The 55406-nt window shown below is 61.3% G+C and carries 56 protein-coding genes and 2 tRNA genes (2 of these 58 cut by a window edge); 23 read left to right on the forward strand and 35 right to left on the reverse strand.

All coding sequences use genetic code 11. The annotated features are described in order from the left end of the window. Positions 1–526: the end of a bifunctional diaminohydroxyphosphoribosylaminopyrimidine deaminase/5-amino-6-(5-phosphoribosylamino)uracil reductase RibD gene (ribD, locus tag M0D65_RS05730; RefSeq protein ID WP_266251746.1), read on the forward strand. Its footprint begins 605 nt before the window's first position; only the last 526 of its 1131 coding nucleotides appear in the window; its start codon lies off the left edge, out of view; its stop codon occupies positions 524–526. Between the two features lie 16 nt (positions 527–542). Next, entirely contained in the window at positions 543–1166 is a 624-nt protein-coding gene (locus M0D65_RS05735; RefSeq protein ID WP_091011376.1) for a riboflavin synthase, read from the forward strand. Here M0D65_RS05735 and M0D65_RS05740 read toward each other — a convergent pair. Together M0D65_RS05740 and M0D65_RS05745 are read right to left on the reverse strand one after the other, a co-directional pair. Beyond that, entirely contained in the window at positions 1159–1440 is a 282-nt protein-coding gene (locus M0D65_RS05740; RefSeq protein WP_266251749.1) for a type II toxin-antitoxin system RelE/ParE family toxin, read from the reverse strand. The two genes, M0D65_RS05735 and M0D65_RS05740, sit on opposite strands and share 8 nt — an antisense overlap. After that, positions 1437–1715: an antitoxin of toxin-antitoxin stability system gene (locus M0D65_RS05745; RefSeq protein ID WP_266251751.1), complete on the reverse strand. Its 279-nt coding sequence runs from the start codon at positions 1713–1715 to the stop codon at positions 1437–1439. The genes M0D65_RS05740 and M0D65_RS05745 overlap by 4 nt, the downstream gene beginning before the upstream one ends. Before the next feature lie 326 nt (positions 1716–2041). Here M0D65_RS05745 and M0D65_RS05750 point away from each other — a divergent pair, with 326 nt between their 5' ends. From M0D65_RS05750 to M0D65_RS05770, 5 genes are all read left to right on the forward strand, one after another. After that, entirely contained in the window at positions 2042–2335 is a 294-nt protein-coding gene (locus M0D65_RS05750) for a hypothetical protein (protein WP_266251753.1), read from the forward strand. A gap of 226 nt (positions 2336–2561) precedes the next feature. After that, on the forward strand, positions 2562–3701 hold the full coding sequence (ribBA, locus tag M0D65_RS05755) for a bifunctional 3,4-dihydroxy-2-butanone-4-phosphate synthase/GTP cyclohydrolase II (protein WP_091011373.1): 1140 nt from the start codon (positions 2562–2564) through the stop codon (positions 3699–3701). Between the two features lie 62 nt (positions 3702–3763). Further along, positions 3764–4282 carry a 6,7-dimethyl-8-ribityllumazine synthase gene (gene ribH, locus M0D65_RS05760; protein WP_266251756.1) on the forward strand — a complete coding sequence of 173 codons (519 nt, stop codon included), beginning with the start codon at positions 3764–3766 and terminating at the stop codon, positions 4280–4282. Next, entirely contained in the window at positions 4279–4713 is a 435-nt protein-coding gene (gene nusB / locus M0D65_RS05765; RefSeq protein ID WP_266251758.1) for a transcription antitermination factor NusB, read from the forward strand. The genes ribH and nusB overlap by 4 nt, the downstream gene beginning before the upstream one ends. A 112-nt stretch (positions 4714–4825) precedes the next feature. Further along, on the forward strand, positions 4826–6019 hold the full coding sequence (locus tag M0D65_RS05770) for a pyridoxal phosphate-dependent aminotransferase (protein WP_266251760.1): 1194 nt from the start codon (positions 4826–4828) through the stop codon (positions 6017–6019). A gap of 96 nt (positions 6020–6115) precedes the next feature. Here M0D65_RS05770 and M0D65_RS05775 read toward each other — a convergent pair whose 3' ends face one another. Further along, positions 6116–7288: a transglycosylase SLT domain-containing protein gene (locus M0D65_RS05775; protein WP_091011369.1), complete on the reverse strand. Its 1173-nt coding sequence runs from the start codon at positions 7286–7288 to the stop codon at positions 6116–6118. Between the two features lie 580 nt (positions 7289–7868). Here M0D65_RS05775 and M0D65_RS05780 point away from each other — a divergent pair. Together M0D65_RS05780 and M0D65_RS05785 are read left to right on the forward strand one after the other, a co-directional pair. Further along, entirely contained in the window at positions 7869–9437 is a 1569-nt protein-coding gene (locus M0D65_RS05780) for a UbiD family decarboxylase (RefSeq protein WP_266251763.1), read from the forward strand. 50 nt (positions 9438–9487) lie between these two features. Further along, positions 9488–10162, forward strand: coding sequence for a LysE family translocator (locus tag M0D65_RS05785; RefSeq protein ID WP_091011368.1), 675 nt, complete (start codon positions 9488–9490; stop codon positions 10160–10162). A gap of 141 nt (positions 10163–10303) precedes the next feature. On the opposite strand, the gene M0D65_RS05790 is transcribed toward M0D65_RS05785, so the two are convergent. Then, a complete protein-coding gene (locus tag M0D65_RS05790) occupies positions 10304–10630 on the reverse strand; it encodes a hypothetical protein (RefSeq protein WP_091011367.1) in 327 nt (108 codons plus the stop codon). A 999-nt stretch (positions 10631–11629) separates the two neighbouring features. On the opposite strand from M0D65_RS05790, the gene M0D65_RS05795 reads away from it, so the two are divergent. The 5 genes from M0D65_RS05795 (at position 11630) to trmB (ending at position 14706) form a co-directional block, all read left to right on the forward strand. Beyond that, on the forward strand, positions 11630–12562 hold the full coding sequence (locus M0D65_RS05795) for a Rossmann-like and DUF2520 domain-containing protein (RefSeq protein WP_266251766.1): 933 nt from the start codon (positions 11630–11632) through the stop codon (positions 12560–12562). A 63-nt stretch (positions 12563–12625) separates the two neighbouring features. Beyond that, complete coding sequence (locus M0D65_RS05800) at positions 12626–12946, forward strand: EthD family reductase (protein WP_266251768.1); 321 nt, start codon at positions 12626–12628, stop codon at positions 12944–12946. Positions 12947–13076: 130 nt separating this feature from the next. Then, complete coding sequence (locus tag M0D65_RS05805; protein ID WP_266251770.1) at positions 13077–13640, forward strand: YggT family protein; 564 nt, start codon at positions 13077–13079, stop codon at positions 13638–13640. 122 nt (positions 13641–13762) lie between these two features. Next, positions 13763–13837: transfer RNA gene (locus M0D65_RS05810), tRNA-Gly, on the forward strand. A 110-nt stretch (positions 13838–13947) separates the two neighbouring features. Then, the gene (trmB, locus tag M0D65_RS05815; RefSeq protein WP_266252035.1) at positions 13948–14706 is read left to right on the forward strand and encodes a tRNA (guanosine(46)-N7)-methyltransferase TrmB; all 759 of its coding nucleotides are present in this window, start codon (positions 13948–13950) and stop codon (positions 14704–14706) included. A 100-nt stretch (positions 14707–14806) separates the two neighbouring features. Here the strand turns inward: trmB and M0D65_RS05820 are convergent, their stop codons facing one another. The 3 genes from M0D65_RS05820 to M0D65_RS05830 form a co-directional block, all read right to left on the reverse strand. Next, entirely contained in the window at positions 14807–15640 is an 834-nt protein-coding gene (locus M0D65_RS05820; protein ID WP_091011362.1) for an undecaprenyl-diphosphate phosphatase, read from the reverse strand. 106 nt (positions 15641–15746) lie between these two features. Further along, positions 15747–16331 carry a DUF1439 domain-containing protein gene (locus tag M0D65_RS05825; RefSeq protein ID WP_266251773.1) on the reverse strand — a complete coding sequence of 195 codons (585 nt, stop codon included), beginning with the start codon at positions 16329–16331 and terminating at the stop codon, positions 15747–15749. Further along, positions 16328–16651: a YkgJ family cysteine cluster protein gene (locus tag M0D65_RS05830; protein ID WP_266251775.1), complete on the reverse strand. Its 324-nt coding sequence runs from the start codon at positions 16649–16651 to the stop codon at positions 16328–16330. Before M0D65_RS05830 ends, M0D65_RS05825 begins: the two co-directional genes overlap by 4 nt. A 201-nt stretch (positions 16652–16852) precedes the next feature. Here M0D65_RS05830 and M0D65_RS05835 point away from each other — a divergent pair, with 201 nt between their 5' ends. Together M0D65_RS05835 and M0D65_RS05840 are read left to right on the forward strand one after the other, a co-directional pair. Then, positions 16853–17509, forward strand: coding sequence for a hypothetical protein (locus M0D65_RS05835; RefSeq protein ID WP_266251777.1), 657 nt, complete (start codon positions 16853–16855; stop codon positions 17507–17509). Positions 17510–17639: 130 nt separating this feature from the next. Next, a tRNA-Leu gene (locus M0D65_RS05840) sits at positions 17640–17724 on the forward strand. A 169-nt stretch (positions 17725–17893) separates the two neighbouring features. Here M0D65_RS05840 and M0D65_RS05845 read toward each other — a convergent pair. The 15 genes from M0D65_RS05845 to M0D65_RS05915 all read right to left on the reverse strand — a co-directional run bounded on the left by M0D65_RS05845 (position 17894) and on the right by M0D65_RS05915 (position 33720). Then, complete coding sequence (locus M0D65_RS05845) at positions 17894–18292, reverse strand: DUF4148 domain-containing protein (protein ID WP_266251779.1); 399 nt, start codon at positions 18290–18292, stop codon at positions 17894–17896. Positions 18293–18417: 125 nt separating this feature from the next. After that, entirely contained in the window at positions 18418–18777 is a 360-nt protein-coding gene (locus tag M0D65_RS05850; RefSeq protein WP_266251781.1) for a DUF4148 domain-containing protein, read from the reverse strand. A gap of 256 nt (positions 18778–19033) precedes the next feature. Next, a complete protein-coding gene (locus M0D65_RS05855; protein ID WP_266251783.1) occupies positions 19034–19420 on the reverse strand; it encodes a hypothetical protein in 387 nt (128 codons plus the stop codon). Between the two features lie 206 nt (positions 19421–19626). Next, positions 19627–20547 carry a lipase secretion chaperone gene (locus tag M0D65_RS05860; RefSeq protein ID WP_266251785.1) on the reverse strand — a complete coding sequence of 307 codons (921 nt, stop codon included), beginning with the start codon at positions 20545–20547 and terminating at the stop codon, positions 19627–19629. A 59-nt stretch (positions 20548–20606) separates the two neighbouring features. Then, positions 20607–21698 carry a triacylglycerol lipase gene (locus M0D65_RS05865; RefSeq protein ID WP_266251787.1) on the reverse strand — a complete coding sequence of 364 codons (1092 nt, stop codon included), beginning with the start codon at positions 21696–21698 and terminating at the stop codon, positions 20607–20609. A gap of 450 nt (positions 21699–22148) precedes the next feature. Next, positions 22149–22898: an OmpW family outer membrane protein gene (locus M0D65_RS05870; protein WP_308076566.1), complete on the reverse strand. Its 750-nt coding sequence runs from the start codon at positions 22896–22898 to the stop codon at positions 22149–22151. A 26-nt stretch (positions 22899–22924) separates the two neighbouring features. After that, positions 22925–24586 carry an AMP-binding protein gene (locus M0D65_RS05875; RefSeq protein WP_266251789.1) on the reverse strand — a complete coding sequence of 554 codons (1662 nt, stop codon included), beginning with the start codon at positions 24584–24586 and terminating at the stop codon, positions 22925–22927. A 56-nt stretch (positions 24587–24642) separates the two neighbouring features. After that, on the reverse strand, positions 24643–25449 hold the full coding sequence (locus M0D65_RS05880; protein ID WP_266251791.1) for an enoyl-CoA hydratase-related protein: 807 nt from the start codon (positions 25447–25449) through the stop codon (positions 24643–24645). A gap of 16 nt (positions 25450–25465) precedes the next feature. Continuing rightward, positions 25466–26350 (reverse strand): 3-keto-5-aminohexanoate cleavage protein, encoded by an 885-nt coding sequence (locus M0D65_RS05885; RefSeq protein WP_266251793.1) that lies wholly within the window; start codon positions 26348–26350, stop codon positions 25466–25468. A 35-nt stretch (positions 26351–26385) separates the two neighbouring features. Continuing rightward, the gene (locus M0D65_RS05890) at positions 26386–28383 is read right to left on the reverse strand and encodes an acetyl-CoA carboxylase biotin carboxylase subunit (protein WP_266251795.1); all 1998 of its coding nucleotides are present in this window, start codon (positions 28381–28383) and stop codon (positions 26386–26388) included. Beyond that, the gene (locus tag M0D65_RS05895; RefSeq protein WP_266251797.1) at positions 28380–29228 is read right to left on the reverse strand and encodes an enoyl-CoA hydratase/isomerase family protein; all 849 of its coding nucleotides are present in this window, start codon (positions 29226–29228) and stop codon (positions 28380–28382) included. Before M0D65_RS05895 ends, M0D65_RS05890 begins: the two co-directional genes overlap by 4 nt. An 8-nt stretch (positions 29229–29236) precedes the next feature. Then, positions 29237–30388 carry an acyl-CoA dehydrogenase family protein gene (locus M0D65_RS05900; protein WP_266251799.1) on the reverse strand — a complete coding sequence of 384 codons (1152 nt, stop codon included), beginning with the start codon at positions 30386–30388 and terminating at the stop codon, positions 29237–29239. A gap of 12 nt (positions 30389–30400) precedes the next feature. Then, on the reverse strand, positions 30401–32017 hold the full coding sequence (locus tag M0D65_RS05905) for an acyl-CoA carboxylase subunit beta (protein WP_266251801.1): 1617 nt from the start codon (positions 32015–32017) through the stop codon (positions 30401–30403). Between the two features lies 1 nt (position 32018). Next, on the reverse strand, positions 32019–32879 hold the full coding sequence (locus M0D65_RS05910) for an SDR family oxidoreductase (RefSeq protein WP_266251803.1): 861 nt from the start codon (positions 32877–32879) through the stop codon (positions 32019–32021). A 4-nt stretch (positions 32880–32883) separates the two neighbouring features. Further along, complete coding sequence (locus tag M0D65_RS05915; protein WP_266251805.1) at positions 32884–33720, reverse strand: NAD(P)-dependent oxidoreductase; 837 nt, start codon at positions 33718–33720, stop codon at positions 32884–32886. 146 nt (positions 33721–33866) lie between these two features. On the opposite strand from M0D65_RS05915, the gene M0D65_RS05920 reads away from it, so the two are divergent. Together M0D65_RS05920 and M0D65_RS05925 are read left to right on the forward strand one after the other, a co-directional pair. After that, positions 33867–35039 carry an acyl-CoA dehydrogenase family protein gene (locus M0D65_RS05920; protein WP_266251807.1) on the forward strand — a complete coding sequence of 391 codons (1173 nt, stop codon included), beginning with the start codon at positions 33867–33869 and terminating at the stop codon, positions 35037–35039. Positions 35040–35163: 124 nt separating this feature from the next. Next, on the forward strand, positions 35164–35832 hold the full coding sequence (locus M0D65_RS05925) for a TetR/AcrR family transcriptional regulator (protein ID WP_266251809.1): 669 nt from the start codon (positions 35164–35166) through the stop codon (positions 35830–35832). Positions 35833–35875: 43 nt separating this feature from the next. Here the strand turns inward: M0D65_RS05925 and M0D65_RS05930 are convergent, their stop codons facing one another. From M0D65_RS05930 to M0D65_RS05960, 7 genes are all read right to left on the reverse strand, one after another. Beyond that, entirely contained in the window at positions 35876–37132 is a 1257-nt protein-coding gene (locus M0D65_RS05930; protein ID WP_266252037.1) for a sugar ABC transporter substrate-binding protein, read from the reverse strand. A gap of 151 nt (positions 37133–37283) precedes the next feature. Further along, the gene (locus M0D65_RS05935) at positions 37284–38591 is read right to left on the reverse strand and encodes a D-tagatose-bisphosphate aldolase, class II, non-catalytic subunit (protein ID WP_266251811.1); all 1308 of its coding nucleotides are present in this window, start codon (positions 38589–38591) and stop codon (positions 37284–37286) included. Beyond that, complete coding sequence (locus M0D65_RS05940) at positions 38584–39570, reverse strand: sugar kinase (RefSeq protein WP_266251813.1); 987 nt, start codon at positions 39568–39570, stop codon at positions 38584–38586. The genes M0D65_RS05935 and M0D65_RS05940 overlap by 8 nt, the downstream gene beginning before the upstream one ends. Beyond that, positions 39563–40555 (reverse strand): ABC transporter permease, encoded by a 993-nt coding sequence (locus M0D65_RS05945; RefSeq protein WP_266251815.1) that lies wholly within the window; start codon positions 40553–40555, stop codon positions 39563–39565. Before M0D65_RS05945 ends, M0D65_RS05940 begins: the two co-directional genes overlap by 8 nt. After that, entirely contained in the window at positions 40552–42114 is a 1563-nt protein-coding gene (locus M0D65_RS05950) for a sugar ABC transporter ATP-binding protein (protein WP_266251817.1), read from the reverse strand. The genes M0D65_RS05945 and M0D65_RS05950 overlap by 4 nt, the downstream gene beginning before the upstream one ends. Continuing rightward, positions 42111–43013 (reverse strand): substrate-binding domain-containing protein, encoded by a 903-nt coding sequence (locus M0D65_RS05955; protein ID WP_266251819.1) that lies wholly within the window; start codon positions 43011–43013, stop codon positions 42111–42113. The genes M0D65_RS05950 and M0D65_RS05955 overlap by 4 nt, the downstream gene beginning before the upstream one ends. A 28-nt stretch (positions 43014–43041) precedes the next feature. Continuing rightward, the gene (locus M0D65_RS05960) at positions 43042–43857 is read right to left on the reverse strand and encodes a DeoR/GlpR family DNA-binding transcription regulator (protein ID WP_091011341.1); all 816 of its coding nucleotides are present in this window, start codon (positions 43855–43857) and stop codon (positions 43042–43044) included. A 258-nt stretch (positions 43858–44115) separates the two neighbouring features. Here M0D65_RS05960 and M0D65_RS05965 point away from each other — a divergent pair, with 258 nt between their 5' ends. The 3 genes from M0D65_RS05965 (at position 44116) to M0D65_RS05975 (ending at position 45540) form a co-directional block, all read left to right on the forward strand. Next, complete coding sequence (locus M0D65_RS05965) at positions 44116–44577, forward strand: hypothetical protein (RefSeq protein ID WP_266251822.1); 462 nt, start codon at positions 44116–44118, stop codon at positions 44575–44577. Continuing rightward, positions 44578–44874: a transcriptional regulator gene (locus M0D65_RS05970; RefSeq protein WP_091011339.1), complete on the forward strand. Its 297-nt coding sequence runs from the start codon at positions 44578–44580 to the stop codon at positions 44872–44874. Between the two features lie 87 nt (positions 44875–44961). Next, positions 44962–45540: a hypothetical protein gene (locus M0D65_RS05975; RefSeq protein WP_091011338.1), complete on the forward strand. Its 579-nt coding sequence runs from the start codon at positions 44962–44964 to the stop codon at positions 45538–45540. 60 nt (positions 45541–45600) lie between these two features. Here the strand turns inward: M0D65_RS05975 and metE (M0D65_RS05980) are convergent, their stop codons facing one another. Next, positions 45601–47898, reverse strand: a complete 2298-nt coding sequence (gene metE / locus M0D65_RS05980; RefSeq protein WP_266251826.1) for a 5-methyltetrahydropteroyltriglutamate--homocysteine S-methyltransferase — start codon at positions 47896–47898, stop codon at positions 45601–45603. A 120-nt stretch (positions 47899–48018) separates the two neighbouring features. On the opposite strand from metE (M0D65_RS05980), the gene cobF reads away from it, so the two are divergent. Beyond that, positions 48019–48828, forward strand: a complete 810-nt coding sequence (gene cobF, locus M0D65_RS05985; protein ID WP_266251828.1) for a precorrin-6A synthase (deacetylating) — start codon at positions 48019–48021, stop codon at positions 48826–48828. Between the two features lie 100 nt (positions 48829–48928). On the opposite strand, the gene metE (M0D65_RS05990) is transcribed toward cobF, so the two are convergent. Then, entirely contained in the window at positions 48929–51208 is a 2280-nt protein-coding gene (gene metE, locus M0D65_RS05990) for a 5-methyltetrahydropteroyltriglutamate--homocysteine S-methyltransferase (RefSeq protein ID WP_266251830.1), read from the reverse strand. A 106-nt stretch (positions 51209–51314) separates the two neighbouring features. Here metE (M0D65_RS05990) and M0D65_RS05995 point away from each other — a divergent pair, with 106 nt between their 5' ends. Next, positions 51315–52223 (forward strand): LysR family transcriptional regulator, encoded by a 909-nt coding sequence (locus M0D65_RS05995; protein WP_266251831.1) that lies wholly within the window; start codon positions 51315–51317, stop codon positions 52221–52223. Between the two features lie 32 nt (positions 52224–52255). Here the strand turns inward: M0D65_RS05995 and M0D65_RS06000 are convergent, their stop codons facing one another. The 4 genes from M0D65_RS06000 to M0D65_RS06015 all read right to left on the reverse strand — a co-directional run. Beyond that, positions 52256–53407 carry a serine hydrolase gene (locus M0D65_RS06000; RefSeq protein WP_266251833.1) on the reverse strand — a complete coding sequence of 384 codons (1152 nt, stop codon included), beginning with the start codon at positions 53405–53407 and terminating at the stop codon, positions 52256–52258. Between the two features lie 131 nt (positions 53408–53538). Further along, positions 53539–54048 carry a GNAT family N-acetyltransferase gene (locus M0D65_RS06005; RefSeq protein WP_266251834.1) on the reverse strand — a complete coding sequence of 170 codons (510 nt, stop codon included), beginning with the start codon at positions 54046–54048 and terminating at the stop codon, positions 53539–53541. Positions 54049–54088: 40 nt separating this feature from the next. Next, positions 54089–54673 (reverse strand): N-acetyltransferase, encoded by a 585-nt coding sequence (locus M0D65_RS06010; protein ID WP_266251836.1) that lies wholly within the window; start codon positions 54671–54673, stop codon positions 54089–54091. Positions 54674–54696: 23 nt separating this feature from the next. Beyond that, positions 54697–55406, reverse strand: the 3' portion of a protein-coding gene (locus M0D65_RS06015; RefSeq protein ID WP_266251838.1) for a LysR family transcriptional regulator. The gene runs 181 nt beyond the window's last position; only the last 710 of its 891 coding nucleotides appear in the window; its start codon lies off the right edge, out of view — the gene reads right to left on this strand; the stop codon is at positions 54697–54699.

Below are 55406 nucleotides of genomic sequence, written 5' to 3' on the forward strand. Positions count from 1 at the left end.
CGTGAGAGAAGACGATCCGCGCATGACGGTGCGCGCAATCGATACGCCGCGCCAGCCGCAACGTGTGCTGATCGATAGCCAGCTCGACGTGCCGCCGGAGGCGAAGATACTGGCCGGCGCGCCGACGTTGATTTTCTGCAGCACGCTCGATGAACGGCTCGCGGAACGCGCTGACGCATTGCGCGCGCGCGGCGCCGAACTCGTGCCGCTCGCCAATGCGGACGGCAAGGTCGATCTGCCGGCGATGCTGCTCGAACTCGGCAAGCGCAATGTCAATGAACTGCATGTCGAAGCCGGCTACAAACTGAATGGCTCGCTGTTGCGCGAAGGTTGTGTCGACGAACTGCTGGTCTATCTCGCGCCGAACCTGCTCGGCGTCGAATCGATGGGGATGTTCAATCTTGCGGCGCCCGATTCGCTCGACGGCCGCGTTCAACTGAATTTTCACGCGGTCGACCGGATCGGCGAGGATCTGCGGGTTCTCGCGCGGTTTGCCGCGCCGCTCGCACGTACCGACTTGCACTGAACAAGGAAACCGCACGATGTTTACCGGAATTGTCGCGGCCGTCGGCCGCATTGCTTCGATCAAGCCGCTCGGCAGCGACGCCGATGCGGGTGTGCGGCTCGTGGTCGAAGCTGGAACGCTCGATCTCGACGATGTCCTGCTTGGCGACAGCATCGCCATTCAAGGTGCGTGCATGACCGTGATCGAAAAGACTGCGCAGTCGTTCGCCGTCGATGTGTCGCGTGAAAGCCTGAACCTCACAGTCGGGCTCGCACAGACCGGCGACGTGAATCTCGAGAAAGCGCTGCGTGCGCACGACCGGTTGGGCGGACATATCGTGTCGGGGCACGTCGATGGGCTCGGTACCGTGACGCGCTTTGCGCCGGTCGGCGAATCGCATGAGCTGCGGGTGCTCGCGCCGCGCGAGCTGGGGCGTTATCTGGCGTACAAGGGGTCGATTACCGTGAACGGTGTGAGCCTGACGGTGAATTCGGTGGACGACCGCGCGGATGGCTGCGAGTTTTCGATCAACCTGATTCCGCATACCGTCGAGGTGACGACGCTCAGGCATCTGGTGGCAGGAGCGAAGGTTAATCTTGAGATCGATATGATTGCGCGGTATGTGGAGCGGATGTTGTCGACGGCGCAAAATATCAGTTGATCGGCGGCCATTGCCGGGAGGTATGAACGAGGGCAAGCATCCACACCGTATCGCCCTCAATCTCATAGACAAGCAGATAGCTTTCGTGCGGAATCAACTCGCGGGTGCCGTCGATCCTTCCCCACCTCCCCAACTCGGGGAAATATTCCAGCTGCGCGGCGGCATCACTGAACAGCTCATCCATCCGCGCAGCTGCGGCTGGGTTATCAGCCGCGATGTACTCCCACACGTCGTCCCGATCCTGCTCGGCTTCCGGCGTCCAGACAACCCTCATGCCTTGCTGGCGACACCGGCGCGCCGTTTCGCAAACTTAGCCTCGACTTCGGCATTTGAGCGACCGCTGCCGGCCCGCAACGAGGTGCGGGCGACATCGACCTTACTGCCCAGAAACTCGTCGTGTTCGCGTGCGGCGCGCTGACGTTGTACGAACTCACGCATCAATTCGCGCAATACCTGCGAAGCCGGTCTATGCACTGCTTCTGCTTCTGCCATGAATTCCTCGCGTAACTCAGCTTCAAGCTTCATCGTAAAAACGGCTTCTTTCATCACGGGCGGCTCCCTGGTTGCGTCGCACATACTTACTAAGTATATACGTTCTCATTACCTGAGCGCGAGCGCTACCCGTGCATAGTCTCGCTTGCCCGCTCTGGGCAACGTTAAAGCCCCGAGGTCGGTGACCGATCGACCGTTTTCTACGATCAGTACGATGCCAGGAAGTGTAGGTGAGCCAGTACGCACTGGCCTTTAGGCCGTTCGGCCAACGTTCGACGATGGAATTTGCAACCAGCGCAACCTAATATAGTTGTATTCGCATCGGCTCCAGCCCGTCGGCGGTCGGCCCCTGCGTCACGCTGCCGGACCCGGAGGTCCTCATCATGCAGATTGCTAAAGCGGTAATTGGACTAGCTGTCCTGGTCGGCGTAAGCGTTGCTCATGCCGACGGATTCGTCGTCACACAATCGATGTCGAACGGGCGCGAAATGCGCCTCCTCGAACACACTTCCGAATGCGGCGGCGGACCGGGTGCGTTCGTTTACCGGGCCGGCAAGCAAGTCGATCAAACCTGCAATGTCCGCATCACGCCAGCGGGCGCGACGATCATACTGCCGGCGTTCGAGCCGCACATGTTCGTCCCGCGCGACACGCTGTACCAGAACTCGAAGTCATAAGCGGACGTTTGCGGAACACATATTCGATCGTCCCTCGGTGGACCTGAGCCCACCGAGGCGGCCGATCCCCGGCTGCAAGTCGCTCCCCCACCCCATCCCCCGTAGACCCCACTTGCCCGCCAGCTCCAGCTTCATCGAACCGTCCGCAGTCGTCTGAAATCCCCGCCAGGAGGACGCGCCCGTCCGCGTGGCGTAAAATACGCGCTTTCCCGAATTTCACGCCAACATGACGCTCGCCTCCACCCTTGAGATCATCGCCGAACTGAAGGCCGGCCGGATGGTGATTCTCGTCGACGAAGAAGATCGCGAAAACGAGGGTGACCTCGTCATCGCGGCCGAATTCATCACGCCGGAAGCGATCAACTTCATGGCCCGCTACGGCCGCGGCCTGATCTGTCTGACGCTCACGCAGGACCGCTGCAAGCAGCTGAACCTGCCGCTGATGACCTACCGCAACGGCACCCAGTACGGCACCGCGTTCACGGTCAGCATCGAAGCCGCCGAAGGCGTCACGACCGGCATTTCGGCCGCCGACCGCGCCCGCACGGTCGCCGCCGCCGTGGCGCACGACGCGCGGCCCGAGCATATCGTCCAGCCTGGCCACGTGTTCCCGATCATGGCGCAGCCCGGCGGCGTGCTGATGCGCGCCGGTCACACGGAAGCGGGCTGCGACTTCACGGCGCTCGCGGGCCTCACGCCGGCCGCGGTGATCTGCGAGATCATCAAGGACGACGGCACGATGGCGCGCCTGCCCGACCTGCTGGAGTTCGCACAGGAACATAGCCTGAAGATCGGCACGATCGCCGATCTGATCCACTATCGCAGCCGCACCGAATCGATCGTCGAGCGCGTTGCCGAGCGCACGATGCAGACCGCGCACGGCCCATTCCGCGCGGTGATGTTCCGCGACCTGCCGAGCGGCTCGCCGCACATCGCGCTGGTGCGCGGCACGCCCGCGGCGGATCGCGACACGCCCGTGCGCGTGCACGAACCGTTGTCGGTGCTCGATCTGCTCGAAGTCGGCGCATCGACCCACTCGTGGACACTCGACGCCGCGATGAAGGAAATCGCGCAGTGCGATCTCGGCGTCGTCGTGCTGCTCAACTGCGGCGATTCGCGCGAGCATCTGATCGACGTGTTCAAGGCCTTCGACGAAAAGGAGAAGGCAGACGCACTCAAGCGCCGTCCGGTCGATTTCAAGACCTACGGCATCGGCGCTCAGATCCTGCGCGAACTGGGCGTCGGCAAGATGCAGGTGCTGTCGAACCCGCGCAAGCTCGGTAGCATGTCGGGCTACGGCCTCGAAGTCACCGGCTTCGTACCGATGCCCGGGTGCCCGACGCAAGCTCCGCTGCCGCCCGCCTGATCGAACCACTGACCGGACCCTTTACGCGCATCCGCGCTTCATCCAACACCTACGGACCTCTCATGGAAATCGGACAATATCAACCGAATCTCGACGGTGACGGCCTGCGCGTCGGCATCGTGCAGTCGCGCTTCAACGAACCCGTCTGCAACGGCCTCGCCGATGCATGTATCGAAGAACTAGAACGCCTCGGCGTCACCGGCGAAGACGTGCTGCTCGTCACCGTGCCGGGCGCGCTCGAAATCCCGCTCGCGCTGCAAAAACTCGCCGAAAGCGGCCAGTTCGATGCGTTGATCGCACTCGGCGCGGTGATCCGCGGCGAGACCTATCACTTCGAACTGGTGTCGAACGAAAGCGGCGCGGGCATCAGCCGGGTCGCCCTCGACTTCGGCGTGCCGGTCGCCAACGCGGTACTCACCACCGACACCGACGAACAAGCCGTCGCCCGCATGACCGAAAAGGGCCGCGATGCGGCGCGCGTCGCGGTCGAAATGGCGAACCTCTCGGTTGCGCTCGAACAGCTCGACGGCGATGACGACGACGATGAAGAAGATGAAGACGAAGAAGAGGAACGTGCATGAAGAGCGCTCGCCGACGTTCCCGCGAACTGGCCACGCAGGGGCTGTATCAGTGGCTGCTGTCGGGCGCGCCCGGCGGCGAGATCGATGCGCAGCTGCGTAACGCGCAGGGCTTCGACAAGGCCGACCTCGAGCATCTCGACACGCTGCTGCACGGCGTGATTCGCGAGGCGGATTCGCTCTCCGCCGACCTCACGCCGTGTCTCGACCGTCCGATCGAACAGCTGTCGCCGGTCGAACGCGCGGTGCTGCTGGTCGCCGCTTATGAACTCAAGCATCACGTCGATATTCCGTATCGCGTCGTCATCAACGAAGCAGTCGAACTCGCGAAGACGTTTGGCGGCTCGGACGGCTACAAGTATGTGAATGGCGTGCTCGACAAGCTGTCGGCAAAGTTGCGCGCCACCGAGACGCAAGTCGCCCGCAAAAGCTAGACGCAGCACGCTCCGTCGCGCTGATCCTCCGCCTGAAGCCGGTGGATGGATCAGTAGGCGACACAGCGCACTTTCTCGCTGCCCCGCCCGCCTTCGAAACCGGACTCACCGCATGACCACCGTGACCCATCCCCTGTTGCGGCTTGCCGCTCGTGTCGACGCCATTCAGCCTTTCTATGTCATGGAACTGGCGAAGGAAGCCGAGCAGTTGAAGCATGCCGGCCGCGACATCATCGATATGGGCATCGGCGAGCCCGATTTCACGGCGCCCGAAGCGGTCGTCGAAGCGGCGGCGAGCGCACTGCGGCGCGGTGTCACGCAATATACGAGCGCACTCGGTATACGGCCGCTGCGTGAAGCGATCGCGAAGCATTACGCCGATGCATGGGGCGTGGATGTCGACCCGGCACGTATCGTCGTCACGGCGGGTGCATCGGCGGCGTTGCTGCTCGCGTGCGTGGCGCTCGTCGATCGCGACGACGAAGTGCTGATGCCGGACCCGTGCTACCCGTGCAATCGTCATTTCGTCGCGGCCGCCGAAGGCAAACCGGTGCTGGTGCCGAGCGGCCCCGCCCAGCGCTTCCAGTTGAGCGCCGCCGATGTCGAGCGCTTGTGGACCGAGCGCACCCGCGGCGTCCTGCTCGCGTCGCCGTCGAACCCGACCGGCACATCGATTGAAGCGGACGAATTGCGGCGCATCGTCGATGCGGTTCGTGCGCGCGGCGGCTTCACGATCGTCGATGAGATCTATCAGGGCTTGAGCTACGGCGAACGGCCGGTGTCCGCGCTGTCGCTCGGCGACGACGTCGTCACCGTCAACAGCTTCTCGAAGTACTTTCACATGACCGGCTGGCGCCTGGGTTGGCTGGTCGTTCCACCGACGCTGATCGACGCGTTCGAAAAGCTCGCGCAGAACCTCTTCATCTGCGCTTCGGCGCTCGCGCAACATGCAGCGCTGGCATGCTTCGAGCCGGCCACACTCGCGATATACGAAGCGCGTCGCCTCGAATTCATGCGCCGGCGCGACTTCATCGCGCCGGCGCTCGAATCGCTTGGCTTCAAGGTCCCTGTGATGCCGGACGGCGCGTTCTATGTGTATGCGGATTGCAGCGGCGTCACGCACCCAGCCGCGGGAAATAGCGCGGAGCTGACGAAGGCGATGCTGCATCAGGCAGGTGTGGTGCTCGTGCCGGGGATGGACTTCGGTACGCACGCGCCGCGGCAACATGTGCGCCTGTCATACGCGACGGCGCTGCCGAAGCTCGAAGAAGCAGTCGAACGTCTGCGCGGGTTGTTCGGCGGGTAGTGTTCACGCCTGTGTACCGACGTAAAAAAAGCACCCGAGGGTGCTTTTTATTTGCCTGCCTGCTGCGAGAACAAAACCAGAAGATTCAACCAGCCGTCAGGCACCAAGCTCCGACGACGACGTTGCATGCTTCGTAGTAGTCGCCGCATCGTCCTGCTCCGGTGCCTTCGCCGGTGCGTCGGCGGCAACGGTCTTCGCCGTCAGCGGGTGCGCCGCATCGAGCGTCACCTGAACGCGCTTGTTCGTGCCACCATTCGTAACTGCGGCAGTCGTGGCCGACGGAGTTGCAGTCGAGGCTGTCGTCTGCGGTGCATTGACCGGTACCTTGCGACCACGCGCCACGTCGCGCAGACGGCTACGCTCGCCCATCACCTTCGCACCGTAACCGCCATCGTCCTGCGACGTAGAACCGACGTACAGACGCAGACCGCCCGGGAGCGAACCGCCGCGCGCGATGCAATCCTTCAGGACCAGTGCGCCCACCTTGATGTTCGTCAGCGGTTCGAGCGCAGCGCTCTGGCCACCGAAGTACTGGAACTTGTCGGAGTGGACCTTCGCCATCACCTGCATCAGGCCCTGCGCACCGACGCCGCTTTCGGCGTACGGATTGAAGCCCGATTCGATGGCCATCACGGACAGCAGCAGCAGCGGGTCGAGACCCACTTCGCGGCCGGTGTCGAAGGCTGCCTTCACGAGTTCGCTGACGGGTTCCTGAGCGACGTGATAGCGGCGCGCGAGGTACGACGCGACGAGATCCTGTTCGCGGGTGGAGACCAGCACGCGGTCGTCACGTGCATCGGCGGAGACGCGCTGCGCCGGAATCAGGCGTGCCAGCGAACCGACGCTCGGCAACGTACGCGGATCGAGACCGTTCAGCGAGACCGTTGCGCCACCGCTCGAACCGCTGCCGTCGAAGGCACCGTCGTAGCTCGTGTTGCTCACCGTACCGCTTGTATCGCTCGACGGCGTGCCGGACAACGACAGGGAGTCGTCGGACGACGAGCCGCTAGCCGGCCCGAAGCCCGGCAACGGGTTGCCTTGCAGCAGACGGGCCGGACCTGCCTGCACCGCAGCGGAAATGACCGGCATCAGGCGGGCAGCCATCGCGCCGCGCCATGTTGGCATCAGCCAGAGTGCGAGTGCCAGCAACACGGCGAATCCGCCGACGATGCTGAACAGATGATGACTCATTCGCGTCCCGCGACGCAGCATCGCGCGCACAACTTGCGCAAGGCGTTCATCGGGACGCCACGTTAACCAGGTGTTCATTCAGAAGATCTCCCATGTTGCATGATCCGCGGACCGCCAGACGAGCCGGCAATCAGTACATCGTTCGCAGATCAAGACGTCGCGCGCTCTGGTTAGGACGACAGCGGCGTCGGGAAAAACGGCATAACCGTTGGGGAACCGTATCGAAGGTCCGCCTGCATGCTCAAAAACCATGCAACCGGGGGTTCCCACACGAAAAACCAGCGTCGAAAGGGCGCTGGCGAGGACGACAAACAGACCGTTGGGAGCCGTGCAGGGGTCGGCTAACGGCGACGCGTTGCGTCTAAAGGACCGGGGGCGGTGGTCGAAAAACTACGGCCCTGCAACCAATGTCGACGGATTCTAGCAGGGTTTTATAGATCGTCAACACTATGGAACGTCACAATCATAACCAAATGTAATAATGAACGGCGTTCAGTCCGATGAAAACCGCATGCCGCATATGTTTCAGGCCGATGGCTTTTTCGGCTTCCAAACGTACGCCACCCAACGCAGGTAAAATTCCCAATCGATCCGGCGCGGCGATTGCATGCCGTCGCTATTCCTCCCTGCCGCGCTACGCGGCCACGATCCGGACCAGATGAAATACAAAGACCTGCGCGACTTCGTTGGCCGTCTCGAAACGCTCGGCGAACTGCGCCGCATCTCGCAAGACGTCTCCCCCGTGCTGGAAATGACCGAGCTGTGCGACCGCGTGCTGCGCGCCGGCGGCCCGGCGCTGCTGTTCGAGGCGAAACGGCAGCACGCGTTCCCGGTGCTCGGCAACCTGTTCGGCACGCCGCGACGTGTCGCGCTCGGCATGGGCATCGATGCGGGGGCCGGTAGCGGCGACGCGGACGCGCTGGAGTCGCTGCGCGACGTCGGCCGTCTGTTGTCCGCGCTGAAGGAGCCGGAGCCGCCCAAGGGCCTGAAAGACGCCGGCAAGCTGCTGTCGCTCGCGAAGGCCGTGTGGGACATGGCGCCGAAGACGGTGAGCTCACCGCCCTGCCAGGAGATCGTCTGGGAAGGCGACGATGTCGACCTCGCAAAGCTGCCCATCCAGACCTGCTGGCCCGGCGACGTCGGCCCGCTGATCACCTGGGGCCTCACGGTCACGCGCGGGCCGAACAAGACCCGCCAGAACCTCGGGATCTACCGCCAGCAACTGATCGGCCGCAACAAGCTGATCATGCGCTGGCTGGCCCACCGCGGCGGCGCGCTCGATTTCCGCGAATTCGCGCTCAAGAACCCGGGGCAGCCGTATCCGGTCGCCGTGGTGCTCGGCACCGATCCGGCGACGATACTCGGCGCCGTCACGCCGGTGCCCGACACGTTGTCCGAATACCAGTTCGCGGGCCTGCTGCGCGGCGGGCGTACCGAACTCGCGAAGTGCCTGACGCCAGGCGTCGACACGCTGCAGGTGCCGGCACGCGCCGAGATCGTGCTCGAAGGTTTCATCTATCCGCAGACCGGTACGCCCGCGGCGGCACCGCCCGGAGCACCGGCCCGGCCGTCGAAAGGCGCGAGCGCCGCATATGAGCATGCGCTCGAAGGTCCATACGGCGACCACACCGGCTATTACAACGAGCAGGAGTGGTTTCCGGTGTTCACCGTCGAGCGCATCACGATGCGCCGCGATGCGATCTATCACTCGACCTACACCGGCAAGCCGCCCGACGAACCCGCCGTGCTCGGCGTCGCGCTCAACGAAGTGTTCGTGCCGCTGCTGCAAAAGCAGTTCGCCGAGATCACCGACTTCTATCTGCCGCCCGAAGGATGCAGCTACCGGATGGCGATCGTGCAGATGAAGAAGAGCTACCCGGGCCACGCGAAGCGCGTGATGTTCGGCGTATGGAGCTTCCTGCGGCAGTTCATGTATACGAAGTTCATCGTCGTCGTCGACGAGGACGTGAATATCCGCGACTGGAAAGAAGTGATCTGGGCGATCACGACACGTATCGATCCGTCGCGCGACACGGTGCTCGTCGACCGGACACCGATCGATTACCTCGACTTCGCGTCGCCGGTGGCCGGTCTCGGCTCGAAGATGGGACTCGACGCGACCAGCAAGTGGCCCGGCGAAACCGATCGCGAATGGGGCCGCCCGATCGCGATGGATGCCGCCGTCAAACAGCGCATCGACGTGCTGTGGAACGAGCTTGGCCTTTGAGCGCGAAGCTTGGGGCTGAATACCAACAACAATAGTGATACGTGATTCCCATGCATGTGCTGTCGATGTTGTCGGACGGTTTTTTCCTGTCGCTTTCGTTGTGCCTCGATATCGGCCTCGTCAACGTGGCGGTCATCTCGCTGACGTTGTCGCATGGCTTCAGACCCGGCTTCTGGCTCGGACTCGGCTCGTGCTTCGGCGACCTGCTGTATGCGGCACTCGCGCTCGCGGGGATGGCAGCGCTGTTGCAGTTCGACGCGGTGCGCTGGATCGTGTGGATCGGCGGTGCGGCGATCCTGCTGTTCCTCACGTGGAAGATGGCGCGTGAAGCGCTGTATCCGGCGTCGGCGCCGCCGGTCGAAGGCGAAGCTGATGCAGCGGCCCCTCATCTGGGCGCATGGCGCGGCTTTGTGCGCGGCGCGCTGCTGGCGATCTCGTCGCCGAGCGCGATCCTGTGGTTTGCCGCGGTAGGCGGCGCGCTGATCGCGAAGGCGGGCGCCACTACCGCTCCGACGGCAGCGATTTTTCTCGGTGGCTTCTTTCTCGGCGGGCTCGCCTGGACGCTCTTTCTATGCGGCCTTGCGAGCCACGGACGCAAGCGCGCCGGCACTCGCCTGCTGCGCGCATGTCACGTGCTGTCGGCGCTGCTGTTCGCGTATTTCTCGTATAGCGTGATCGTCAACGGGTATCGCGATCTGATCGTGCACGCTGTGCCGGTGCACTAGGCCGATTGCCGCGGCGGGTAATCCAGCCGCAGCAATAAAAACGGCGCAACGCGGCGCACTAGCCTGCGTTGCGCCGTATGGCGCTAAACCTGAACGGTTGCGACGGACTGCCGCGCTGCGCGGGTTATCCCCGCGCAACGCTTAACGGCGCCAGTAACCGTGGCCGTAACCGCCGTGACCGTAGTAACCGCCGCGGTAGTAGCCGCGGCCATAGTACGGGTGACCGTAGTAGCCGTAGCCGCCATAACCACCGTAGCCAACGACAACCGGCGGCGCATAGACCGGCGGCGGCGCGTAATACACCGGCGCGGGCGGTGCGTAGTACACCGGGGGCGGAGCCGCGTAGACAGGATAGGCAGGCGCGATTGGAATGCCGAGGCCGATCCCTATCGACACGTGAGCCTCGGCAGCGGTGGTGAACCCCGCGGCAAGCGCGGCGGCAACGATGAACGGAACGATCTTTTTCACTTCTCTTCTCCTGGCGGCACGGCCAGGATGGTCGTGTCGCAAAACGGGCGTGCTCTGGAATTCACTCTATCCAAAAAGCGCTTACCCCGCTTTATGCATTTGTTGCAAATTGCAATCGGTGCGACAGCCTTACGTCCGACGATTCAGCGCTCGCGCAGCAAAATGCGGCGCAGAGTGCCGAAAATCAAGGGTTTGCGCGATATGGCATCGCGCTACGGACGGTTTTACCGATGTAGATGGGCGCGGATCATGCGTCCTCGGTAATGTTTCATTACAAATGAACTGCAAGCTGGCATCTCGCGCAAACCTTGGTCTTTACACGACCCGTCAAAAGCAGAAGCCCGGCCGCAAGCCCAGCCGTTCACCTGGCACTGATCCTGTTCACCAAGCCGGAAGGAAGCTGAACCAAAGCTGCGCTTAGTGTGGCCGGTCGGCGCCAGCTCAAGTACTGGATGGTCTCCAGGACAGTTCTCAGAAGCAACCTGCTCAGTATCTGCTCATACTTGAGCAGATACTGAGCAGGTTGTCAGGCGTAAGCTGATTTGAGCAGATTGCCCGCGCATCAATCGGCGCGTACGAAACCCTGCGCCTTTAGCGGCGTTAGCCCACTTTCACATAAATGAACTCACGGCTCACGCTCGGTGGCACATACCCGCCGCTAATCCTGACCCGTGGCTTCAAACGCTTCTTCTGATCCCACCAGCGCCGGCGCTGGCTATGGGTTAGAAACCGCAAGTGCTTTCGGTACGAAAAGATGCTCATGGCGACCTCTCGAATCGGACTGCGACGGGGAAAATCGATGGCGACGACCTATCTGATGTAACGGACATAGTGGCGATTGTGAGCAGTTTCCGGACCCGCGGGCGACGCCATGCCGCATGTCCGGCAGCCCCCGCCATATCGCCTGAAAACAGACTGACGAAAGCCGCAACGCCACCGCGGATCGGCGATACTCGACCTTTGCGCCCTCTTTCAGTCATCCTGTCTGGAGCAGAACTCATGTCGCAGCCCTCGTTGCCGCGCCTCGGTTTTATCGGCGCAGGCCGACTCGCTCGTTGCCTTGCGCGTGGCTTTGCACGGGCCGGTTATCCGGTCAGCGCAATCGCCAGCCGTACATCCGGTAGCGCGCAGGCGCTCGCCTCACAACTCGAGCGCTGTCAGGCATCCGACGATCCGCAGAAAGTCCTCGAAGCGGCCGATATCGTCTTTCTAACCGTCCCCGACGACAGCATCGGTACGACAGCGAACACACTTCGCTTCGGCGCTGCTGCCGGCACGGCGGCCTGGGGTCTCGTGCATAGCAGCGGCGCGTCGCCGGTCGAACTGCTGGCGCCGGCGCGCGATCAGGGTGTGGCGATCGGCGGTTTTCATCCACTGTACCTGTTCGGCGGAGAACTCGCCGACCTCGAGCGCATCGCTGGCTGCTCGGTGACGATCGAGGCCGACGGGGCGCTCCACGAAGCGTTGACGGCGCTCGTCGGCGCGCTGCGCTGCCATCCGCTGTCGATCCCCGCGGGCGGCCGCATGCTCTACCACGCGGCTGCACACTATGCGGCGAGCTTTGCGCTGTGCAGCCTCTCCGAGTGCGTCAATTTGTGGCGCACACTCGGCTTCGATGAAGCCGATGCGCTACGTGCCGTGTTGCCCATGCTCGCCGGCACGATCGAAACCGCGCGCGACAAAGGCCTGCCGGGCGCGCTCGCCGGCCCGATTTCGCGCGGCGACACCGGCGTCGTGCAAAAGCAGCTGGCGCTGCTCGAAGAACTGGGCGGCGATCACGCCACGCTGTACGCGCTGCTGTCCCGGCGCGGTGTCGAACTCGCACGTCGCCGGCCCGTTCCGCCCGCCGCCATCGATGCCATTGCACGCACCGTCGAGGAATCGCGCGCGCGCTCGCTGAATCAGGTGCCGGCAGGTGCAAGCGTCAAGTAAGCCGTGATAATGTGACGACCGGCGCAGCGCAGCGCGCCTCGGGACCCTCAACGAGAACGCACAATGATCAAGGTCAGCATCTTCTATCCGTATCGGGAGAATGGTCGCTTCGACGTCGACTATTACTGCGGCACACATATGCCGCTCGCAGCGAAGCTATTCGGGACGGCGTTGAAAGGCTGGTCGGTCGATATTGGCGTGAATGCGGGCCCGCCGGGATCGGCGCCGCCCTACGTCGCGGCAGGCCATTTCCTGTTCGACACCGCCGATGCGTTCTATCAAGTCTTCACGCCGGTGTCCGCGCAGTTGCTGGACGACATTCCGAATTACACCGACGGTGGCAATGGCCAGATCCTGATCAGCGAGATCCGGGTGTCGGTCTAGCCGCCGTCAGTCGCGCCGAGGCGGATTTGCCCGGCGCGGCGCAATATGTCCGGCTTACACGCTGGATCAACAGAAGTCCTGCATAGCCACCGGCCCATGCGGACAGCACCTGAAGCAAAGAGGACTCAAGATGTTCGGCGAGATCGCCCGCTTTCTGCTCAATACCGTTTTCACCCTGTTCGGCGCCGTGCTGGTATTGCGCGCATGGCTACAGGTCGTGCGCCTGCCGCCGTACAACCCTGTGTCGAATGGGGTGCTGCAGGCAACCAACTGGCTCGTGTTGCCGCTGCGCCGCGTGATTCCCGGCACGCGCGGCATCGACTGGGCGAGCATCGTCGCCGCACTGCTCACAGCGATCGTCTATGTGGTGCTGATGGTCGTGACCTCCGGCGTCGATCCGCTCTCGATCATGCCGGTGCTGCTGATCGTCGCACTGCTCACGCTGCTGAAATGGGCCCTCAATCTGATCATCTGGCTAACCATCTTGATGGCGCTGCTGTCGTGGCTCAATCCGCGCTCGCCGGCGATGCCGATCCTGTATCAACTGACTGCGCCGTTTCTGAATCCGCTGCGCCGTTTCGTGCCGCAAGTCGGCGGTATCGATCTGTCGCCGATCGTGCTGTTCGTGATCGTGCAGGTTCTGCTGATGGTCGTTACGCGGGCTGCGGTTTCGTTGACGTTGTTTGGGATTTGAGTTGAGTTGACGCGCTGCGTGCGGCGATGGGTCGTGCGTGGCGCGAGTTGTGACTTTGCTTGCCATGCAGCGGGTTCCTTAATTGCGCAAACGGGCAAAACCCGCGTAAAATGGCGCGCTCTGCGGGCGTCGTATAATGGCCATTACCCTAGCTTCCCAAGCTAGAGACGTGGGTTCGATTCCCATCGCCCGCTCCAGCAGTTCCCGTCCGAACGCCCCTCCCCCCGCTGCTATAATCCGCGCCTGACCGGCCGTCCCGCTTGGGCGATGCCCTGCTTGCCCTGTTAATTTGTTGTTGTCCTCGATGATGATTCACGACCCGAACGAAGCTGGCCCACTCGACGCCGCTAACCCCGACACGCCCGAAGCAACAGAAACACCGGAAGCGCTCCATCTGCGCCGCATCCGCAGTTTCGTGACGCGCGCGGGACGTGTGTCCACTGGCCAGCGCCGCGCGCTCGATGAATTCGGGCCGCGCTTCGTCGTGCCGTATACGGATACGCAACCGGATTGGGACGCGGTATTCGGCAGACAGGCGCCACGCGTGCTGGAGATCGGCTTCGGCATGGGCGCGACGACCGCCGAGATCGCAACGCATCGCGCGGGCGAGGATTTTCTCGGTGTCGAAGTGCACGAGCCAGGCGTCGGTGCACTGCTGAAACTGATCGGCGAACAGAACCTCACGAACATCCGCATCATCCAGCACGATGCAGTCGAAGTACTGGAGCAGATGATCGCGCCGGACAGTCTCGACGGCGTGCACATCTTCTTTCCCGACCCGTGGCACAAGGCGCGTCATCACAAGCGCCGGTTGATCCAGCCGAAGTTCGTCGCGCTACTTGTGTCGCGGCTAAAGCCCGGTGCGTACCTTCATTGCGCGACCGACTGGCAGAACTACGCGGAACAGATGCTCGAAGTGCTCGGTGCAGAACCTGCGCTCGCCAATACCGCCGACGGCTACGCGCCACGCCCCGACTATCGTCCGGTGACGAAGTTCGAACGTCGGGGGTTACAGCTTGGACATGGTGTTTGGGATCTGGTCTTCAGGCGCCGCGATACGATCTGAATACGGCCTGAAAACAAAAAAGTCCGCATGCGTGAACAAACGCATGCGGACTTTTTTATTCGCCATCGCGCGATCTCACGATCGCGCGGCCAACGCTACGCTACGCCCAGCCCAATCCACCGCTATACCCAACGAGCAGAATCAACAGCCCGAAGCCAATCCGATACCACGCGAACACCGTGAAGTCGTGCGTGGCGATGTAGCGCAACAACCAGCGCACGCACGCAAACGCACTGACGAACGCCGCGACGAAACCGATCGTGAACGTGCCGAGCATATCCGCCGACAACTGATGCCAGCTCTTCGCCATTTCATAGAAGGTCGCGCCGAAGATGATCGGGATCGCGAGGAAGAAAGAGAACTCGGTGGCGACACGCCGGTCGAGCCCAAACAGCATCCCACCGATGATCGTCGAGCCCGAGCGCGACATACCCGGAATCAACGCGCAGCACTGGGCGACACCGACCTTGAGCGCATCGAGCGGACGCAGATCGTCGATTGCCTGCACGCGCGCGGGTACATCGCCGCGCTCGCGCTTGCGTGACTCCACCCACAGAATCAGCACACCGCCCGCGACCAGCGCGAACGCGACCGGCACCGGCGAGAACAGCGCGGATTTGATTGCCTTCTCGAACAGCAGGCCAAGCACGACCGCGGGAATCGTCGCGATGATCACATTCAGTGCGAAGCGCCGCGCGTCGGGCCGCGTGGGCAGGCCTGCAACCACACTGCCGATCCGCCGGCGATATTCCCAGCACACGGCGAGAATCGCGCCGAGCTGAATGACGACATCGAAAGTTTTGGCGTGTTCGTCGGTGAAATCGAGCAGGCTGCCCGCGACGATCAGATGGCCGGTGCTCGACACCGGCAGAAACTCAGTCAAGCCTTCGACGACGCCGAGAATCAGCGCCTTGCAGATCAATATCCAATCCATCGGTGGCCCTTGTCGCTAGGAAAATCGGTGACCGGGGCCGTGACGCGAAACGACAGCTAGAACAACAGCGATCACCGAGACGCGGCCCCAACGGCCGCGCCCGTCGTCATTTTTCGACGATCTGTACGCGTATGCCGTTTGTAAGGATAGTGATTGTACCGGGTTCGTAGTGCACACCGGCAAATTGCAGCTGTTCGGGCTTGAACGTGTAGATCGGATAATTGGTGAGGAGCTGGGTGGCGAGCAGCCCGGCCGCCGCATTGATCTGCTGGCTATAGGCCTGCGCGCCGCTGCTTACGTTGACGTTATCGACGTGCGGCGACACCAGTACGACGGAGTGGCTGGCGCTGTCGTAGGCGAGCTGGCTCGACAGCGTGAATACGCCGTCTACGGGCTGCTGCAGGAACGGGCTCGCGAGATGCGCATCGAGTTGCACCGAGATGCGGTTCGTGTCCGGCAGCAAACCGACGACCGGATTCTTCAACGCGACGTCGAAGAGCTGCGACATCGTGTGCTGATACGGAAACTTCCGTTGCACCGCGTCCTGCACCTGCTGTTGCGAAAACGTGTAGTGCGAGGGGATGAACGGAAACGTCGACGACGCGCAGGCCGCGAGCGAGACAGAAACCGCCGTGGCTGCCCACGCGGTAAGCAGGAAACGACGCCGGGCAGGCGACGGGAATCGAGTCATACGGTTTCTCCGGTTAACGCTGACACAGCGGTTGGCACACCGCGCGCCGACATCGTCGCTTTACTATCGGGCCGGGTGTGCGATTCGAGTTGCGTGAGCCACGCGAGCGCTTCGCCGCGCGTGGTACCGCACATTTCCATCTGCGGCTGCAGGCCCGAACAGCACGCGGGCCGCTCGGGCTTGCCGAAGATCGCGCAGCGCAGATCGTCGCCAAGCTGCACGCAGCGTACGCCCGCCGGCTTGCCGTCAGGCATGCCGGGGATGGCGCTCGAGATGGAAGGTGCAATACAACAGGCACCGCAGTCAGGGCGGCAATGCATATTTCCCTTTGTCTGGGAGGGTCCGGGTTCGGTTCGCTCTGTGCGTTCGCGGAGCAGAAGAAATTCCGTTACCGTGGCTACCGGCAGGCTTCGGGGTATGCCACGATCACGGGGCCAGGACCTTCATGAGGTTGCGCTCGCTGGACGCGAGAGCACGATGATAACCAATCCGCCGTTCCGACCGGCGCTCGAGCCCTACGAATGAAGCATCCGACCACGCTGCTGGGGGCGGTTCTCTTGCTGGCCATGTGTGTGGCGCCGCATGCGTACGCCACGTCGGTCAAGGTCGACGGCGGCAACATCATCATGATCGACGATACGGGCTCCGCGCGACCGCTGACCACCGGCGGCCTTGATTCCGATCCCGTGCTGTCCCCCGACCATCTGTCGATCGTCTTCGTTCGTCGAACGCCCCATCGCATGGTCGACACCGCATCCGGGGCGCAAAGCGCCGACGAGGTCTGGGTGATGCATATCGATGGGACGGCGCAGCGTCGACTGGTCGAAGGCGTCGGCGCGGAAGATCCGAAGCGCACGCTCGCCGCCCTGAGTTCGCCGGCCTTTTCTCCCGACGGGCAGACCGTTTACTTCATGAGCGCCGCGTGGGTCACCTCCGGCGCGATTCACTCGGTCGAGCTGTCGAGCGGCAAGGAGCGGTTTGTCACTGACGGGAATTCTCTGGAAGTCATCCCCGCGGGCAAGTATCGCGGCGATCTCATCGTGAACAAGCATAAGTACTGGCTGGCGAGCGGTTCCTACGACTGGTACTGGCTCGTTTCGCCAGCAGGCAAGGAGATTGCGCCGATCGGTCCCGACGACGAAAGCGTCGAGGAATTCAGGTCCTTGTTTGTGAAGTGAATTCCTCCGGCCGCCGGGCTTGCGGTGCGCTGTACATGCTGTCCGGAGCGGGAGCACCTTGCCTGGTCGGCCGATTTCGGACATAATCCGCGTCTCACTACGTGTGCGCCCAGCGCACATCGTCAGACAAGCCCAGGTGGTGAAACAGGTAGACGCAGGGGACTCAAAATCCCCCGCCGCAAGGCGTGCCGGTTCGAGTCCGGCCCTGGGCACCAGCAAGTTGTTTCGTACGGCCTCACAACATTCCCAGAACCCCCGCAGGAGATGTGTTCCTGCGGGGGTTTTTGTTTCTGGCTGTCCTCCGAATCGATGTCGAACCGCCGACGTCGACGGCGACCGTGAATGCCAGCCTTCAGGGTCATCCACGGTTGGCATACGCCGTCCTCAGTTCGCCGACACCTGCTGCCCGCCATGCGCAAGCCACCAGCTTTCCGCCTTCTCGAACCGGATCTTGTTGCGCGCGATCGTCTCAGGCTCAGCCGGGTATTCGGCGTTTCTGACCGGAATCACACCGGCCCGTTCGGCCTCGATCAGTTCGGCGCGGACCTGTGCGCGAGTCTTGCCCTGATTGCCTGCCGAATCCGCCGCGTCCACCGAAGCGCTCTGCGCCTGAACGCCCGGGTGTTCGACTGCCGCCAGCAGCAGATCTGAAGAAGACGCTATAACGGCGACCGGTTGCGGAGCGGATTGCGCCGACGCAGGCGCGCTGGCAAACACCAGTGCGAACGCCGACAAAAGCAGCGTGCCGAAGACTGAGCGATTCAGAAGTGAAGTGTGTTTCATGATGGGTTCCTCAATGGGTATGTCGGGTATGTCTGAAAGAGGGAGACGGCGCTGTGCCGCCTCCGTTGCTTCGTATTCGCGTACACGTACACGGCGAGACTTCTGCCGCGATCGCGACTACGCGTTTACTTTTGCGTCAGGGCGATCGAGCTGCCGCCCTGCCACGCCTGCTCGATCTGCTGGAAGCGCACCCGGTTGCGGGCGATCGTCTCGGCGCTCGGCGGGTAGTCGTTGCGGTGGGTCGGAATCAGGCCAGCCTCTTCGGCCTGCAACAGTTCCGCGCGTACCTGTTCGCGAGTCTTGCCCGGCGCGGCGACGTCGGTCGTGGTCGTATCGCCAGCGACCGCGGCCACTGTCTTCGCGGTGACGTGTGCATAAGGACGTGGCTCAGGGCCACGCGAACCGCCGCCGGCAAACGCCGAAATGGAAGCGGAAACGAGCAGGGTTGTGAGAACGGTACGGTTCAGCAAGGCAATAGCCTTCATGATTTTTTCCTCAAAAGTGGTGACGACATCGTCCTGCGCGAATCGACGCGCAGCGACGGCAATAACCGACGCGGCAAGCCGCCAGGCGGCGCACGCGGGCGCACAAAGCGACCTTTCGGCGTCAACGAAAACTTTGATTACCAGGTGGAGGTGGGACGCATGACCGGTGGCCCGACGGCTACCGCGTAAGCGGCGCACTGACAAGTTCGATCACGTTCCGGATATGCAGGCACGACCCACGTTCAGCCGCGAGGGGCTAGGTTCGGAACACCTGGAAGAGGATGCGGCTTGGAGGCGGCGCCGACAGGAGAATCGGCTCGGGGTGAGTGGGCCGATCCGGACGGACGGCGAGCGCAACGATGGAAGAATGTCCCCAGATCAGCGGCAGCCATACCGCTGGAGACACGGTCGGCAGATTGGCATGATCCGGCTGCGCGGAGTTGTTGCAATGGAGATGACAACTTGCAGCGGTATGCGGATCTTGCAGGTCGGCGTGACTTCCTGTGAGCACCACGGCTACTGCGCCTGCATCGGTCGGAATCGTCCGGCCGGCCGTTGCGCACGCGTATGCCGATACCCACAGCTGACTGAAGATCAGCGTGAAGAGTACGGTGACGACGGCGAACAGTTTGATGCGGCTCATGGTGGCAATTCAGCTCGACCCGTTTCAGGAAGTCAACGGGATGAACTTTAGACATTCCCACCGTAGGAATGTCAACTACCAAAGAAGATTTTTATGGTGCCTGCGAGTTGCATAGAAATGCCCTGGCCGTTCCATCGTTGCTCTATCCACATTGAGCGCGTCATCCAGGTGTTCTATATCCGCCAGCGGTGCCATTCGACGATGGGTCACTGGTGAGTAAGATCGAGCGCGGCGGCGCGCATCGCTTCGGCTGGAATCGGGAAATACTGGCTGCGCAGTTGATCGAGTTGGGTGTCCTGACCAGAAGATGCGCCGCCGGTCGACGGCGTAATCGCCTGCAATGCCGCACGATATGACGCATAACGTGCTGACCAGTCAGCGTCTTGCGCCACTTGCCTTGCAACGCGTGCGCCGGTTTCGGCGTCCGAGCTTGCAGCAACCGCCGCGCCGATTTCATCGGGAGACGCATGCGCTTGCTGAAGTTTCGTAACGAGCTGACTCAACGCCGTGACGTCGGCTCCTGCATCCCGTGCTTTCATCAACGTGGGATCGCGCGCATCGATTGCGGCGAGTCGTTCGCTACGCTGCTGGTCGGTCAGCGACGGGTCAGCCATCGCGGACATGCGCTCAAGCTGATCCCGATCCGCCTGTTCTTCATCGGCAAACCAGGCCTGCGCAACATCCGGCAGGAATTGCGCGCGCAATGCCACGCGTTGTTCGAGGATGTGTGTGAGCGAATCAGGATTCGTGCGCTCCATCGTCCCAGCCAGCGCGCGCAGCGCGACGCGGTAGCGCGCGTAACGTTGCCAGAGATCAACCCCCTCTTCTCTGGCCATGCCGCCAAGCTGCTCATCGATCCTCGCGACAACCGCCGCATCGATCCGTTGCGCAGACGCCTCTCCGGATTCAACCAGAAAATAATCGAAAACGTCCCGCACGCGCCGGCTCTTGATCAAGTGTCCGGAGGCGTCTGCCTTGAGTCCATCCGGTACGGTAGTTCCGTCCAGACGGTTAAACGGATGTGTGGCCGGCGTCGCGCTATCGTCGTTGAATGTCTCCGCGAAACCGCCGGCCTGGTCGTGCGCCTCGCGGTGCTGAAACCGATGAGGCGAAATTGTGGAGCTCACGAAAACCATCGTTATCGACAGACCCGCAGCGGCCCATATCCATGGATTTCTGGACGCCCTCATAGTCCGTCCTTTTTCAACCGGTTGGCGAGATTGACATAGACCTGCTTTGGATTGGCCTCAAATACCGGCGTTAGACCAAACAGGTTGTTGATCGCGTTGATGTGATTCCATCGATAGGTTCCAAGCACCGCGCCGAACCGGCTCGAACATACTCCGGCGAGCCCGTCGTTGGTACCAGCCCCCTCGCTTCTCATCATCGCAGAGGCGATGGTCATCACCACATTGCCGGCAACATCGAGCGAGTCCAGCGATGCAGGTGCGTTGCCCGTGAACGAATACAGCTTCTGGACATATTGCTTCCCGTCGGTGCCGGTGCGCGTGTCGGTATTCCCCCGGACACCGGTATCGTCGTTCTTGCCCGTGCATGACGCGCTGCTTAGACCCGCGCTCGGAAACATCGCATTGAATTTCGCCATACCAGCCGGCGAGGCTTGATGCACCGCTGCATCGGCGTCGACGGGATAGGCGGTCTGGTTAAGCGCGTTGGCATAGGATCCAAAGACGTTGAACACTACCTCCCCGAGCTTGAGCACAACCGGGCCGTGGTCGAGAAAATACGATGCGAATTCCGTACCCTTGTGAGGTGACGATACCGTGGTAACAGACGCGACGCCTTCGGGGAAAATTGCTGCCGCGTATCGAACAGTCCACCCACCCATGCTGTGGCCGACAAGATTGACGCGATCTACCTTGAGTTTCGCCATCAGCAATTTGAGCTGCTGGACAAGTTCTTCACCGCGAACGATATCGCTGTTGACCGCCGACAGAGACGCGACATAGACAGTCGCACCATTCTGGCAAAGCGTTTGAGGAATCTGATTCCAGTACTCGCCGCCGGGCACCAGCCAGTTGGGCGCCGAGCCGGTCAGGCCCGACACGAGCACGATAGGGTATTTCGTTTGCGCGTCGGTACTGCCGCCCAATAGCGCACCTAACAGGCCGGATCCATTGCTGCAGTTCTGATAAAGCAGGCTCTGGTCGAACGTGCCTGCGGCCGGCGCGGTGTCTGCTGAGGACGACCGACCGATCAATGCGATCGACAATACAATGGAAGCGCCGACGAACAAACGAAGCAATCGATTATTCATTTTGCAGCCCATATCAATTCATTCATGAAAATCGACGCTGGTTCCAGTCATCGTCGAGCGCATTGCGCGTATCGCTTCAAAACAGATTTATCGGGAACTGTGCGTGAAGTTACAGTAAATCAATCGTTTGATTTATTATGGTTTGTACCGACGTATGGCGGCTTCCATACGGAGTTGGAGAAATTCAGCGGTTGGCGTCGTGATCGTGCGTGCAGCTTGCGTGCGAATACCAGATCTGCGCATGATCCTCCCCGTGTCGCGGAGAACACGCGTCTGCTATGGACGGATCGGCAGTTGCAGCGCGGTAGCAAGCGGCACACGTTCGGCGAGATTTCTCGCCAGTGCGCAACCCGCCGATCCCGCGCCGACGATGATGTAATCGTAGATCATCATTCGATCCCTGGCTGCCGTTCGCGGGCAAATGTCCGTTGCTGGACCTGCCCGCGGTTGTCAGAAAATGTAGGAGACGTTCAGGAATGTCGTGATCGGTCGTAACCGGAGTCGCGTCTTGCTGACTATGTCGACCCCGGTTGCCGTATGGCCCGTGAGTGTGACGTTGGTAGACGCCGGAATATAGGAAAACGAGAAGCCGGCGGCCCAGTGCTTATCGAATTGATAATTCGCACCCAGTTCGAATACCGGATTCCACGAACTCGATGCGCTCGCATTCGCGGAGCTACCCGGTCCGAATGATTGCGTAACGAACGTCTGGTTGTTGACCCGAACATTGGTGAACCAGGTGTAGTTCACACCGATGCCCGCGAATGGGCGGAACTTGCTCGTGGCTGGCAGAAAGTGGTAACGCAAGATCACTTGTGGCGCCCACGGACGCGCCTTGCCGATTTGACCGTATTTGCCGAGGGTGCCACGCCCCTCGAGACCAAGATAGGCAGGAAACCCACCCGCGACGGCAACGCCAATGTTGTCGGTGATGTAGCGCTCGATTACGAGACCGACGGTATCGGTACTGGTCGCTGCGCCGCTCGTTCCGGTCTCGACCTGATTGACGGGATGCCCTGCCAGGCTGGTGACTGTCAGCGGGTCACTGTTACTGAGCGGCATGATCCGCGCCCAACCCATCGATACGACTGTGCTGCCTGCACTTTGAGCGTGTGCGACACCGGGTATTAAATTAACATTTAAGAGGACTAAATATACAGACAACAATCGAACAATCTTGCCAGCCATTTTCATCTCCATTTATATGATTTTTAGTGCGGTTAAGGTCAGATTACGTCGCTCTCCCAGATGACCGGTTTCTGCCGGTCGTTCCATGTGGCGAGGAACGGTGCATAGAGATCTTCGACACGGTTTCGGCGGATCTTGAAGGTCGGTGTGACCAGGCCGCTCGCCTCATCCCAGATCGTGTCGACAATCACGACGAAGCGCATCTTCTCGTGACCATCGAGCCCGATGTTGACCTTGTCGAGATGTTCTTCGATCGATGTGGTGAGCGTTTCGCGCCGGCCATTCTCGCTGAGCCTGCGCCCTTCCTCAGACAGGCTGACTAGCGCACACGGTTGTGCCAACCCCTGTCCAACAACACAGCACGCTTCGATGAACGGATGAATCGTCAGGCGGTTTTCGATCGGCGCGGGCGCGACGTATTTGCCCTTGGTGGTCTTGAAGATGTCCTTGACCCGACCGGTTATCTTGAGTCGGCCTTCCTCGTCGAGTTCGCCCTTGTCGCCGGTCCGGATGTATCCGTCCGATGTAAAGAGCACTGCCGTCAGATCCGGACGCTTGTAATAGCCGCTCGTATTGCCCGGGGAACGGATCTCGATCTCGCCAACCTCCGACAGCCGGCTCTCGACGCCACGCACGGGCGTGCCGACGTATCCCGGACGGATCTGACCAAGCCGGCTCGAGTGAGACACACCGCAGACTTCGCTCATCCCATAGCCTTCCAGCAGTTCGAGGCCGAGGTCGCGATACCAGGTGAGGAGCGTGGGCTCGAGCGCCGCAGCAGCGCTTGCCGCGAGGCGGACCTGGTCGAGTCCGAGCTGTTTGAGAATGGCCGGCTTCAACTGATCGGGAATGGGACCGGGTGGCAAACGGTTCACGACCGCGTGCTGGAATTTCGTCCAGAGTCGCGGAACGGAGATGAAAAACGTCGGCCGCGCGCGCACCACATCGGCGGGGAACGTCTCCAGCGATTCGCTGAAATAGACGGTGAAACCGGCATGCAGCGACAGCATTTCCACGTAAGCCCGTTCCGCGACGTGCGATAGCGGCATGTACGAAATCATCCGGTCGTCCGGGCTTAACGACACCAGATCGAAGATCGGATCGGGACACCAGGCGAGCGCGGCGAAGGTCAGCATGACGCCCTTGGGTTCGCCGGTCGTGCCGGATGTGTAGACGATCGTGGCGAGATCGTCCGGTGCTCGCCTCGCGAAAGTCTCGATCGGGGTCGTTGTGCCGACGATGTGGTCCCAGCGCGGACCGAGAAATTGCGTATCGGGCAGGTACGGGAAGCCGATACAGTGCGTACCCTCCGGCACGCCTTTGCACATGTCCTCCCAACCGTCGAGTTTGCCGACGAACAACACGCGCGCTCCGCTGTGCTCGAGAATCTGCCGGACCGAACCGGCTGTCAGCGTCGGGTACAGCGGCACCGATACGTGACCACTCATCCAGATCGCGAAATCGGCCAGCAACCATTGCGCGCAGTTCCTCGACAGGATCGCGATGTTCGAACCGGGCGGGAGATCGAGCGCGCGCAGATAGGCGGCCATGCGGCGCGCCTCGCCGATCGCTTCGGCCCAGGTGAATGTCCGGACCTCGCTGTTGCCCATCGGCTGAACCAGATAGGTTTCGTTCGCCCGCACGCGCTCCCAATGCTCGATCAGGGTGAGCGGCAACTTGTCTCGCGTCTCAGCAATCAATTGTGTCTCCTTGTACACGACCGGCTGCGCCAGCCGCGTCTTTACCGTATTCAGGCTCAGTGACCGACGAACACCGGCGCGCGCCGGTGCAGGAACGCATCGATGCCTTCCCTGCAATCGTCACTCGCGGCGCTGCGAACCTGGAGTTCGCGCTCGACCTCTAGCTGCTCGTCGAGCGTGCGCGTCCCGGACGTATTGATCGCTTGCTTGGTGAGACCGAGTGTCTGGGTGGGCAGCGCGGCGAGTCGGCGACTCAGCGCGCGAGCGGTGTCGTCAAGCGCAGCGTCGTCGACGCATTGCCAGATCAATCCCCATGCTTGCGCTGTTTCCGCATCGATGCCCTCCGCCAGCAGGCTGAGTGCCAGCGCACGAGGGCGCCCGACGATCTGCGGCAGAAGCCAGGTACCCCCCATATCCGGAATCAGCCCCACCTTCGCGAATGACTGGATGAATCGCGCCGATCGTGCGGCGACGACGATGTCGCATCCAAGCATGAAGCTGAATCCGCCGCCGGCGGCGATGCCGTTGACCGCGCAGACGACAGGAATGGGAAGCCCCATCAGGGTCGACACGACCGGATTGACATGCTTTGCCATGCCTTCGCCCAACCGGTCGGCGAATGACTGCTCGCCAGAGCGCCCGGTAATCCCGGCGATGTCCGCGAGGTCGCCACCTGTGCAGAATGCACGCCCCTCCGCCGTAACGAGCAGCGCCCGTATCCGCTCGTCGCTCGACAGTCCGTGCAATGCGTCGCCGATTTCATCGAACATCTGCAAGCTGAGACTGTTGAGTGTCTCGGGCCGGTTCAGGCGCAACTCGGCAACGCTACCGTCGATGGTCAGGGTTATCGTTCTGTAGTTCATGCTGGATCTCTGTTCGTCAAGCGTGAGACTGGGCCGCAGCACGCACACCGAGAATCTTGCGTGCCTCTTCGGGCGATGCAATCTCGCGTCCCGATTCGCGGGCGATTTTTGCCATCGCTTCGATCAGGTGAGCATTGGATGCCGCACGCGTGCCGTCAGGCAGATAGAACGTGTCCTCGAGCCCCGTGCGCAACTGCCCGCCGAGTTCCGCGGTGCGACGGTGCAGCGCCCAGATGTTCGTCCTGCCGATGGCAGTCACCTGCCAGGTCGAGTCTTCGCGCAACAGGCGAATCAGGATCGGCAGCAGATCCGGGTCGGCCGGCATGCCCGACTCGACACCCATCACGAAGTTGTAATCGGCCTTGCCCTTGAACAGCCCCGCGCGCGCGTACATGTCGACGCAGCGGACGATGCCGACATCGAAGCATTCGAACTCGGGTACCGATCCCGTCTCGGCCATCATGTCGAGGAACGACTGCACTTTCTTGACCGGGTTGTCGAACATCAGCGGCGGCCAGGCCCAGGTCCCATCGGCCTTCACCTTCAGGTAGTTGAGCGAGCCCGCGTTGCATGCGGCGATTTCCGGGCGGATCGCATAGATGCAGGCGAGCGGCCCGTCGATGTCCGGACCGATGACCCCCGTCGACTGGTTGAAGATCACGCCGGGGCAGGCTTCGCGAATCGCCTGGCTGATCTCGGTTGCGAGCGTGGGGTCCCACGAAGGCAGATGTCCCTTGTCGGCTTCCTGCTGACGGAAATGGACGTGCATGCACGCCGCACCCGCGTCGTACGCGCCCCTGGCTTCACGGGCCATCTGTTCAGGTGTAACGGGAATATTGAACTGCTTCGGATCGGTGAAGATGCCGTTCAGCGCACAGGTGATGACGACGGGGGTGCTCATGGGTTGTCTCCTTGCATCATGAATATCGATTGGGCTCAGCTGGCTTGCGGTTCCAGCTGCGCGAGTACATGTCCTGGCGCGACCTGTTCGCCGGCTATCGCGCCGAGCGACGCGACCTTGCCGGCGAACGGGGCGCAGATGGCGTGTTCCATCTTCATCGCTTCGAGCACCATCACGGTCTGCCCTGCTTCGACGATGGCGCCTTCGTCGACATTGACCGCGATCACACGGCCGTTCATTGGCGCGCGCAACACACCATCGCTTTCGCTCTCCTCGCTGGCGCGTGCGCTGTCGAGGTTGTGCGACACGAACGCATAGTCGATGCCGTCGAGCTGTAGCCATAGCACGCGGCTTTCCCACACATAGCGGTAGTGGTAGATCTGTCCGTCGATGGCGACGATGGCGGGCTCGCCGGCATGACCTGGCTGTGCATGCAAGACCATCGCGTTGCCATCGCTATCCAGAAGCTCGAACGCATCGCGTTCCGCGTGCGCCACGGTGCCACGTCGCACCTCGGCATGATTCGCCCGGCTAGCCAGCCGGTAAGGCACCGGTAGCGGCGCACCGTTATGCCAGCCTCGCCACACGGCGGGCTGCTGGTCGGCGTGACCGGTTGCGGTCGTGGACAGCCAGGCCGCGATCGCCCACGCGTGCTGCGTCGGCTCCGACGCGCGACTTTCGTTGCTGGCGAAATGCTGGCCGATGAACGCAGTCGATACCGATTGCCCCTCCACGAATGCGGGATGCCGCAGCACGCGGGCAAGAAAGGCGCGATTCGTCGACACACCGAGCAGCACGGTATCGTCGAGGGCACTCGCAAGGCGCTCGATCGCTTCGCTTCGAGTGCGACCGTGTGCAATCACCTTGCCTAGCATCGAGTCGTAGAACGGACTGATGGTCACGCCGTCTTCGAGCGCGTGATCGCAGCGCACGTGACGACCCGGACGCCAGAGCAGCACATTGCCCGTGCGCGGCAGGAAATCGTCAGCGGGGTCTTCTGCGCACAGCCGGACTTCGATCGCATGACCTTCGATGCGGATGTCCTCCTGCTTCAGCGGCAACGGCTCGCCTTGCGCGACACGCAACTGCCATTCGACGAGATCCTGACCCGTGATGAATTCGGTGACCGGATGCTCGACCTGCAGGCGGGTATTCATCTCCATGAAATAGAAATGCCCTGTGCGGTCGAGCAGAAACTCGATCGTGCCTGCCCCGACGTAACCGATTTCCCGGGCGACCGCAGCGGCCGTTTCACCCATACGCCGACGCAATGCTTCATCGACGGCAGGCGACGGTGCTTCCTCGACGATCTTCTGATGCCGACGCTGAATCGAGCAGTCGCGCTCACCGAGGTAGACGACATTGCCGTGCGCATCGGCGAAGACCTGGATTTCGACGTGACGTGGCTCGATGACCGCGCGCTCGAGAATCACACGCCCATCGCCGAATGCCTTCTGTGCTTCCGACACAGCAAGCTTCAGCGATTCGGCCAGCGCTTCCGGCGCGTCGACGCGCCGCATGCCGCGCCCGCCGCCACCGGCCGATGCCTTGACCATGATCGGAAAACCAATACGCGCTGCTTCCGACAACAGCACCGCCTCGGACTGATCGTCGCCGTCATAGCCCGGGACAACCGGAATGCCCGCCTCCGCCATCCGGCGTCGCGCGCGGGCCTTGTCGCCCATCGCGTCGATCGCATCGGCGGGTGGGCCGACGAATACAAGTCCTGCTTCGGTCACACGTCGAGCGAATCCGGCGTTTTCGGACAGAAATCCGTAGCCCGGATGAATCGCCTCTGCGCCGCTGCGCAGTGCCGCGTCGATCAGCTTGTCGATGACGAGATACGATTCCGCCGGCGTTGCACCGCCGATTGAAACGGCCGTATCGCAGGCACGAACATGCGGGTTGTTCCGGTCAGCGTCCGAATGAACCGCGACGGTCGCGATGCCAAGACGTTGCGCCGTGCGTGAGACCCGTACCGCGATTTCACCGCGATTGGCGATCAGCAGGCGCGTGAAGCGTTGTTCCTTCATGGTTTCTCCGGCAGAGCGGGTTGGGCGATCTGCCAGGTCGGGGCGCGTTTCGCAGCCAGTGCGGCTAATCCTTCGGTGACGTTGCCGGAGCGCAGTGCGGTCGCGAAGTCGTCGGCGGCTGCATCGAGCACGAGCGAACGTTCGCGAATGCCCGCGTCCGCGACGATGCGTTTCGTCGCGCGCTGGGCCGCGGGCTCGCTGGCGAGTACGCGTGCGAGTTCGCTTTGCAGCAGGACATCGATGCCCCCGGGCGACGACGTTTCGTCGACGAGACCCGCGTACAGCGCTTCTGCCGCGGATAGCCGCTGGCCCGTGAGCATCAGCCATCGGCCACGCGAGACGCCAGCGCGCGCAACGATGAACGGAGCGATCTGCGCAGGCGGCAGGCCGAGCGTTGTTTCAGGCATCGACAGATGAGCGTCGGCGGCCATGATGACGCGGTCGCATGCCGCTGCTAGGCCACAACCGCCGCCAATCGCTGCGCCTTCGATCACGGCGAGTGTCGGCACAGGCAGCGCGGCAAGCTTCTCGAGCAGCGCACCGAACCGTCGGTTGTAGAGCGCGATCGGATCGCGACCGGTTGAGGGCGCGGGTTCGCGCATCAGCGCCTTGAAGCCGCTGAAATCGCCACCGGCGCAAAACGTGCCGCCCGCGCCGCGCAACACGAAGGCACGCACGTTGTGGTCGTTCTTGACGCGCTCGCATTCGACATCGAGCGCCGCGACGATATCGTCGGTCAACGCATTGCGCCGGTCAGGTCGGTTCAGCGTCGCGAACAGCACGCCGCCGATCTGCGCCACGTGCAGCGGCGCGTCACCGTTCGCCGGTTGAAGTGATGAGGTCATGTCTCGCATCACTCCCGGGGCAACGTGCCGAGCTTCTTGCAGATGATGCTGAGCATCACTTCGTCGGCTCCGGCGCCGATCGAGAACAGGCGGCTGTCGCGATAGGTGCGCGAAATACTCGATTCCCAGGCGAAGCCCATGCCGCCCCAGAACTGCAGGCAACTGTCGGTGACTTCTCTCGCGAGACGCCCCGCTTTCAGTTTCGCCATCGATGCAAGCGCAGTCACGTCGCCACCACCGACGTAGAGTTCCGTCGCGCGATACGTGAGCGCGCGCACCGCTTCGACCTCGGTTTTGAGTTCGGCGAGCCGATAGTGGACGACCTGATTGTCCAGCACCGACCGGCCGAAAATCTTGCGCTGCCGCGTATAGTCGATCGTCTGGTCGATCGCGCGATCGAGCACGAGCAACGCGCCCGCAGCGCCATACAGCCGCTCTTCCTGGAACTGCAGCATCTGATAGGTGAAGCCCTTGCCTTCCTCACCGATCAGATTGCGCCGTGGCACGCGCACCTCGTCGAGAAAAATCTGCGCGGTGTCCGATGAGTGCATACCGATCTTGCGAATCTTCTTCTCGATCTGCACGCCCTTCGATTTCAACGGCACGATGATCAGCGACTTGTTGCGATGCGCCGGATCATCCGACGTGTTGGCAAGGCAGCACATCCAGTCGGCCTGCGTGCCGTTGGTGATCCAGAGCTTGGTGCCGCTGATCACATAGTCGTCGCCGTCCTTGCGCGCGGTCGTCCGGATCGCGGCGACGTCGGAGCCCGCGCCCGGCTCCGAGACACCGATACACGCGACCAGCTCGCCGGCAATGGCGGGCGCGAGAAACTCTGCGCGCAACGCATCGGAGCCGAAGCGTGCGAGCGCGGGTGTCGCCATGTTGGTTTGCACACCGATCGCGAGCGGTACGCCACCCGCGTTGCAAACGCCCAGCGCCTCGGCGAATGCCGTTTCATAGCTGTAGTCGAGGCCGCCGCCGCCGAAGGCCTCGGGCTTGCTGAGACCGAGCACACCGAGCTTGCCGAGTTCGCGAAAAACTTCATGCGCAGGGAAGATGCCGGCCTCTTCCCACTCATCGACGTGCGGATTGATTTCCTGTTCGATGAAACGCTTGACGGTACGGACAATTTCTTCGTGTTCTTGAGTGAATAGCATGATGTCTCCGGATCAGGGACGGGCGACGCCGAACGTAAGGGGGTAAACAGTCTTGTTGCGGCCATCGCGGCATACCGACAGCGTCATCGCGATCACCCGGCGCGTGTCGCGCGGATCGATGACGCCGTCGTCGAGCATGCGGCCCGAGGTATAAAACGCGTGCGTCTGGCGCTCGAAGTTCGCAACGATCTTCTGGCGCAATGCTTCGATGCGCTCGACGTCGGGTTCAAGACCCTTCGCGCGCGCCGCGCTCTCCATCACGATCGACATGGTCAGCGCGGCCTGCTCCGCACCCATCACTGCTGTGCGAGCGTTAGGCCATGAAAAGAGAAAGGACGGATTGAAGCCCCGTCCGCACATGCCGAAATTGCCAGCCCCGAACGCGGAGCCGCACAGTATGGTGATCTGCGGCACGGTCGCGTTCGAGACCGCCTGAATCATTTTCGAGCCGTGCTTGATCATGCCGGCGCGCTCGGAATCCTTACCGACGATGAAACCGGTGGTGTTCTGCAAATAGACAATCGGAATATCGCTCTGGCAGCAGCTCTGGATGAAGTGCGTCGCCTTGGTTGCGCCTGCCGGATCGAGTGGCCCGTTGTTCGTGATGATGCCGACCGGGATGCCGTGAATGCGGGCGTGCGCACAGACCGTCGCCGGTCCGTAGAGCGGCTGGAATTCGAGCAGGTCGGATGCGTCGACGATGCGCGCGATTACCTCGCGCATGTCCGCCGGCTTTTTGCCGTCGCGCGACATGATGCCGAGCAGTTCATTGGCGTCGAGCGTGGGTTCGGCACCGACCGGCAATGCGCTCTCGCGTGCGTTCCAACCGAGCTTGTCGACGAGTTCGCGCAGGATGCGGATACCGTCCGCATCATCGTCCGCGAGGTATTCGGCGAGCCCCGAGACGCTCGCATGCAGCATGGCGCCGCCGAGTTCTTCGTCGGTGGCGATCTCGCCGGTCGCGGCTTTTAGCAACGGCGGTCCGGCGAGAAATGCCTTTGCCCGGTCGCGCACCATCACGACATAGTCCGACAGACCTGGCATGTAGGCACCGCCCGCAGTCGACGATCCGTGCACCAGTGTGAGCACCGGAATGCCCGCTGCGGACAGCTTCGCGAGCTGATAAAAATTGCCGCCGCCGTTGACGAATTCCTCGACGCGGTATTGCATCAGGTTCGCGCCCGCCGACTCGACCAGGTGGACGAACGGCAGGCGGTTATCGAGTGCGATCTTCTGCAGGCGTTGAAACTTTTCGAGCCCCATCGGCTGCAGCGCGCCGGCGTCGATACCGGAATCGGCGACCACGATCATGCAACGGGTGCCGCTCACGTAGCCGATGCCGGCGATCATGCCCGCACCCGGCACGGACTTCTCCGGATCGCTTTCGCCGACGAGATAGCCTGCAAGCGAAGCGAGTTCGAGAAAGGGCGCACCGGCATCGAGAAGTAACGCCAGGCGTTCGCGCGGCAGCAACTGGCCGCGCTTCGCGAACCGCGGGCGCGCCTTCGCCGATTCCTGCGCGGCGCGCGCCTGCAACGTGTGCAATTGAGCAATCAGCGCGGTGGTGTGCTCCGTGTTGTCCCGGACCACGGCGCTGGCTGTATTGAGGCGAGACTGGAAGACAGGCATGTCAGCTCTTGAAGATATCTGGCGTGGTGGCGCGGTGGAAACCGTCGAACGCGCCGGTGGGTTCGGCGGGCATCATTGGGTAGTGGCGCCGCGCATTGGGTGCGCCGCCATCGACACGCAGGCAGGTTCCGTTGATAAACGAAGCGCCCTCCGACAACAGGAACGCGATCGCCGCCGACACTTCCGCTTCGTTGCCGATGCGGCCGAGCGGTACATGCTTCGGCAGACTCCGGATCAGTGGCTTCGCAGCTTCGGGGTACGTGTCCATCCCGCTCGATGCGATCCATCCCGGCGCCACGGCGTTCACTCTGATGCCGGCCCATTCCGCAGCGGCGGTTTCGGTGAAATTGAGCATGCCGGCGCGCGCGGCGCCGCTATGACCCATGCCGGGCATGCCTTGCCACATGTCGGCGATGATGTTGACGATGGCACCCGACTTGCGTGGCTTCATCGATTGCGTATAGCACTCGCGCGCAACGAGGAAGCCACCCAGCAGGTTGGTGTTCAGCACCGCCTGCCAGCCTTTCGAGGTGATGTGCTCGAGCGGAGCTGGGTACTGTCCTCCGGCGTTGTTGACGAGCAGATCGATGCGGCCGTAACGCTCGACCGTTTGCGCGACCGCAAGCCGGACCTGCTCTTCATCACGAATATCGCAAACGACCGAATCGGCGCGCCCGCCATCGTCGTGAATCTCGCCAATGACACGCTGCAACTTTTCCGCATTACGTCCGAGCACTACAACGGTTGCACCGAGCGAAGCGAGTTCATGCGCACAGCAGCGTCCAATGCCGCTGCCGCCTCCTGTGACGAGGACGATCCGGTCGTCGAAACTACCGGCGCGAAGCGATGAGCGATAAGGCATGGTGTCAGTCGTCCAGAAACAGGTCGTTGGGGAAAGATTTCGTGCCTGGCACGATCGCGTATTTAGAAAGGTCGGTGATACCGGCATCGGCGAGAACCTGTTCGTCGATATAGAAGTTGCCGGTGTGGGCGCGCGCATCGAGCGACAGGATCTGCGCGGCCGCGTCGGCCATGATGGCCGGCGACCGGCAGATCTCTGGCGGAACACCCGGGATCATTTGCAGTGCCGCCGTCTGGATTACGGTGCGGGGCCACAGCGCATTGACCGCAATGCCTTCAGGCTTGAATTCTTCGGCATGTCCCAGCACGCACAGGCTCATGCCGTATTTCGCCATCGTGTAGGCGACATGCGGTGCAAACCACTTTGCGTTCATGTTGAGCGGCGGAGACAGGGTCAGCACGTGTGGATTGCCGTTGCGCTGCGCCGAAAGCTTGAGGTACGGAAGTGCGGCTTGCGTGCAGGCATAGGTGCCGCGCACGTTGACGCCGAACATCAAATCGAAGCGCTTCATCGGCGTATCGGGCGTGCGGGTCAGTCCGATCGCGCTTGCGTTGTTGATTAGCACATCGATGCCACCGAAGCGCTGCGCCGCCTGCGCCATCGCGGCCGCGATCTGCGTTTCGTCGCGGATATCGACCTGGAGCGGCAGACACGTGCCGCCCGCCACCTCGATTTCAGCCGCGGCGCTGTAAATGGTGCCCGGCAGCTTGGGGTTGACCTCGGCCGTCTTGGCTGCGATCACGACGTTCGCGCCCTGGCTCGCGGCCTTCTTGCCTATCTCCAGGCCGATGCCGCGTGAGCCGCCGGTGATGAAGACGGTCTTGCCCTGCAAGGTTGTCATGGGAGTGTCCCGAATGTTGTTGTGCGAGTGTGTAGACGCATCCTAGCGCCGCTAATTTATTAAATCAATCATTTGATTGATTTACCTGAGGCACACATCTAGAATTCGCATCAGTCAGGCTCACGGATATCACCCAGGAGACGCAGATGCCCGCCACACACGCGAATTCCGCGTACTACACCCCCGAACATATCGAGTTGCAGGACACCGTTCGCCGCTTTGTTGCAAAGGAGATCTCGCCGTTCGTCAACGACTGGGACGAAGCTGGCGAGTTTCCCCGCGAGCTTTATCGCAAAGCCGCGGACATCGGCCTGCTTGGGCTTGGCTTTCCCGACGCTTACGGGGGTATAGAAGACGTCGACGCGTTTCACCGGTTGCTCTGTTCCGTCGAACTCGCCCGCTGCGGCTCGGGAGGCGTCGTAAGCTCGCTGATGTCGCACACGATTGGCGCGCCACCGATCGCGCACGCAGGCAGCGACGAGTTGAAATCTCGCGTGCTGCCGGGGATCCTGGCCGGCGAAAAGATTTCCGCGCTCGCGATTACCGAACCGGGCGGCGGATCGGACGTCGCTGCGCTGCGCACGAGCGCGATCCGCGATGGCGATCACTACATCGTGAGCGGCGAGAAAGTGTTCATCACGTCCGGCATGCGGGCGGACTACTACACGGTTGCAGTACGCACAGACCCGGAAGCGCGCGGAGCCAAAGGTCTGTCGCTGCTGGTGGTAGAAGGAGACACACCGGGGCTGTCGAAGACGCTACTCAAAAAGATGGGCTGGTGGGCGTCCGATACCGCGCATCTGCACTTCGATCAGTGCCGCGTTCCCGTCGCGAACCTGATCGGTCAGGAAGGCAGCGGTTTTCCGTTGATCATGCAGAACTTCAATCTCGAGCGATTCAGCATTGCCGCATCCGCGCTCGGCTTTTCAGAAGTCTGCTATGAAGACGCGCTCGAATGGGCACGGCAGCGCAAGACGTTTGGCCAGCGCGTGGCCGATCACCAGGTCATTCGCCACAAGCTGGTCGACATGGCGACACGTATCGAGGCAACGCGAGCCTGGCTCGAACAATGCGCGTGGCAGATGGACCATACGGACAAGCGGGATCCCGCGCTGATCTCCACGATCTGCATGCTGAAGAACTTCGCGACGCAGACCATGCAGTTCTGCGCCGATAGCGCCGTGCAGATACTCGGAGGTATGGGCTACATGCGTGGCACGCGGCCGGAGCGTATCTATCGGGAGGTGAAAGTGAACATGATCGGCGGCGGCACCGAAGAGATCATGAAAGATCTGGTCGCACGGCAGCTCGAATTTTGACCGGGGCAACGCAGGCTGCCTCCGGGGTTGCATCCCTGTTCAGGTGCGGGAAAGTCATCGATAATGTGCCGATCGATGGCCGGCCGTTACGGCCCTCGCCTGAACGGGACACCGAATTGACTGTATGAGCGCCATTCCTCTAGTTCCACGCAAACGCGGACGTCCGCTCAAGGGCGAAAGCGCGTCGTTGCGCGACGACCTGATTCTCACCTCCGCTAAACTGTTCCGCACCCAGGGGTATGAACGGACGACTGTCCGCGATATCGCAGCCGCGGTGGGCATTCAGGCGGGCAGCTGGTTCTATCACTTCAAGACCAAGCAGGACATTCTCGTCGCCGTGATGGAACAGGGTATGGCGAGCTCGCTCGCGCGCATCGAGGCACTCGACGTCGACAACCTGTCTGCGCGCGAAGCCTTTCATGCGTTGGTTCGCACGCATCTCAAGACGATGGTTTCGCCGGATCACGATTTCATCCCCGTCCTGCTCTATGAATGGGGTTCACTCGATCAAGACCGGAAGGTCGCGGTGCTGAAATTGAAGGACCGTTACGAGGCCCTGTGGGATAGCGTAATTGCCCGTCTGCATGCATCTGGAGAATGGCTCGCACCAACGCCGATCGACCGGTTGATGACATTCGGCGCATTGAACTGGGCGGTGCAATGGTACAGACCAGGTGGGCCGCTCAATCTGGACGAACTGACGGACAACGCGGTGCAGTTTCTGTTGAGGAGCGTACCGGCTGCTGGTTCGGCACCCGCAGCAAAGCGGCCGCGCAAGACAAAGGCCGGTTGAGGCCAACCCGACCTCAACCGGCTCGCATCGAAACATCCCAGCCCTACTTCTGGTAGCCCGCCTGCCGCACCGCACGATCCGCCGCGGCATTGCCCGCCTTCAGCGCCGATGCCACGTCGGTCTGTCCGGCCACCACGCCTGCAATAGCCTGCCCCACGACCGTCCCAAACGACTGGAACTCGGGGATACCCACGAACTGGACGCCGGAATACGGAACCTTCTGGAGCGTTGAATCATCGGGGTTCGCCGTTTCGATTGCCTTCAGAACGAAGTCGCCGAACGGTGCCGCCTGCCGGTATTCCGGGCGCGCGTAAGTCGACTTGCGTGTGCCCGGCGGAACCGATGCCCAGCCCTCGTCTTTCGCCACCAGTTCGATGTACTGCTTCGACGTTGCCCACTCGGCAAACTTCTTCGCGGCATCCTGCGACTTCGAGGTTTTGGGAACGGCAAACGACCACGACCACAACCAGTGCGATCCCTTCGGCGTCACCGCGACCGGCGCTGCGGCGAAACCGATCTTGTCCGCGACCTGCGACTGCGCCTTGTTATAGAGCATGCCGGCCGCAACCGTCGCATCGATCCACATCGCGCACTTGCCCGACGACATCAACGTGAGATTCTCGTTAAAGCCGTTTGAACTGGCGCCCGGAGGACCGTCTTTCTTCAGCAGATCCGAATAGAACGTGATGGCCTTGTTCCACTCGGGCGTATCGATCTGGGCTTTCCAGTGCTCGTCGAACCATCGTCCCCCGTACGTGTTGACGACCGTCGATACATACGCCATGTTCTCGCCCCAACCCGCCTTGCCGCGCAGACAGATGCCATATACGCCACTGGCCTTGTCGGTCAGCTTGTCGGCGAATTCCTTGATCTGATCGTAAGTGGGCTGGTCCGGCATCTTGAGGCCCTTCGCCGCAAACAGGTCTTTGCGGTAAAAGGTCATCGAACTCTCGACGTAGAACGGTAACGCCCACAACTGGCCATTCGAAGACAGACCGTCCCGCGCTGTCTTGACGACGTCGTCGAGATCGTAATCGGCCGGCAGGTTGTTCATCGGCGCGAGCCATCCGCGCTTGCCCCACTGCGGCGCTTCGTACGTTCCGATCGCGACCACGTCGAACTGACCGCTGTTCGTGGTGATGTCCGTCGTTGCCCGCTGGCGCAATACGTTCTCTTCGAGAATCACCCAGTTCAGCGTGATATCCGGATTTGCTTTCTCGAACGTGGCCGAGAGCTTCTTGAGCTCGATCATGTCCGGGTTGTTGAGCGTTGCAATCGTCACGCTCGCTGCGCTTGCCATTTGCGCCGCACTGAAAATTACTCCAGCGACTAACGCCCTGCGGGTCACATTGCAACTGATCGAAGTTTTCGTCTTCACGTCTGTCTCCTCTCTGCTAGAAACTTCCCTTTCGGTGGATGTCGTGCTCCTGGATCAGGGATTAAAAAAACGATTACGTTTCTTCGGATGCCACATCGCATATCCTGCACGCGGCGGCATACGAGCCAATGACTTCGCGAACCTTGCTCTCGATCAGGCTCATCGGCGATGCATCGATCAGCTCGCGCCTGAACTGCCAGTACTGTTCGGGTAGATGGCGGCTCAGCAGGTTCTCCGGGATGGCGATGTCTGCGAGGCTGCTCATCAGCGTTTGCACCGCCGCGTCGATCTCCGGATCGGCCCAGTAATACCGGACACGGTCGCTATAGCTGTAGGTGCGCAACAGCCGCTTTTTCTGATCGTCGCCGTGGTAATACTTCTCCCAGTTGCCGGGGCGCGAAAGCATGACGCGCTCCACGACTTCACGCAGGTTCGATGTCGTTTCTGGAGAGACGAGTTCAGTCTCGATGTCGGCAAGCGCATACAGCGCTTCGCGCAGGGCAAACGTCACACCCGGGCCGACTTTCAGAATGGCAAACCCGTCCCGCACCAGCGTGGCGAGCGATTCCGGTCTCTGATAGTCGGTGGAGTGTGCCTCGAAGACCATTCCGGGCAACTGTTCAAGAACTCCCGCAAGCTTCCTGGCAAGCCTCGGTTGATAGTCCACGACCTTCGTATGATCGAACTCGACGCCCGGCTGAACGACGAGGGCGATCACGCGCTCCCACACGTCGTCAAGGCCGCGATCGCGCCACGCCTCGCGATGAACTGCAACCGTCGCGAGCGCCGCCTCCGGATGCGTGACCTCTACCGCCTCCAGTTCTTCCGCAGCACCGCCCGGTACCGGAACCTCCGTGCCGATCACATACACCGGTTTTTCGTTTCCGCCTGCGCGCACGGCAGCGGCCTCGGCGATTGCACACAGGCGCGAGGCGCGCCCGGCCACGACATGATCCGAGAGTCGCTCCGGATCGCCGGCGCAACTCATGCTCGTATCGAGGTGAATTTTCGCGAAACCGGCCGACACGTACGCATCGATGAGCGCTTCCGCGTGTTGCATGGCTTCCTCCGCGGGCAGGTCGCGCCATGCGTTAGGGCCAAGATGGTCGCCACCGAGAATCAGCCGTGAGCGCGGCAAGCCAACGCGATCGGCAATCAGATGCACGAAGCGCACGAAATCCGCGGGCTTCATTCCCGTGTATCCGCCGAACTGGTCGACCTGATTCGAAGTCGATTCGATCAGCAGCGGCGTGTCGTCGTCGAGCGCCTGCTTCATTGCCGCACTCAGCACCCACGGATGAGCCGAGCAGATCGAATACATCCCCTTGAGCTTCTGCGCCGCGCGCTCGTCGCCCGAGAGACGAAAGACGACGTTAGTCATGACGCTGCTCCGTCGGGTTCGCGATGAAATCGTCGAGCTGGGCCAACGTCGCGGTCCCTTCCATCGGGCCGCGAAACGTCACTGCCCGCGCACCGGCTGCGCATGCATAGGTCAGCGCCCTTTCAATGCCGAAGCCTTGAGCGCGACAGGCGATGTAGGTTCCACCGAAGCAGTCGCCCGCGCCCGTCGGATCGACTTCCTGAACCGGCAGCGCGGGAAGGTTCAGCGCGGTTTTTCCGTCGAAGTAACTGCATCCATGCTTGCCGCGCTTGATCACGACTTCGCGCACACCGCGCTTCAGAAGCTCGTCGATAGCGCCCTCTTCGCTGCTTGCGCTCGCGAGCAGCATCACCTCGTGGCCGCTCGGCAGGAAAACATCGGTGTAGTCAAGGATGAAATCGAGCGCTTCGCGCATTTCGGGAATACGCAGCATCTCCTTGCGGATGTTCGGATCGAAGCTCACCGTCCCGCCGTGTTCCTTGACGGTTTCGATGACCTTTTTCATCGCTTCGATGATGCGAAATGAAAAGAGCGACGAGCCCATCACGTGAAAGTGGCAGCACTGCTTGAGCAAATCGTCGCGGATGTTGCCGACCGATAAATGTCCGGAGGCGCTGTTGGCGATGTTGTAGATAAAGTCGCGGTCGCCGTCCTCGCGGTAAGTCACGAATGCGCTACCCGTCGTCGCGGTCTTGATGACGGAGATACCGGAGACGTCGACGCCATCCGCACGCAATCGCTCGACGTTGAGCGTGCCGAAATCGTCGTCGCCGACGCAACCGATCATCGCGCACCGGCTGCCGGCCTTCGCAACCTGATCGATGAAGATGGCCGGTGCGCCGCTCGCGTAGGGGCCGATCAATGTGCCCGGCCGGCGGAACGACTGGCCGCGCTCGGTTGCCATTATCTCGACCAGAATTTCGCCCATCGTCAGGATGTAGCCGACGTCGCGGGACTTGTGTAGTTCAGTGTTAGCCATGACGCTTTTTCGTTTGAACATCGATGCAAACGGCGACGAGGATGACGACGCCCTTTACGATCAGTTGATAAAAGTACGGAACGCTCAGCAGATTCATGCCGTTGTTGATGACGCCGATGATCAGCGCACCGATCAACGTGCCGATAATCGTGCCGTAGCCGCCGCTCAGACTGGTCCCGCCAAGCACGGCAGCCGCGATCGCGTCCAGTTCATAGCCGAGACCCGCATTGGGCTGCGCCGAATACAGACGCGAGGTCATCAGCACGCCGCCGATGCTCGCCATCAGCCCGGAGATCATGAAGATGCCGATCCGCAGACGCCTGACGTTGATGCCCGAATACAGCGCGGCCTCGCGATTCCCGCCTGCCAGATATGCCTTGCGTCCAAACACCGTTTTCGACAGGACGAAATGGTTGATGGCCAGCAGGACCACTAGAAGCCAGATGGGTATCGCAATGCCAAGAAAAGTCGCGTTGCCGAGTGCGGCAAAGCGGTCGTCGTCGATCGAGATCGGTACGCCTGCCGACGTGATATAGGCGAGCCCCCGGAAAACGCCCATCGTTGCGACTGTCACGATGAACGAGGGGATGGTCAGCATCGCGGTCAGCGTACCGTTGATGAACCCGAGAACCAGTCCCGCACCCATGGCGATCACGATAGCCAGCGCAGGATGCAGTCCATGCTGCATCGAGAAAGCGGCGACCGTGCCGACGAGCGCCATCACGGCGCCGACAGAAAGATCGATATCGCCGAGCAACAGGACATAGGTCATCCCGAAGCCGAGAATCGCGATGATCGATACCTGCATGACGATGTTCAGCAGGTTGCCGAGCGTCAGAAAGTTGCTCGACAGAACCGCGAAAAGTACGCAGAGCAACGCGAGTCCGCAGACGATGCCGCCGTAGTGGCGCATCCATGGGCGCCCGGTCAAGCTGCTCATGTGTCCGCGCGGCGCGGCCTGTCTAGTAAGCTCCGATGATTTCATGCTGGTGCTGCTCCTGTTGCGTACGACATGACGGTCTCCTGAGTCAGCCCCGTCGTTGCGAATTCCCTGACAAGGCGCTTCTCGCGCATCACTGCGAGACGGTCGCTCATGGCCAGCGCTTCGGGCAATTCCGAAGAGACCAGAACAATGGCGGTGCCGGCATCGGCGAGTTCACGCATCACGCGGTAGATCTCGAACTTCGCGCCGACGTCGACACCGCGGGTTGGCTCATCGAGAATCAGCACTTTGGGCTTGAGCGAAAGCCATTTGGAAAAGACGATTTTCTGCTGGTTGCCGCCGCTCAGATCGCCGACCGCCTGGTGCGGGCCCGCTGTTCTGATCTTCATGCGAGCGATCGCATCCTGCGTTTCGCGTTGCTCGTAGCGGCTGCTCACGATGCCAAATCGAGAACCCTTGCGCTCGAAGCTGGCCATCGTGATGTTTTGCGCAATCGAATGCATGAGCACCAGGCCCTCGTGCTTTCGGTCTTCGGTGACGAACGCGATGCCCGCCGAGATTGCGCTTTCCGGCGAACGTAACCGCACTGCCTTGCCATCCATCAGGATCTGTCCAGTCGGACGTCCGATTCCAAACAGCGCCTTCATCACATCCGAGCGACCCGCGCCGATCAGGCCAAAGAAACCGAAGATTTCACCAGGTCGGACACTGAAACTGATGTCGTGAAACTTGCCGTTAATGGTGAGGTTTCGCACTTCGAGCAATGGTGCGCGATTCGTATCGAGCGGCGTGGCGCGCGGCGGATAGACATCGCTCATCTCGCGTCCGACCATGAGATTGATCAGCGCGCCAATCGTCGTCTCGTTCCGGTCGTGCGTGCAGATGTATTGCCCGTCGCGCATCACCGAGATGTCGTCGGAGATCCGCATGATCTCGTCCATGCGGTGCGAGATGTAGACGATGGCGATGCCACGCGCCTTGAGTTTCGCCACGATGCCGAACAGCACTTCGGCCTCCCGGTCGCTCAGGGACGACGTAGGTTCGTCCATGATGACCAGCTCGGCACGGCGACTCAGTCCCTTCGCAATTTCAACAAGTTGCCGCTGCGCCATCGACAGGCGCGCAACGGCGACGTGTGCGTCGATATCGATCGCGAGATCGTCGAGCAGATCCTGCGCTTGCCGGAACAACGATTTGAAGTCGACGATGCCGAATCGCTGCGGCTCGTGGCCCGCGAAGATGTTCTCCGCCACAGTCAGATTCGCCGCGAGACTCAGCTCCTGATAGATGATCGAGATGCCGGCCGCCTGCGATTCAGATGGGGTGGCAAATACAACAGGCTGACCACGCACGAGCAGATCGCCTCTCGTCGGTTGATGCACGCCCGCCAGAATCTTCATCAAGGTCGACTTGCCCGCGCCGTTCTCGCCGAGAATCGTGTGGACCCGTCCGCTTCGCAACGCGAGCGAAACGTTCTTGATCGCCTCGACCGTACCGAACGATTTAGCGATGGACCTCAACTCGGCAAAAGGAACATCCGCGCCATCGCTAAAGCTCGCGCCCGATGCCTGAGCGCACAGGCGGTTCGGGCTCGCATTCACTTTGTGGTCCCGTGCAGGTAGACGCCGGGTGTCACGGGGATCAGCTTCGCGACCGGCTGTTTTGCGGCAACCTTCACGGCTGTGTCGACAGCGATGGCGCCCATTTTTTCGGGGTATTGACGGATCACGCCGACGAAGTTGGGATTCTTGTCTACGGCTGCGCGCGCTTCCGGCATGCCGTCGAAGCCGATCACCTTGACGTGATTGCCCGCTGATTTGCCGGCAACAGCTGCCGCCATCGCGGCGTCATCGCCAAACCCAAAGATTCCGTCGAGATCCGGATGAGCCTGAAGCATGTTCTGCGCAGTCGTCAACGCTTCAGCGCGCGTGATGCCGGGCTGGACTGCAACGATCTGCACACCCGGACACGCATCGAGAGCCTTCTTGAAACCCGTCACGCGATCGATCACGGACTGCACCGTCGGATAGTCGATCACACCGACCTTGCCCTTGCCGCCGAGGACCTTGCACATCAGTTGCCCAGCCATCTGGCCGCCGGCGTAGTTGTCGGTAGCGATGTGGGAAGCCACCTCGACTCCCTGCGCGCTGATGTCGACGGTGATGACAGGGATGCCGGCTCGCTGCGCAATCATGACCGCCGCCTTGACACCTTTCGAATCGACCGGTGAAAGCACGATCACGTCGACCTTGCGGGTCACGAAGTCCTGCACATCGGCGATCTGTTTGCTCAGATCCTGATTCGCGATCGATATGTCGAGCTTCGCGTTGTCCTTCAGCGCTTCCTGTTTCATCGCATCGGCGAGCGCGACGTAAAACGGATGTTGCTGCGTCAGCAGAGACGCGCCGATCTTGACCTGGTCGGCGTGCGCCAGTGGGGCGACGGCAAACGTCGTGGTCGCGGCGAGGATGGCCGCCATGCTTTTGAGCGTCAACTTCATGTGTCTCTTCCTTTCTTCCTTTGATGGTCTAGTAAGTGGATTGGCGGAATTCGAGAATTCCGCTTTCCCTTCTGTGGAGCTGCAGACCCTTGCGCGGCATCAAATCCATGGTGGGTGGGTCGATGCCGTCATCGATAAGCAACGCATCGATGTCCGCGAGGTTTGCGAATACCTCGCCGTCGCGCTCGTTTAGCTGCGGCTGGTACGCAACGACGATGGTTCGCGTGGCCGCCTGCCGTGCAGCCTGAAACACGCGTGCCAGTGCCGGATCGGCGCACAGCAGGTTGCCTTCGCGGTCGAGCCCCGAGGCTTCGAGAAAGCAGAGGTCGATGGAGCGCCGTGCCACCGATGCTTCCGCATCGGGGCCCGTCATCGTCGAGCTGCCCTGTTCGAGCTGGCCGCCCGTGAGCTGTAGTTCACAGTGCAGAAAACGCTGTGCCGTTTGCGCCATCCCGATGTCCTGCACGAGCAGGGCAAGGTTCGAACGGTCGGACAGGAACGGCAGGATTCTGTGGACGACTTCGCCGGCGCCCATCATTAGCGACTCGTGATCGTCGACGGCCTCTGCGGCGAAGCGCGCAATCGTCGTTTCCGATGCCTTGCGGGTCGCGCTATCCGCAATGGGCGCGAGGACGTTGTCGCCGGGTCGCTGCGAGAGGTAACGCGCCTTGCCGAACGACCGCACAAGGTAACGCTGCTGCTCCAGATAGGTCAGGTCCGTGCGGATGGTGACGCTCGATACGTCGAATACCTGACTGAGCTCCTCGACCGATACCTCGCCGCGCTTGCGGACGAGTTCGACGATTTGCAGCCGGCGCCTCAGTGAACTCTTGCTGACTAGCATGTCTCCGGATCTCGAAAGTAGGTGCTTTTGTTTCGAAAGAGTTTAGTTTCGAAACGAAAGAAGCGCAAAGCGATTTTTAGGCTTTTTGGATAGGGCTTTCCCTTGTTATTTTGCATCTTTTCACTCTGTCGTACAGAGTACTCTGAACTTAACCCTACTCTTACTACCATGTCACTCTCCTCCGAGCAAGCGGCTACGGCCTTACGTGAAGTCGAATCAGTTAGTCAGCGCAGCGGTCAGCTCTATCGATATCGACGGATGGCACCGATGTTCATGCTGTGGGGCGTGATCTGGCTGATCGGCTTTGGTTTGACTGACATTGCGCCTGCGTATGCCAACTTCATCTGGATAGCGCTGAACGTCGTAGGCGTGCTTGGATGCATCTATCTCGGCCAGCGAGGTAGGCATGAAGATCGGTCCGCAACGAGCTGGCGCTGGCTGGCCTCGATGCTGAGCATTTTTGCGTTCTATATCCTGGCGCTCGTTATTTTCCAGCCGGCCACAGGCATGCAGTCGGCGGCGTTCATCGCGCTGATCGTCGCGCTGTTTTATGTACTGGCCGGTCTTTGGCTTGGCGCGCGATTCGCCATTGCCGGTACGTTGCTGGCGGCGCTAACGCTAATCGGCTATTTCGTGCTGCCCGCTCATTTCGCCCTGTGGATGGCGGTGGCCGGTGGCGGCGCGCTGATGCTCGCTGGCTTGTGGCTGCGGAGAGCGTAAATGGATCAGCTGGACGACATCATTCATCAGCCGGTTCGGCTCAAGATAATGGCCGCGCTCAACGCACTACCCAGCCGCGAGTCGATCGACTTTGTTCGACTGCGTGCCATCGTCGAAGCAACCGAAGGCAATCTCGGCGCTCATCTCGCGACGTTAGAGAAATCCGGTTACATCGAGATGGAGAAGGGTTTTGTGGGAAAGAAACCGCGAACCAGTATCGCGATGACGCCGTCGGGACGCCTCGCGTTTGAGCGCTATGTCAGTCATTTGCGTGGGATTCTTGACGGTGCGGCGTGAGGTACCTTTGTTTGCAGCGGATCGTTGTAGTCGTGCAGCGATGCTGTTTCTACGAAACCTGATCGAGGAAGTGCCTTGGAATACTCAATGTATAGCCCGAAAGCAGGCGCGGCAGTCGGACAGATGTTCTTCGCGGGATTCGGCACACTGTGGATGATCGACTGGTGTCTGCAGCGACACGGCGCAGATCTGCCGACACTGACTCTGATTGCGCTCGCCGGCAGCACGATTTTCTTGTGGGCGTGGTGCGAGTTCCGGCAAGGCAAAACCGAAGCCGAAGTGCGCGTGGAGTCGTCGCGCTACCGTGCATCGCAGCGCGCGTTCCGATGGGTGAACGCGACGCAATGGCTAGCGGTACTGGTTGCAAACATCGCTTTGAATGCTACGGGTCACGCAGAGTGGGTCATGCCCACGGTCATTCTGATTGTCGGCGTCCATTTCATACCACTCGCCCGGGTCTTTCACGCACGGCGGCACTACGCAACCGGAGCCGCGCTGATCGTCGTTGCGTTGGGATACCCATGGATTGCAAATAGTGGATCGAGTTACCCGACCGGCGCATTCGCAACAGGCAGCATCCTCTGGATCAGTGCCCTATACGGGTTCTTGCGAAATCGTTCCGGCGGGATCACCGCGCGATTAGTCGAGCGCAATCGGCTCACGTGATGAGAAGCCAGGCCCGCTCGCGATAACTCAACGAGCGGTTTAAAGCGTCTCGCAAAACCGTCACACCAGCTCAACCGCACTACTACGTTCGGCTTCAATCTTCTGCCTCAACGCCTTCGCAGCCAGAATCATGTTGCTCAACGCCGCTTCTGTCTCCGGCCAGGCACGCGTCTTCAACCCGCAATCAGGATTGACCCACAGGCGTTCCGCAGGAATCACTTCGCAGGCTCGTTCGAGCAGGCGTTGCATCGTCTCGACACTCGGCACGCGCGGCGAGTGAGTGTCATACACCCCCGGGCCAATGCCATTAGGGTACGAAAACGCACCGAAGCCATCGAGCAATTCCATCGAAGATCGCGACGTCTCGATCGTAATAACGTCTGCATCGAGCGCGGCGATCGATGGAAGAATGTCGTTGAACTCCGAATAACACATGTGCGTATGGATCTGCGTCGCATCCGACACGCCGCTGGAAGAAATACGGAACGCCCGTGCCGCCCAATCCAGATACGCCGCCCAATCGGTCTTTCGCAACGGCAAGCCTTCGCGAAACGCCGGCTCATCGATCTGGATGATGCGAATGCCGGCCTTCTCGAGATCGTTCACCTCGTCGCGCATCACCAGCGCCAGTTGCAAGGCCGTCGTCGAGCGCGGTTGATCGTCGCGCACAAACGACCATTCGAGCATTGTCACCGGCCCGGTGAGCACGCCTTTTATCAGTCGGTCTGTCAGCGACTGGGCGTAACACGCGGCATCGACGATCATCGGCTCCGGGCGATAAATGTCGCCGTAAATGATCGGTGGCTTGACGCACTGCGCGCCGTAGTTCTGCGCCCAGCCATTCTCAGTGAGCGCATATCCCCAGAGCTTTTCTGCAAAAAACTCAACCAGATCGTTGCGCTCGACCTCGCCGTGCACAAGCACATCGAGCCCGAGTTCCTCCTGCTTGCGCAACACGCTGGCGGTTTCCGCGCGCATGCGCTCGAGGTAATCGAGTGCGCGCAGTTCGCCGCGCTTGTAAGCGGCACGCGCCTGCCGGATCGCGGGTGTCTGCGGAAACGAGCCGATCGTAGTGGTTGGCAGAAGCGGCAGCTTCAGCGAATGCCGTTGCACGCGACTACGATCCTCAAACGGGCTCTTACGGCTTGCCATCGCATCGGTGACGGCTGCGACCTTCCTCTGCACCAGCACGTTCTGGACCGCGCGCGAACTGCGTCGCGCGTCGAGTACATTCGCAGCGGCCGTGAGCGCCGGCGCGGCAGCAACCGGATCGCGTAACGCAAGCGCAATCGTGCCGATTTCAGCGAGCTTCTCGGTAGCAAAGGCGAGCCACGACTTCAGATCCGCATCGAGTCGCTTTTCCGCAGCAAGCGAGATCGGTACGTGCAGTAGCGAGCACGACGGTGCAATCCAGAGCCGGTCGCCACGTTCCGCATGAAACTGCTGCAGCGATCCGACAATCTTGCCGAGATCGGCACGCCAGATATTTCGTCCGTCGATCACACCCGCCGACAACACCCGATCCACCGGTAACGCCCGGTGCCACGCATCGAGTTGCTGCGGCGCCCTGACCAGATCGATATGCACGCCGTGCACCGGCAGTTTCGCCACGAGCGGCGCATGATCGGCGGCGGTGTCGAAATACGTCGCGAGCAATATCTTGACGTCCGACGCACCGAGCACCTCGTACACCGCAGAAAACGCTCCGAGCCACTCGCCGTCGAGGTCGAGGCACAACGCCGGCTCGTCGAGCTGAACCCACTCGATACCGCGCTGCTGCAATCTCTCGAGAATGCGCATATAGCGGATCACGAGCCGCGGCAGCAGCGACAGACGGTCGAAGCCAGCCACGTGACTCTTCGACAACCACAGATACGTAATCGGCCCAATCAACACGGGCTTGACCGTGTGATTCAGCGCAAGCGCTTCATCGACTTCATCGAAGAACCACTCGACACCGCCATTGAACGTCGTCTCCGGTCCCAGTTCCGGCACGAGGTAGTGGTAATTGGTATCGAACCACTTGGTCATTTCCAGCGCCGGCTGCGCCTTGTTGCCGCGCGCCAGTTCGTAATACTGGGCCAGCGACAGCGCCGCCGGCTCGAACTCGAAACGTTCGGGCAACGCGCCCAGCAGCGCAGTCAGATAGAGCATCTGGTCGTAGTAAGCGAAATCGCCAACCGTCACGAAGTCCAGATTCGCCGCCCGCTGCTGTTCCCAATGACGGGCGCGTAATTCCTTCGCAACGCCGCGCAAATAGGCATCGTCGGACTCGCCGCGCCAGAACGACTCCTGGGCAAACTTGAGTTCGCGATGTGCGCCGATGCGCGGAAAACCATGTATGTGGGTGCGAGCCATAGCGGATCCTTGACTGAATGGCTCACAGTCTGGAAGTCACGCTATGATTCATCAAGCGACATGTTTTCATTGTTATATGAGCCATGTTCATATCACTGCTTTTCACCATCGATTCATTGAATGCACGCGTCGCTGCATTCACCGGGAACTGGCATGACGAAAAGAATTCTGATCATCGGGATCGGCGCGGGAAACCCCGACTACATGACTGTTCAGGCGATCAACGCGCTCAATCAGGTCGACGTGTTCTTCGTAATGGACAAAGGCGTCGCGAAGGAAAAACTCGTTGCGCTGCGTAAGGACATCATCGAGCGGTTTGTGAAAAACGAACGCTATCGTATTGTCGAAGCGACGAGTCCCGAACGTAGACGCGACGAGGGCAAAGGCGACTACAGGGCCGCCGTCGACGAACTCAACCGCGACAAGCAGCACGTATTTGAACGCCTGATATCTGACGAGTTGAGCGACGGCGAATGTGGAGCATTTCTGGTCTGGGGCGATCCGTCGTTATACGACAGCACGATACGCATCGTCGAAGCGATCGGGAAAGCCGGCAACCATACGTTCGACTACGAGGTCATTCCAGGCATCAGCAGCGTCCAGGCGCTCGCTGCGCGGCACAAGGTGCCGCTCAACCAGATCGGTCGCTCTATCGAGATCACCAACGGCCGTGGCATTGCCGACGGGTTCCCGAATAATGTGGACAGCGTCGTCGTCATGCTCGACTCGCAGGATACCTACCGCAAGCTTGTCGGTCAGAATCTGGATATCTACTGGGGCGCCTATGTTGGAACGCCAGATGAAATCCTGATCTCGGGAAAGCTGCACGACGTCGCGGATGAGATCGTGCGTGTCCGTGCAGAAGCCCGCAGTAAACATGGGTGGATCATGGACACCTATCTGCTGCGCAAGCCCGGTGATGAAACCTGACGGCGCAACATACGCAGCAACATAAACCAACGGCCACCTTCAGGTGGCCGTTTTGCATGTCGCTTACGGTTTCACACGTCGCCGCCGTGCACGCTCGCTATCAAACACCCGCACGCAAGGTTTTAGCCGCCGCAACCATATTCGTCAGCGCCGGAATCACCTCTTCCCACGCCCGCGTCTTCAACCCGCAGTCCGGATTCACCCACAACCGCCCGGCCGGAATCCGCTCGGCCGCTTTGCGCATCAATTGCACAATGTGCTCCTGGCTAGGGATGTTCGGCGAGTGGATGTCGTACACGCCCGGGCCGATCTCGTTCGGATAGTTGAAATTGTCGAACGCGTCGAGCAACTCCATATCCGAGCGCGATGTCTCGATCGTGATGACGTCCGCGTCCATATCGGCGATCGACGCAATGATGTCGTTGAACTCCGAATAGCACATATGCGTGTGAATCTGCGTTTCGTCCTGCACGCCATTGGCCGTGATGCGGAACGATTCGACGGCCCATTGCAGGTATTCGTTCCACTGCGACTTGCGCAGCGGCAATCCTTCGCGCAGTGCGGCCTCATCGATCTGGATCACACGCACGCCGGCCCTCTCCAGATCCAGCACTTCCTCGCGGATCGCCAGCGCCAGCTGGTAGCACGACACCGAGCGCGGCTGGTCGTCACGCACGAACGACCAGTTCAGGATCGTAACGGGGCCGGTCAGCATGCCCTTCATCGGCTTGGCCGTTTGCGCCTGCGCATACTTGATCCACTCGACCGTCATCGCCTTCGGACGACTGATATCGCCGAACAAAATGGGCGGCTTCACGCAACGCGAACCGTACGACTGCACCCAGCCGAACTGGCTGAACGTGTAGCCGTCGAGTTGCTCGCCGAAGTATTCGACCATGTCGTTGCGTTCCGCTTCGCCGTGCACGAGCACGTCGAGACCTAGCGCTTCCTGCTCCCGCACGCTACGCACGATCTCCTTCTGCATCACCGTCCTGTAGCCGGCTTCATCCAGCTCGCCGCTCTTGAACTGGCTACGTGCCTGGCGAATCTCGGCGGTCTGCGGGAACGAGCCGATCGTCGTGGTCGGGAAAGCCGGCAGGTTCAGCAACGCAGACTGCTTCGTCGCCCGCTGCGGATAGGCGCTGTGACGCCGGCCCAACGCAGCATCGATCTTCGCGATCGCGGCCTTGACCGCAGGGTTGTTCACGCGCGGTGAAGCACGACGGCTCTGGATCGCAGTCTGATTCTGCGCAAGCTCGGCCTGAACGGATGCACGCCCTTCGTTGAGCGCACTCGCAAGCACCTTCAGCTCATCGAGCTTTTGCAGCGCAAACGCAAGCCAGGATTTGATTTCGCGATCGAGTTTCTGTTCGCTATCGAGATCGACCGGTACGTGCAGCAGCGAGCACGACGGCGCGAGCCACAAGCGAGCCTGCAACGCCTGATGAATCGGCGTCAACCATTCGAGCACCGCATTGAGATCCGTCTTCCAGATGTTGCGACCGTTGATCACACCGAGCGACAACACCTTGTCTGCCGGCAACTGCGCAACCACCTGTTCGACTTCGGCGCGCGCGTTGATCGCATCGATATGCAGGCCATGCACGGGCAGTTTGCACGCCAGCGAGAGATTGCCTTGCAACTGACCGAAGTAGGTGGCCAGCAACAGCTTGACCCGGGTGTTCTTCAGCGCATCGTAAGCGGTGACGAACGCTTGCTGCCAGACCGCATCGAGTTCCGTGACCAGCGCCGGCTCGTCGATCTGCACCCACTCCACACCCTGCGCAGCCAGTTGCTCCAGCAAGGCCGCGTACACCGGCAACAGGCGCGGCAACAGCGCGAGTTTGTCCGAATCGTCTTTCGCCTTTCCCAGCCACAGATACGTCACCGGTCCGACGATGACCGGCTTCGCCTTCACGCCCAGCGCACGCGCTTGCGCGAGCTGCTCGAGCAGACGCGACGCATCGAGAGAGAACTCAGTCGCTGCACTGAACTCCGGCACGATGTAGTGATAGTTCGTATCGAACCACTTGGTCATCTCGCCGGCCTGAACACCGCAGCTGCACGACGCATCGTGCGCCGAACGACCGCGGGCGACGCGAAAGTAATTGTCGAGCTGGTCGCCGTCGAAGCCACGCACGCGCTCCGGAATATTGCCGAGCGTAAAGCTCGTATCGAGCACCTGGTCGTAGAACGAGAAATCGCCGACCGGCACCTGATCGAGGCCCGCCTGATTTTCCCAGTGCCGTTGACGCAGTTGCGCGCCAAGACCGGTCAATTCTTCGCGCGATGATTTGCCCTTCCAGTAACTCTCCTGCGCGAATTTCAGTTCGCGCTTTGCACCGATGCGAGGGAAGCCGAGATTGTGCGTCGTAACCATGATGATGAGCCGCTCCAGAAATGAACCGCTCGATCATAGGGTGAATGATCCATGAAATATAATGGTGTTATTTCATCGATCGATTAGATTTGCTCATGGAGCAACGATGCTTGAACGAACCCATCTGGCCATCATCCGGGAAGTGGACCGCCAGGGCTCCCTGACTGCGGCGGCCAATGTGCTGTGCCTCACGCAATCGGCGCTCAGCCATACGGTCAAGAAGATGGAGCAGCAGCTCGGTACGGCTGTGTGGGATCGCGAGGGGCGCAATCTGCGCCTCACGCAGGCCGGTCAATACCTGCTCGCGCTCGCCAACCGCGTGCTGCCGCAGATGGAACACGCGGAAGAGCGGATGAAGCAATACGCGCAGGGACAGCGCGGTACTTTGCGCATCGGTATGGAGTGCCACCCCTGCTACCAATGGTTGCTCAAGGTCGTCTCGCCGTATCTGGCGCGCTGGCCCGACGTCGATGTCGACGTCAAACAGAAATTCCAGTTCGGCGGGATTGGCGCGCTGTTCGGCTATGACATCGACATTCTGGTCACGCCGGATCCGCTAAGAAGACCTGGGCTGCTATTCGAACCGGTCTTCGATTACGAGCAGGTGCTCGTGGTGGGATGCAAGCATCCACTCGCGCAGTTGCCATTCATTCCACCCGAAGCACTAGCCGACGAAGTGCTGATTACGTATCCGGTCGAAATCGATCGGCTCGATATCTATAACCAGTTTCTGATGCCCGCAAACATCTCGCCGAAGCGGCACAAGGTCATCGAAACAACCGACATCATGTTGCAGATGGTCGCGAGCGGCCGCGGTGTCGCTGCGTTACCGCGCTGGCTCGTGGAAGAGTACGCGGGCAAGGTCGCGATCAAGCCGGTTCGGCTCGGCAAGAAAGGCATCGCCAAGCAGATCTTTCTCGGTGTACGCGAGACCGATATATCGATCGATTATCTGCAGGCGTTCGTTGCGCTCGCGCGTGAGTCCGACTGGAATGCTGCGGCGAGTACGGTTTGAACCGCACTCGCCGCCTGCGCTCCGCTTTATCGTCATGCAGCCGGAACAGCCGCTCCCACCTGCCGGTACACCGCGCTCTCGAAGCCGATGAGCGTGTGAACAACAGGCATATCGAAGAACGGCAGCAATTGCGTCATGAGCACCGCGGCGATGCCTTTCTCCCGGTCGATCCAGTAGTACGTATTGAAGACCCCGGACCAGTCGGCGGTGCCTTTGCTGCGCATGCCCGGCACGTTGTCGAGCGTGAGATGGAAGCCGAGCCCCCAGCTTTGCGGCACCGGTGGTGCGGACACGTCGTTCGTCAGTTCGGGCATCGCGGACTTGAGGAACGTCGGGACCTTGATCGGCGCGAGATGATCTTGCAGCGCCATCCGTACGGTTGCCGGTTCGAGAACGCCGGCTCCGTCGTTGAGCCATGCCCGCAGGAAACGGCCGTAGTCCTGCGCCGTACCGTAGGACCCGTGGCCCGCCGCGTCCCATTCCGAGGTGGGAGGCAGGTCGAGCCTCGAAGGCTTGAGCGTGCCGTCAGCCTGGCGCTGCATCACGCGAAGCAAACGGCTGCGCTGCTCGGCAGTGGGTTCAAAGGTCGAGTCGTTCATGTCGAGCGGCCCGTACACATGCTGCTTGAGGTAGTCGCCCAGACTCTGCCCCGACAGCTTCTCGACCACGAGCCCGAGCCAGTCGGTGTTGGTTCCGTACTCCCAGACGGTGCCGGGATCGTTCACGAGCGGCATTAAAAGACTGCGCTTTAGCCCTGTCAGCGGTTGAGGCTCACCGGTCAGCTCGTGGTAGCGCGACAACTTCTCACTGAGAAAGAAATAACCGAGGCCAGCCGAGTGAGTCATCAACTGGCGTACGGTGGCCTTGCTGGCAGGCGGACGCAGGCGCGGCTTGTCGCCGTCGAAACCTTCCAGCACTTGCAACTGACCGAACTCCGGCAGAATCGATTCGACGGTCGCGTCGAGGCTCAGCAATCCTTTCTCGACGAACTGCAGCGCCGCCGTGGTGGCCACGGCTTTCGTCATCGATGCGTTGCGGAACATCGCGTGCGGGCCAGCCTCGCCGGCCGCGTGATGGAACAGCGTGCCGCTGCGGTCGACGACCACTGCCGCAATGCCGTGAACGGCGCCCTTCGATACAGCGTTGTCCAGCAAAGCCTTGATAGCCGAACCGTCAAAAGCCATGGTGATCTCCTGCATTCATGATGGGGAATGGGTACGCGAAATCGTCACTGGGACGAACCGAACCATTGTGCGTCAGGAACGAGAATCGGCTCGTGAACCCGGGCACTGCATTTCACATCGTGATTCGGGAGCTATCTGGACGCGTCGGCAAGTAGCGCCCAACGCTCATGGTCCCTCCATTCACCATCGATGCGCAGATAGCGCGGCGAATAACCTTCCTGCCTGAAGCCCACCCGTCGCACGAGCGCAATCGATGCAACATTCTCCGGCTGAATGTTGGCCTCCAGGCGATGCAGGCCCAGTTCGCCGAACGCAAAATCGATTGCCATTCGCAGGGCCTCGGTCATGAGTCCGGTGCGGCTGAAGTCCACCATGCCGTAGTAGCCGAGATACGCGCTTTGAAATGCGCCCGCTACGATCTCGTTCAGATTGATCACACCGACGACGCGATTCGATGCAGCCTCGCGTGCGACGAGACCGACGTTGGGTCCAGTCAGTCCGCGTGCAAACCAGTTGTCAAAGCCTGGCTGATCGTTGAACGACGTGACCCACGGCAGGTGGTATTCCCGACTCGCCGAGTTTGCCGCGATCAGATCGGCGGCGTCGGCGCGGGTCGCGCGGCTTAGTCGAACGAGACTCATGCTTCTCCATGGGATAGTGGTAGAGGATTATCAGGAAGTGTCAGTATTCGTCAGGACGATCCCGACTCACCAGACTCAGGTATTCACTCAGTCCTGCTTCACCCAAAGGCTTGTTCATCACGCGAATGGTGTGTGTGGCGTTGTCCATCACATAGTTGTCGAGGCGCCGCACTTCGACGTAGCCATTCCGCTCCCAGAAGCGTTCCGCGCGCTTATTGCCGTCGATGACACCGAGGCGCACCCACTTCGCACCCGACGCCTTGAACCATTTCTCAAGAGCGCTGTACAGGTGCCGCGCAACACCTTGCCCGTGCTGTTCAGTCGACACGATAAACAATCCCAGATGCCAGACGCCCTCAGCGAAGAGATCGGAAATAACGAACGCATATGCGGTCAATTCGTTGCTTGCATCGATGAATCCAATCGCGATCTGCTCGGTAAATGGCCATTCTTCGGGCAGTTCGCTTTCGAACTCTTCGGCGGCTTGAGTTTCTGTCGGTGGGTGACCCTCGGCTAGCAGGAAGTACCCGGGATTTTTTTCCAGAAAGATCTGAATGACAGGGATGTCACTGCGAACGAGTTTGATGGCGCGATAGCCGTCCGTCTCGAACAGCATTTGATTCATTTCGAAATGCATCGATTGTCCGCTCAAACGCCGCAACGCTCCGCCGCTTCCGCGCGCAGAAACTCGATCAAGGTATCCAGCATCCGATGCCGGCGAGTCACTCCATGGCGCAGCACGAAACACCATGAAGCCGGCCGGGACAGCGTGGGGAACACACGCACCAGACGTCCGCTGCGCAGTTCCGCATCCACCAGCGCCGAGCGGCCGAGTGCGAGTCCCGCTCCGCCCACTGCCGCACCGATCACCTGGCTAAAACTGCTGTAGCGCACGATCTTGGTTTCGAAGTCGTCAGGCAGGCCGAACTCCGACGACCAGTTACGCCAATCGATCTCGGGGAAATCGTCGTGCGTTTCCTGAAGCAGGCGGCATCGGCAAACCGCCGTGGACGCGAACGCATGCAGCTCGGGGCTGCACACCGGAAACACTTCCTCGCGGAACAACACGATGTCATCGGGACGCACCGCGCGTTCGGAGATGTGCTCGATAGCGAGGTCGATGCCGTGCCTGGCAATATCGGGCTCGCCATCCTGCGTGATGGCGTTCAGCGGCGTATCGGGATAGCTCGACGAAAACTCAGCGAGACGACGAGCGAGCCACATCGTCGAAAACGATGCGTTCGCGGAAACGGTCAGTCGCCTTACGACACCCTTGATCTGCGAGCACGCATCTTCCAGCAGCGACAGCGCACTACTCACCGAGGGCAGCAGATCCGATCCCGCCGACGTCAGGCGAA

It is taken from the genome of Paraburkholderia sp. CHISQ3 (assembly GCF_030464945.1).
Taxonomy (GTDB): Bacteria; Pseudomonadota; Gammaproteobacteria; order Burkholderiales; family Burkholderiaceae; genus Paraburkholderia; species Paraburkholderia megapolitana.

Excerpts from the sequence above, each read along its gene's own strand:
- M0D65_RS05775 (WP_091011369.1), bottom strand. The coding sequence starts at position 7,288 with ATGAACACCTGGTTAACGTGGCGTCCCGATGAACGCCTTGCGCAAGTT.
- M0D65_RS06005 (WP_266251834.1), bottom strand. The coding sequence starts at position 54,048 with ATGAGTCTCGTTCGACTAAGCCGCGCGACCCGCGCCGACGCCGCCGAT.
- M0D65_RS05820 (WP_091011362.1), bottom strand. The coding sequence starts at position 15,640 with ATGGATTGGATATTGATCTGCAAGGCGCTGATTCTCGGCGTCGTCGAA.
- M0D65_RS05845 (WP_266251779.1), bottom strand. The coding sequence starts at position 18,292 with ATGAAACACACTTCACTTCTGAATCGCTCAGTCTTCGGCACGCTGCTT.
- metE (WP_266251830.1), bottom strand. The coding sequence starts at position 51,208 with ATGGTTACGACGCACAATCTCGGCTTCCCTCGCATCGGTGCAAAGCGC.
- M0D65_RS05825 (WP_266251773.1), bottom strand. The coding sequence starts at position 16,331 with ATGACTCGATTCCCGTCGCCTGCCCGGCGTCGTTTCCTGCTTACCGCG.
- M0D65_RS05830 (WP_266251775.1), bottom strand. The coding sequence starts at position 16,651 with ATGCATTGCCGCCCTGACTGCGGTGCCTGTTGTATTGCACCTTCCATC.
- M0D65_RS05795 (WP_266251766.1), top strand. The coding sequence starts at position 11,630 with ATGTCGCAGCCCTCGTTGCCGCGCCTCGGTTTTATCGGCGCAGGCCGA.
- M0D65_RS05885 (WP_266251793.1), bottom strand. The coding sequence starts at position 26,350 with ATGAGCACCCCCGTCGTCATCACCTGTGCGCTGAACGGCATCTTCACC.
- M0D65_RS05780 (WP_266251763.1), top strand. The coding sequence starts at position 7,869 with ATGAAATACAAAGACCTGCGCGACTTCGTTGGCCGTCTCGAAACGCTC.
- M0D65_RS05880 (WP_266251791.1), bottom strand. The coding sequence starts at position 25,449 with ATGAACTACAGAACGATAACCCTGACCATCGACGGTAGCGTTGCCGAG.
- M0D65_RS05905 (WP_266251801.1), bottom strand. The coding sequence starts at position 32,017 with ATGCCTGTCTTCCAGTCTCGCCTCAATACAGCCAGCGCCGTGGTCCGG.
- nusB (WP_266251758.1), top strand. The coding sequence starts at position 4,279 with ATGAAGAGCGCTCGCCGACGTTCCCGCGAACTGGCCACGCAGGGGCTG.
- metE (WP_266251826.1), bottom strand. The coding sequence starts at position 47,898 with ATGGCTCGCACCCACATACATGGTTTTCCGCGCATCGGCGCACATCGC.
- M0D65_RS05995 (WP_266251831.1), top strand. The coding sequence starts at position 51,315 with ATGCTTGAACGAACCCATCTGGCCATCATCCGGGAAGTGGACCGCCAG.
- cobF (WP_266251828.1), top strand. The coding sequence starts at position 48,019 with ATGCACGCGTCGCTGCATTCACCGGGAACTGGCATGACGAAAAGAATT.
- M0D65_RS05870 (WP_308076566.1), bottom strand. The coding sequence starts at position 22,898 with ATGGAGATGAAAATGGCTGGCAAGATTGTTCGATTGTTGTCTGTATAT.
- M0D65_RS05770 (WP_266251760.1), top strand. The coding sequence starts at position 4,826 with ATGACCACCGTGACCCATCCCCTGTTGCGGCTTGCCGCTCGTGTCGAC.
- M0D65_RS05910 (WP_266251803.1), bottom strand. The coding sequence starts at position 32,879 with ATGCCTTATCGCTCATCGCTTCGCGCCGGTAGTTTCGACGACCGGATC.
- M0D65_RS05850 (WP_266251781.1), bottom strand. The coding sequence starts at position 18,777 with ATGAAGGCTATTGCCTTGCTGAACCGTACCGTTCTCACAACCCTGCTC.
- M0D65_RS05930 (WP_266252037.1), bottom strand. The coding sequence starts at position 37,132 with ATGGCAAGCGCAGCGAGCGTGACGATTGCAACGCTCAACAACCCGGAC.
- M0D65_RS05900 (WP_266251799.1), bottom strand. The coding sequence starts at position 30,388 with ATGCTATTCACTCAAGAACACGAAGAAATTGTCCGTACCGTCAAGCGT.
- M0D65_RS05895 (WP_266251797.1), bottom strand. The coding sequence starts at position 29,228 with ATGACCTCATCACTTCAACCGGCGAACGGTGACGCGCCGCTGCACGTG.
- M0D65_RS06000 (WP_266251833.1), bottom strand. The coding sequence starts at position 53,407 with ATGGCTTTTGACGGTTCGGCTATCAAGGCTTTGCTGGACAACGCTGTA.
- M0D65_RS05965 (WP_266251822.1), top strand. The coding sequence starts at position 44,116 with ATGGCACCGATGTTCATGCTGTGGGGCGTGATCTGGCTGATCGGCTTT.
- M0D65_RS05835 (WP_266251777.1), top strand. The coding sequence starts at position 16,853 with ATGAAGCATCCGACCACGCTGCTGGGGGCGGTTCTCTTGCTGGCCATG.
- M0D65_RS05800 (WP_266251768.1), top strand. The coding sequence starts at position 12,626 with ATGATCAAGGTCAGCATCTTCTATCCGTATCGGGAGAATGGTCGCTTC.
- M0D65_RS05960 (WP_091011341.1), bottom strand. The coding sequence starts at position 43,857 with ATGCTAGTCAGCAAGAGTTCACTGAGGCGCCGGCTGCAAATCGTCGAA.
- M0D65_RS05890 (WP_266251795.1), bottom strand. The coding sequence starts at position 28,383 with ATGAAGGAACAACGCTTCACGCGCCTGCTGATCGCCAATCGCGGTGAA.
- M0D65_RS05955 (WP_266251819.1), bottom strand. The coding sequence starts at position 43,013 with ATGAAGTTGACGCTCAAAAGCATGGCGGCCATCCTCGCCGCGACCACG.
- M0D65_RS05920 (WP_266251807.1), top strand. The coding sequence starts at position 33,867 with ATGCCCGCCACACACGCGAATTCCGCGTACTACACCCCCGAACATATC.
- M0D65_RS05805 (WP_266251770.1), top strand. The coding sequence starts at position 13,077 with ATGTTCGGCGAGATCGCCCGCTTTCTGCTCAATACCGTTTTCACCCTG.
- M0D65_RS05940 (WP_266251813.1), bottom strand. The coding sequence starts at position 39,570 with ATGGCTAACACTGAACTACACAAGTCCCGCGACGTCGGCTACATCCTG.
- M0D65_RS05740 (WP_266251749.1), bottom strand. The coding sequence starts at position 1,440 with ATGAGGGTTGTCTGGACGCCGGAAGCCGAGCAGGATCGGGACGACGTG.
- M0D65_RS05945 (WP_266251815.1), bottom strand. The coding sequence starts at position 40,555 with ATGAAATCATCGGAGCTTACTAGACAGGCCGCGCCGCGCGGACACATG.
- M0D65_RS05935 (WP_266251811.1), bottom strand. The coding sequence starts at position 38,591 with ATGACTAACGTCGTCTTTCGTCTCTCGGGCGACGAGCGCGCGGCGCAG.
- ribBA (WP_091011373.1), top strand. The coding sequence starts at position 2,562 with ATGACGCTCGCCTCCACCCTTGAGATCATCGCCGAACTGAAGGCCGGC.
- M0D65_RS06010 (WP_266251836.1), bottom strand. The coding sequence starts at position 54,673 with ATGAATCAAATGCTGTTCGAGACGGACGGCTATCGCGCCATCAAACTC.
- M0D65_RS05975 (WP_091011338.1), top strand. The coding sequence starts at position 44,962 with ATGTATAGCCCGAAAGCAGGCGCGGCAGTCGGACAGATGTTCTTCGCG.
- trmB (WP_266252035.1), top strand. The coding sequence starts at position 13,948 with ATGATTCACGACCCGAACGAAGCTGGCCCACTCGACGCCGCTAACCCC.
- M0D65_RS05865 (WP_266251787.1), bottom strand. The coding sequence starts at position 21,698 with ATGAATAATCGATTGCTTCGTTTGTTCGTCGGCGCTTCCATTGTATTG.
- M0D65_RS05735 (WP_091011376.1), top strand. The coding sequence starts at position 543 with ATGTTTACCGGAATTGTCGCGGCCGTCGGCCGCATTGCTTCGATCAAG.
- M0D65_RS05915 (WP_266251805.1), bottom strand. The coding sequence starts at position 33,720 with ATGACAACCTTGCAGGGCAAGACCGTCTTCATCACCGGCGGCTCACGC.
- M0D65_RS05925 (WP_266251809.1), top strand. The coding sequence starts at position 35,164 with ATGAGCGCCATTCCTCTAGTTCCACGCAAACGCGGACGTCCGCTCAAG.
- ribH (WP_266251756.1), top strand. The coding sequence starts at position 3,764 with ATGGAAATCGGACAATATCAACCGAATCTCGACGGTGACGGCCTGCGC.
- M0D65_RS05785 (WP_091011368.1), top strand. The coding sequence starts at position 9,488 with ATGCATGTGCTGTCGATGTTGTCGGACGGTTTTTTCCTGTCGCTTTCG.
- M0D65_RS05970 (WP_091011339.1), top strand. The coding sequence starts at position 44,578 with ATGGATCAGCTGGACGACATCATTCATCAGCCGGTTCGGCTCAAGATA.
- M0D65_RS05855 (WP_266251783.1), bottom strand. The coding sequence starts at position 19,420 with ATGAGCCGCATCAAACTGTTCGCCGTCGTCACCGTACTCTTCACGCTG.
- M0D65_RS05750 (WP_266251753.1), top strand. The coding sequence starts at position 2,042 with ATGCAGATTGCTAAAGCGGTAATTGGACTAGCTGTCCTGGTCGGCGTA.